Source organism: Kitasatospora sp. NPDC088351 (assembly GCF_040685575.1).
In the GTDB taxonomy this organism is placed as follows: domain Bacteria; phylum Actinomycetota; class Actinomycetes; order Streptomycetales; family Streptomycetaceae; genus Kitasatospora.
Genome location: NZ_JBFBIL010000025.1, coordinates 56197 through 103319 on the forward strand (window position 1 = coordinate 56197; position 47123 = coordinate 103319).

Annotated in this window: 34 protein-coding genes, 1 tRNA gene and 1 pseudogene (1 of these 36 running past the window's edge); 13 read left to right on the forward strand and 23 right to left on the reverse strand. The window is 73.1% G+C overall.

Features of this window, described 5'->3' with window-relative positions:
* The 3 genes from AB0P06_RS19260 to metH all read right to left on the reverse strand — a co-directional run.
* Positions 1-1304: the 5' portion of an ABC transporter substrate-binding protein gene (locus AB0P06_RS19260; protein ID WP_363608786.1), read on the reverse strand. It extends 307 nt beyond the left edge of the window; 1304 of the gene's 1611 nt are visible here — the first part of the coding sequence; its start codon is at positions 1302-1304; its stop codon lies off the left edge, out of view.
* 359 nt (positions 1305-1663) lie between these two features.
* Entirely contained in the window at positions 1664-2362 is a 699-nt protein-coding gene (locus AB0P06_RS19265) for an HAD family phosphatase (protein WP_363608787.1), read from the reverse strand.
* A 144-nt stretch (positions 2363-2506) separates the two neighbouring features.
* On the reverse strand, positions 2507-6010 hold the full coding sequence (metH, locus tag AB0P06_RS19270) for a methionine synthase (RefSeq protein WP_363608789.1): 3504 nt from the start codon (positions 6008-6010) through the stop codon (positions 2507-2509).
* Between the two features lie 257 nt (positions 6011-6267).
* On the opposite strand from metH, the gene AB0P06_RS19275 reads away from it, so the two are divergent.
* From AB0P06_RS19275 to AB0P06_RS19285, 3 genes are all read left to right on the forward strand, one after another.
* A complete protein-coding gene (locus tag AB0P06_RS19275; RefSeq protein ID WP_363608791.1) occupies positions 6268-7242 on the forward strand; it encodes a hypothetical protein in 975 nt (324 codons plus the stop codon).
* Positions 7243-7399: 157 nt separating this feature from the next.
* Complete coding sequence (locus AB0P06_RS19280) at positions 7400-8227, forward strand: SGNH/GDSL hydrolase family protein (protein ID WP_363608793.1); 828 nt, start codon at positions 7400-7402, stop codon at positions 8225-8227.
* Positions 8228-8476: 249 nt separating this feature from the next.
* Positions 8477-9430, forward strand: a complete 954-nt coding sequence (locus AB0P06_RS19285; protein ID WP_363608795.1) for a PAC2 family protein — start codon at positions 8477-8479, stop codon at positions 9428-9430.
* 123 nt (positions 9431-9553) lie between these two features.
* Here the strand turns inward: AB0P06_RS19285 and mshC are convergent, their stop codons facing one another.
* The 6 genes from mshC to AB0P06_RS19315 all read right to left on the reverse strand — a co-directional run bounded on the left by mshC (position 9554) and on the right by AB0P06_RS19315 (position 15393).
* The gene (mshC, locus tag AB0P06_RS19290) at positions 9554-10783 is read right to left on the reverse strand and encodes a cysteine--1-D-myo-inosityl 2-amino-2-deoxy-alpha-D-glucopyranoside ligase (protein ID WP_363608797.1); all 1230 of its coding nucleotides are present in this window, start codon (positions 10781-10783) and stop codon (positions 9554-9556) included.
* A gap of 211 nt (positions 10784-10994) precedes the next feature.
* Positions 10995-11867: a carbohydrate-binding protein gene (locus AB0P06_RS19295; RefSeq protein WP_363608799.1), complete on the reverse strand. Its 873-nt coding sequence runs from the start codon at positions 11865-11867 to the stop codon at positions 10995-10997.
* 129 nt (positions 11868-11996) lie between these two features.
* Positions 11997-12905: a helix-turn-helix domain-containing protein gene (locus AB0P06_RS19300; protein ID WP_363608801.1), complete on the reverse strand. Its 909-nt coding sequence runs from the start codon at positions 12903-12905 to the stop codon at positions 11997-11999.
* Positions 12906-13068: 163 nt separating this feature from the next.
* On the reverse strand, positions 13069-13866 hold the full coding sequence (locus AB0P06_RS19305; RefSeq protein WP_363608851.1) for an SCO1664 family protein: 798 nt from the start codon (positions 13864-13866) through the stop codon (positions 13069-13071).
* Positions 13867-13910: 44 nt separating this feature from the next.
* Positions 13911-14486 (reverse strand): DUF3090 domain-containing protein, encoded by a 576-nt coding sequence (locus AB0P06_RS19310; protein WP_363608803.1) that lies wholly within the window; start codon positions 14484-14486, stop codon positions 13911-13913.
* Positions 14487-14691: 205 nt separating this feature from the next.
* The gene (locus tag AB0P06_RS19315) at positions 14692-15393 is read right to left on the reverse strand and encodes a histidine phosphatase family protein (RefSeq protein ID WP_363608805.1); all 702 of its coding nucleotides are present in this window, start codon (positions 15391-15393) and stop codon (positions 14692-14694) included.
* A gap of 134 nt (positions 15394-15527) precedes the next feature.
* Here AB0P06_RS19315 and AB0P06_RS19320 point away from each other — a divergent pair, with 134 nt between their 5' ends.
* Complete coding sequence (locus AB0P06_RS19320) at positions 15528-16520, forward strand: magnesium and cobalt transport protein CorA (protein ID WP_363608807.1); 993 nt, start codon at positions 15528-15530, stop codon at positions 16518-16520.
* Positions 16521-16586: 66 nt separating this feature from the next.
* On the opposite strand, the gene AB0P06_RS19325 is transcribed toward AB0P06_RS19320, so the two are convergent.
* Positions 16587-17633, reverse strand: a complete 1047-nt coding sequence (locus AB0P06_RS19325; protein WP_363608809.1) for an LLM class F420-dependent oxidoreductase — start codon at positions 17631-17633, stop codon at positions 16587-16589.
* Positions 17634-17854: 221 nt separating this feature from the next.
* On the opposite strand from AB0P06_RS19325, the gene AB0P06_RS19330 reads away from it, so the two are divergent.
* Complete coding sequence (locus tag AB0P06_RS19330) at positions 17855-18835, forward strand: aldo/keto reductase (RefSeq protein ID WP_363608811.1); 981 nt, start codon at positions 17855-17857, stop codon at positions 18833-18835.
* A 175-nt stretch (positions 18836-19010) separates the two neighbouring features.
* A complete protein-coding gene (locus AB0P06_RS19335) occupies positions 19011-21335 on the forward strand; it encodes an AAA family ATPase (RefSeq protein ID WP_363608813.1) in 2325 nt (774 codons plus the stop codon).
* A 472-nt stretch (positions 21336-21807) separates the two neighbouring features.
* Here the strand turns inward: AB0P06_RS19335 and AB0P06_RS19340 are convergent, their stop codons facing one another.
* The gene (locus tag AB0P06_RS19340) at positions 21808-22413 is read right to left on the reverse strand and encodes a hypothetical protein (protein WP_363608815.1); all 606 of its coding nucleotides are present in this window, start codon (positions 22411-22413) and stop codon (positions 21808-21810) included.
* 418 nt (positions 22414-22831) lie between these two features.
* Between AB0P06_RS19340 and AB0P06_RS19345 the strand changes: the two genes are divergently transcribed.
* On the forward strand, positions 22832-23041 hold the full coding sequence (locus AB0P06_RS19345) for a DUF5703 family protein (protein ID WP_363608817.1): 210 nt from the start codon (positions 22832-22834) through the stop codon (positions 23039-23041).
* A 243-nt stretch (positions 23042-23284) separates the two neighbouring features.
* Here the strand turns inward: AB0P06_RS19345 and AB0P06_RS19350 are convergent, their stop codons facing one another.
* From AB0P06_RS19350 to AB0P06_RS19360, 3 genes are all read right to left on the reverse strand, one after another.
* On the reverse strand, positions 23285-24178 hold the full coding sequence (locus tag AB0P06_RS19350) for a chaplin (RefSeq protein ID WP_363608819.1): 894 nt from the start codon (positions 24176-24178) through the stop codon (positions 23285-23287).
* A gap of 295 nt (positions 24179-24473) precedes the next feature.
* Positions 24474-24719 (reverse strand): chaplin, encoded by a 246-nt coding sequence (locus tag AB0P06_RS19355; protein WP_363608821.1) that lies wholly within the window; start codon positions 24717-24719, stop codon positions 24474-24476.
* Between the two features lie 275 nt (positions 24720-24994).
* Entirely contained in the window at positions 24995-26338 is a 1344-nt protein-coding gene (locus tag AB0P06_RS19360; protein ID WP_363608823.1) for a M20/M25/M40 family metallo-hydrolase, read from the reverse strand.
* Positions 26339-26630: 292 nt separating this feature from the next.
* On the opposite strand from AB0P06_RS19360, the gene AB0P06_RS19365 reads away from it, so the two are divergent.
* Positions 26631-26718: transfer RNA gene (locus AB0P06_RS19365), tRNA-Leu, on the forward strand.
* Between the two features lie 173 nt (positions 26719-26891).
* On the opposite strand, the gene AB0P06_RS19370 is transcribed toward AB0P06_RS19365, so the two are convergent.
* The 6 genes and pseudogenes from AB0P06_RS19370 to AB0P06_RS19395 form a co-directional block, all read right to left on the reverse strand.
* Positions 26892-28169 (reverse strand): TIGR02679 family protein, encoded by a 1278-nt coding sequence (locus tag AB0P06_RS19370; RefSeq protein WP_363608825.1) that lies wholly within the window; start codon positions 28167-28169, stop codon positions 26892-26894.
* Positions 28166-32398 (reverse strand): TIGR02680 family protein, encoded by a 4233-nt coding sequence (locus AB0P06_RS19375; protein WP_363608827.1) that lies wholly within the window; start codon positions 32396-32398, stop codon positions 28166-28168. Before AB0P06_RS19375 ends, AB0P06_RS19370 begins: the two co-directional genes overlap by 4 nt.
* Entirely contained in the window at positions 32395-33738 is a 1344-nt protein-coding gene (locus AB0P06_RS19380) for a TIGR02678 family protein (protein ID WP_363608829.1), read from the reverse strand. The genes AB0P06_RS19375 and AB0P06_RS19380 overlap by 4 nt, the downstream gene beginning before the upstream one ends.
* Positions 33738-35450, reverse strand: a complete 1713-nt coding sequence (locus tag AB0P06_RS19385; RefSeq protein ID WP_363608831.1) for a TIGR02677 family protein — start codon at positions 35448-35450, stop codon at positions 33738-33740. Before AB0P06_RS19385 ends, AB0P06_RS19380 begins: the two co-directional genes overlap by 1 nt.
* A 133-nt stretch (positions 35451-35583) precedes the next feature.
* Positions 35584-38328, reverse strand: a complete 2745-nt coding sequence (locus tag AB0P06_RS19390; RefSeq protein ID WP_363608833.1) for a LuxR family transcriptional regulator — start codon at positions 38326-38328, stop codon at positions 35584-35586.
* A 103-nt stretch (positions 38329-38431) separates the two neighbouring features.
* Positions 38432-39502 (reverse strand): annotated as a pseudogene (locus AB0P06_RS19395) (2-isopropylmalate synthase); the annotation flags it as partial.
* A gap of 312 nt (positions 39503-39814) precedes the next feature.
* Between AB0P06_RS19395 and AB0P06_RS19400 the strand changes: the two are divergent.
* The 4 genes from AB0P06_RS19400 (at position 39815) to AB0P06_RS19415 (ending at position 43127) form a co-directional block, all read left to right on the forward strand.
* Positions 39815-40705 (forward strand): UbiA family prenyltransferase, encoded by an 891-nt coding sequence (locus AB0P06_RS19400; RefSeq protein WP_363608835.1) that lies wholly within the window; start codon positions 39815-39817, stop codon positions 40703-40705.
* A 147-nt stretch (positions 40706-40852) separates the two neighbouring features.
* Entirely contained in the window at positions 40853-41947 is a 1095-nt protein-coding gene (locus AB0P06_RS19405; RefSeq protein ID WP_363608837.1) for a sensor histidine kinase, read from the forward strand.
* On the forward strand, positions 41919-42620 hold the full coding sequence (locus tag AB0P06_RS19410; protein WP_363608839.1) for a response regulator transcription factor: 702 nt from the start codon (positions 41919-41921) through the stop codon (positions 42618-42620). Before AB0P06_RS19405 ends, AB0P06_RS19410 begins: the two co-directional genes overlap by 29 nt.
* Before the next feature lie 144 nt (positions 42621-42764).
* Positions 42765-43127: a zinc ribbon domain-containing protein YjdM gene (locus tag AB0P06_RS19415; protein ID WP_363608841.1), complete on the forward strand. Its 363-nt coding sequence runs from the start codon at positions 42765-42767 to the stop codon at positions 43125-43127.
* Positions 43128-43469: 342 nt separating this feature from the next.
* On the opposite strand, the gene AB0P06_RS19420 is transcribed toward AB0P06_RS19415, so the two are convergent.
* From AB0P06_RS19420 to AB0P06_RS19430, 3 genes are all read right to left on the reverse strand, one after another.
* Entirely contained in the window at positions 43470-44177 is a 708-nt protein-coding gene (locus tag AB0P06_RS19420) for a YukJ family protein (protein WP_363608843.1), read from the reverse strand.
* A 214-nt stretch (positions 44178-44391) separates the two neighbouring features.
* Positions 44392-45084 (reverse strand): TetR family transcriptional regulator, encoded by a 693-nt coding sequence (locus AB0P06_RS19425; protein ID WP_363608853.1) that lies wholly within the window; start codon positions 45082-45084, stop codon positions 44392-44394.
* A gap of 132 nt (positions 45085-45216) precedes the next feature.
* Complete coding sequence (locus AB0P06_RS19430) at positions 45217-46368, reverse strand: acyl-CoA dehydrogenase family protein (RefSeq protein WP_363608845.1); 1152 nt, start codon at positions 46366-46368, stop codon at positions 45217-45219.
* A 234-nt stretch (positions 46369-46602) separates the two neighbouring features.
* Here AB0P06_RS19430 and AB0P06_RS19435 point away from each other — a divergent pair, with 234 nt between their 5' ends.
* Positions 46603-47037 (forward strand): hypothetical protein, encoded by a 435-nt coding sequence (locus AB0P06_RS19435; protein WP_363608847.1) that lies wholly within the window; start codon positions 46603-46605, stop codon positions 47035-47037.
* The last annotated feature ends 86 nt before the right edge of the window (positions 47038-47123 follow it).

Here is a 47123-nt window from a genome sequence, read left to right on the forward strand (position 1 = left end):
GCGAACCAACCGATGGTGTACGCCTGGTACTTGGCGTCCGCCCAGCCCTTCTTGAAGACGTCCCAGTCGGCCTCGTGCTGGACCGTCACCTGGAAGACGCCGCCGGCCTCCAGCTGCTTCTTGAGCATCTCGCTCTCGGCGCCCTCGGCGCGCGAGCGCGACCAGGTGAGGGTGAGCTTGACCGGCATCTGGACCTTGGCGGTGTTCAGGATCGCCTTGGCCTTGGTGACGTCCTGGTCGCCGTACTTGTCGAAGAAGGCGGTGGTGTGGCCGGTGATGCCGGCCGGGACCATCGAGTACAGCGGCTGGACGGTACGCGCGAAGACGTCGCGGGCGAGCGCCTTGCGGTCGATCAGCTGGGCGGCGGCCTGCCGGACGGCGACGTTGCCGCCGGTCGCGTCCTTGGTGTTGAAGACCAGGTACCGGGTGTCGGTGCTGTCGCCCTCGACGACCTGGAGGTCGGTCTTGCCGCCCTGCTGCTCGGACCGGACCTGGGCCGCGGTGTTGGGCTCCAGGCTGTTGTCGGTCAGGTCGATCTCGCCCTTGTCCAGCGCGTCCTTCAGCTCGCCCGTCTTGTCGAAGTAGCGCAGGGTGAACTTCGTGTTCCGGACCTTGGCGTCGCCGCTGTACTTGTCGTTGGGCGACAGCACGACCTTGCCCGGGATCTTCGGGCCGCCCTCGATGGACATGGTCTCGATCGAGTCGATCTTGTACGGGCCGGAGCCGACCAGCTTGTCGTTGGGCAGCGCCTTGTCGGCCGGGTAGACCTGGTGGTCGACGATGGCGCCGGCCGGGCCGGCCAGTTTGGCCGGGAGCGTGGCATCGGCCTTGGTGAGCTGGAAGACGACCTCGTTGTCGCCCTTGGCCTCGACCGACTTGATCGAGTCCAGCAGCCCGGCCGGGCCGTTCTCCGCGGCGATCTTCCGGGTGCGCTCGATGGAGTACACCACGTCGGCGGCGGTGAGCGGGTGGCCGTTGGAGAACTTCAGCCCGGGGCGCAGGGTGCAGTGGTACTGGACCGCGTCGTTGCCGGTGAACTCGCAGGACTGCGCGGCGTCCGGGCTGGGCGCGCTGGAGGCGGCCGGGTAGGACAGCAGCGACTGGAAGGTGTTGCGCAGCAGCAGCCAGGAGCCCAGGTCGTAGGCGACGGCCGGGTCCAGCGCACTGGTGACCGAGGTGGTGCCCATGGTGATCGCCTTGCCGCCGTCCCCCTTGACCGCTTCGGTGACCGAGCCGCAGCCGGTCACCGAGACGGCGACCAGGCCGGCGCAGCCGAGCACTGCCAGTCGTTCAGCTGAAGTCATCACGGATCGCGTCCTTCTGGGTGCGGTCCGGCCGAGGGGGCCGGTGGCCCGCGATGGGGTGCGCCTCCGGGGTTGCTGAAGGCACGCGGGCCGGGCGCCGTGCCACCGCGGGCAGGACGGGGTTGCCCGTCAGCGGCGGTGGCAGGGCTCGGGGTGGGGAACGAACTGGAGTAGCGTGCCATATCGAACACACCCCACCGATACCCGCACAGGTGACAGTTGGGACACGAGGGGACGGTGCGGGACGGGTCCACCGACGAGTTGTCAGTCAATGACCGTTTTCTCCCCGGACACCCGGGTCGACTGGCCGGTTCCGATCGCTTACCGGCCGGTAAGCCCCATGTGCAATGAGACGACAATCACACTCGCGAGGTGACCAGCGAGCGGAGCAGTTCAAGATCGATGTGCTCCAGCGAGGGCAGCACCAGCCGCCCGGGGGCGGGCTCGATCACCGCCACCGAGGGCACCGCGATCACCGGGCAGCCGGCCGCCTCGGCCGAGCGCACCCCGGTCGGCGCGTCCTCGACCACCACACAGCGGCCCGGCTCCGCGCCGAACCGCCGCGCCGCCTCCAGGTACGGGTCCGGGTACGGCTTGGTGCGCGGCACCTCGTCCCCGGCGACCGTGAAGGCGAAGTGGTGGGCGCCCAGCGACCGCAGCACGATGTCGATGATGTGCCGCTGCGAGGCCGACACCAGGGCGGCCGGAACCCCGTGCGCGGCAAGGGTGTTGAGAAGCCGTTCGGCGCCGGGCATGAGCGGCACGCCGCCCGCCAGCAGATCCACGAAGCGCTGGTTGATCAGGACGGTCAGGTCGGCCGGCGAGAGGTCCACGCCGGTGGCGGCCAGCAGGTAGTCGATCACCCGGGTCATCGGGCCGCCGACCACATGGGCGCGGTCGTTCTCGTCCAGCGCGTAGCCCAGCTCGGCGAAGAGCGAGGCCTCGGCCTGCCACCAGAAGTCCTCGGTGTCCACCAGGGTCCCGTCCATGTCCAGCAGCACCGCCTGCAGGCCCCGGCCGTGGTCGAGGGCGCGGGTGGTGGTGGAGATGGTCGTCATGGCGGGGATCCTTCCGTCCGTGCCCCGGGGCAGGCCCCTGGGGATGGCACGGGCCGGCCCGCTGGTGAGCGGACCGGCCCGTTCAGGATGATCCAGGATACGCCCCGCCCACCCGAAAAGAGCGAACGCTGCGCAGCCTCCGGGTTACCGGGCGTTGAAGTACTTGGCCTCGGGGTGGTGGATCACGATCGCGTCGGTGGACTGCTCCGGGTGCAGCTGGAACTCCTCGGAGAGCACCACGCCGATCCGCTCCGGCCGCAGCAGCTCGGCGATCTTGGCGCGGTCCTCCAGCTCCGGGCAGGCCCCGTAGCCGAGCGAGAACCGGGCGCCCCGGTACTTCAGCGCGAACATGTCCTTGACGTCCTGCGGGTCCTCGCCGGAGAAGCCCAGCTCGTAGCGGACCCGGGCGTGCCAGAACTCGGCCAGCGCCTCGGCCAGCTGCACGGAGAGGCCGTGCAGCTCCAGGTAGTCCCGGTAGGAGTTGTTGGCGAACAGCTCGTTCGCCGCCTCGGAGATCCGGTTGCCCATGGTGACCACCTGCAGGCCCACCACGTCCTTGACGCCCGACTCCTCGGGGCGGAAGAAGTCCGCCAGGCAGAGCCGCCGCCCGCGCCGCTGGCGCGGGAAGGTGAAGCGGGTGCGCTCGCTGCCGTCCTCGTTGAAGACGATCAGGTCGTCGCCCTTGGAGTTGGCCGGGTAGTAGCCGTAGACCACGGCCGCCTCCAGCCAGCCCTCGGTCTGCAGCCGGTCCAGCCACATCCGCAGCCGCGGCCGGCCCTCGGTCTCCACCAGCTCCTCGTACGAGGGCCCTTCGCCGCTGCGCGCCGCCTTGAGGCCCCACTGGCCCTTGAACAGCGCGTCCTCGTCCAGCCAGGAGGCGTAGTCGGCGAACGGCACGCCCTTGACGATCCGGTCGCCCCAGAACGGCGGGGTGGGGACGGTGTTGTCGACGGCGACGTCCGAGCGGACCTGGCCGAGGTTGGTCTCGGGCTCCTCCACGACCTCGGTGCGGGCGTGCCGGCGCTGCTTGAGCTCCGGCAGGGTCGCGCCGGGCACACCGCGCTTGACCGCGATCAGCGCGTCCATCAGCCGCAGGCCCTCGAAGGCGTCCCGGGCGTAGCGGACCTCGCCCTCGTAGATCTCGTGCAGGTCCTGCTCGACGTAGGCGCGGGTGAGCGCGGCGCCGCCGAGGATCACCGGGTAGTCGGCCGCCAGCTTGCGCTGGTTCAGCTCCTCCAGGTTCTCCTTCATGATCACGGTGGACTTCACCAGCAGGCCGGACATCCCGATCACGTCCGCCCGGTGCTCCTGGGCGGCGTCCAGGATCGCCGAGACCGGCTGCTTGATGCCCAGGTTGACCACGTTGTAGCCGTTGTTGGACAGGATGATGTCGACCAGGTTCTTGCCGATGTCGTGGACGTCGCCCTTGACGGTGGCCAGCACGATGGTGCCCTTGCCCTCGTCGTCGGACTTCTCCATGTGCGGCTCCAGGTGGGCCACCGCGGTCTTCATCACCTCGGCGGACTGCAGCACGAACGGCAGCTGCATCTGGCCGGAGCCGAACAGCTCGCCGACCACCTTCATGCCGGCCAGCAGCGTGCTGTTGACGATCTCCAGCGCCGGACGCTCCGTCAGCGCCTCGTCCAGGTCGGCCTCCAGGCCGTTGCGCTCGCCGTCGATGATCCGGCGCTGGAGGCGCTCCTCCAGCGGCAGCGCCGCCAGCTCCTCCGCCTTGGACGCCTTCATCGAGGTCGAGGAGACGCCCTCGAAGAGCTGGAGCAGCTTCTGCAGCGGGTCGTAGCCCTCGCTGCGGCGGTCGTAGACCAGGTCGAGGGCGACCTCGCGCTGGTCCTCGGGGATCCGGGCCATCGGCAGGATCTTGGAGGCGTGCACGATCGCGGAGTCCAGGCCCGCCTCGACGCACTCGTTCAGGAAGACCGAGTTGATCACCATGCGGGCGGCCGGGCTCAGCCCGAAGGAGATGTTGGACAGGCCCAGGGTGGTCTGCACGTCCGGGTGGCGGCGCTTGAGCTCGCGGATCGCCTCGATGGTCTCGACGCCGTCCCGGCGGGACTCCTCCTGGCCGGTGCCCAGGGTGAAGGCCAGGCAGTCGACCAGGATCGAGCCCTCGTCGATGCCGTACTCGGTGGTGAGCTGGGCGATCAGCCGCTCGGCGATGGCGACCTTGGTCTCGGCGGTGCGGGCCTGGCCCTCCTCGTCGATGGTGAGGGCGATCAGGCCCGCACCGTGCTCGCGGGCCAGCGAGGCGATCCGCCCGAACCGGGTGTCCGGGCCGTCGCCGTCCTCGTAGTTGACCGAGTTGAGCAGGGCGCGGCCGCCGAGCGCCTCCAGGCCCGCGCGCAGCACGTCCGGCTCGGTGGAGTCCAGCACGATCGGCAGGGTGGAGGCGGTGGCCAGCCGGCCGGCGATCTCCTTCATGTCGGCGACGCCGTCGCGGCCGACGTAGTCCACGCAGAGGTCCAGCAGGTGGGAGCCGTCGCGGATCTGGTCGCGGGCGATCTCCACACAGGCCTGCCAGTCGCCGGCCAGCATCGACTCGCGGAACTTCTTCGAGCCGTTGGCGTTGGTCCGCTCGCCGATCGCCAGGTACGAGGTGTCCTGGCGGAACGGCACCGCCTGGTACAGCGAGGCCGCCGAGGGCTCCGGGCGCGGGTCGCGCGAGGCGATCGGACGGCCCTGGACCCGCTCGACCACCTGGCGCAGGTGCTCGGGCGTGGTGCCGCAGCAGCCGCCGACCAGCGAGAGGCCGTACTCGCGGGTGAAGACGTCGTGCGCCTCGGCCAGCTCGGCCGGGGACAGCGGGTAGTGGGCGCCGTCCTTGCCCAGCACCGGCAGGCCCGCGTTCGGCATGCAGGAGAGGCCGATCTTCGCGTTCTTGGCCAGGTAGCGCAGGTGCTCGCTCATCTCGGCCGGGCCGGTGGCGCAGTTCAGGCCGATGTAGTCCACGCCGAGCGGCTCCAGCGCGGTCAGCGCGGCGCCGATCTCCGAGCCCAGCAGCATGGTGCCGGTGGTCTCCACGGTCACCTGGACCAGCACCGGCAGATCGAGGCCGGCCTCGGCGAGCGCCCGCTTGGAGCCGAGGATGGCGGCCTTGGTCTGGAGCAGGTCCTGGCTGGTCTCCACCAGCAGCGCGTCGGCACCGCCGGCGATCAGGCCGGCCGCGTTCAGCTGGAAACCGTCCCGCAGCGTCTCGTACGGGGCGTGGCCGAGCGTCGGCAGCTTGGTGCCGGGGCCGATCGAGCCGAGCACCCAGCGGACCCGGCCGTCGGTGTGCGCGTCGGCGGCCTCACGGGCGATCCTGGCGCCGGACTCGGACAGCTCGAAGATCCGGTCGGGGATGTCGTACTCGCCGAGCGCCGAGAAGTTGGCGCCGAAGGTGTTGGTCTCCACGCAGTCCACGCCGACCGCGAAGTACGCGTCGTGGACCGAGCGCACGATGTCGGGGCGGGTGACGTTCAGGACTTCGTTGCAGCCTTCCAGGTTCTGGAAGTCCTCCAGGCTCGGGTCCTGCGCCTGGAGCATGGTGCCCATCGCTCCGTCGGCTACCACCACCCGGGTGGCGAGCGCCTCGCGCAGCGCGTTCGCGCGGCTCTGCTGAGTGATGGACGGGTCGGCTGCAGTGGCCATGGGGCTTCTCCCTGGGTGCGACGGCTGTCGGCTTTGCGGCCCCGCTGACTCGGGGACGCACGTGGCCAGGGTATCCGGCCCACGGCGCGAGCCGGTGGGCATTCCGTATCCTGAGCGCTCTGCCGCAAGGGGGGAGCAACTGCATGGCCAAGTTCCGGACAGGCATTCGGCGGGCGGGAACAATCCTGGGGGTACCGTTCCGGGCCCTCCGGACCAGGTGGCGCGGCTGGTCGCGGTGGCGCAGATCACTCGCGGTGGTGCTGGTCGCGCTGACCGTACCGGTGGCGTCGATCGGCGCGGGGGCGCTGGCCCTGCGGCTGCAGTACACCGGGGACGCCTCCCCCGAGGCCCGCACCCGGGGCCGGGACGCGGTCTGGCTGGGGCACGCCTGGGTGGACGGCCGCAAGACCGAGGAGGACATCGCCGCACTCGCCGCCCGGCTCGCCGGCACCGGCATCCGCGACCTGTACGTCCACACCGGCCCGCTGGAGCACGACGGCTCGCTGCCGCCGTCCGTCCACCCGAGGGCCCGCTGGTTCACCGACGCCGTGCACCGGGCGATGCCGCGGATCCGGCTGCAGAGCTGGCTCGGCGACGAGGTCAAGCCCGAGAAGGACGCCCTGGACCTGGAGGACGCCGCCACCCGGGACCGGGTCACCGCCTCCGCCCGCCAGGTGCTCGACCTCGGCTTCGACGGGGTGCACTTCGACATGGAGCCGATCCGCCCCGGCTCGGCCGGCTGGCTCTCGCTGCTCGACCAGGTCGGCGAGGTGACCTCCGGGCGCGGCGCGCAGCTGTCGGTCGCCGCCCCGCAGATCGACCCGGTACCCGGGCTGCACACCGCCGGGATCCTGCTCACCGACCACGGCAAGTGGTGGGACCGGGCCTACTTCGCCGAGACCGCCCGCCGGGTCGACCAGATCGCGGTGATGACCTACGACTCCAGCATGCCGACCGAGCCCCTGTTCGGCGGCTACGTCGCCCTGCAGACCGAGCTCGCGCTGGAGGCCACCCCGGAGGACGTGGACCTGCTGATGGGCCTGCCGTTCTTCTGGGAGGACAAGTGGGGCCACTGGGGCAAGGCCGAGACGGTCGACGCCGCCGTGCGCGGCGTCCGGCTCGGCCTCGGCCGGCAGGACCTGCGGCGGCAGAACTTCGGCGTCGCGCTGTACGTGGACTTCGCCGCCACCCCGGAGCACTGGGACTCCTACCGGCGCGGCTGGGTGCGCTGAACCGCGCCCGCCCCGGCCGGCGGTGGATCGTGGCGCCCCCGACCGGGAGGTGGCGCCACCAGGGCGGGATGTGACGATGCGTCATGGTTCGGCTACGATCCGTGCCTGACGGGTCGAGGCGGACCGCGCCCGGCCGTCGGACCCCCGGAGAACCGCCGTGCAGCGCCACCGCCCGCCGGCCGCCCTGGCCGCCGCCCCGCTCCTCGCCCTCTGTGTCGCCGTGCCCGCCCACGCGGCCGGCGGGTACACCGTCGACACCCCGCCCCGGTACGCCGCACTGGGCGACTCCTACGCCGCCGGGGTCGCGGCCGGCCCCTACGAACAGGACAGCGGCGACTGCCACCGCAGCGCCCGCGCCTACCCCGCGCTCTGGGCCGCCGACCACGGTGCCACCGACGTCCTGGCCGCCGCGTGCGCCGGGGCCACCACGGCGGACGTCCAGCGCGACCAGCTGCCGAAGGTCGGGGCCGACACCACCGTGGTGACCCTCACCGTCGGCGGCAACGACCTCGGTTTCGCCGACGCCGCCGGGAGCTGCCTGCAGCCGCTCACCACCGACGGCCGCTGCGACAAGGCGCTGGACGAGTCCGAGCGCCGGCTGCGCGAGGAGCTGCCCGACCGGCTCTCCGCCCTCTACGACGGCGTCCGGGCCGCCGCCCCGGCCGCCCGGGTGGTGGTCACCGGCTACCCGCACCTGCTGCGGACCGGCACCACCTGCCTGATCGGCACCGACGCCCGCCGGCAGCGGTTCAACGCGCTCACCGACGGGCTCGACGAGCTGATCAACCGTCAGGCCGAAGCCCGGGGCTTCGCCTTCGCGGACGTCCGGGCACCGTTCGAGGGCCACGGCGTCTGCGCGGGCGCGGGGCGGGAGTGGATCACCGGAATCGTGCTGACCAGGCTCTGGGAGTCCTTCCACCCCACCTCCGAGGGCCAGTCCCTCGGCTATCTCCCGGCCGTCACGGCCGCCACCGGGCCCCGGTAGACACGGCGGCCGGCGGCTGCCGTCGGCGCCCTGCGGATATCCGCTGGATCATGGCGCCCCGCTCCCCCAGACTGTCCCGGTGCCCGGCCGTGCCGCGCATCAAAGCCCGTAGGCTGGGCAGGTAGGGACCATGGAGCGAGGCGTTCCATCGGTGACGAGAGGTTCGACAGTCGGCAGCCGGCCCGTCGGCGCCCCGGCAGGCCAGCCGGGGCGGTGCACGGCCGTCCGCCGACCGGAGGGAGACACTGGGTGATCGAGCTGGAAGATGTTCCCGAGTTGATCGACCCGGTGATGGTCTGCGCCTTCGAGGGCTGGAACGACGCGGGCGACGCCGCCTCCGCGGCTCTGGCACATCTGGACGAGACCTGGGGCGGCAAGGTGTTCGCCGCCCTGGACGCGGAGGACTACTACGACTTCCAGGTCAACCGGCCGACGGTCTGGCTGGACGGCGGCATCCGCCGGATCACCTGGCCCACCACCCGGCTCTCGGTGATCCGGGTGACGGAGCCCAAGACCCGGGACATCGTCCTGGTGCGCGGTATCGAGCCCAGCATGCGCTGGCGCTCGTTCTGCAACGAGCTGCTCGGCTTCGCGCACGAGCTGGGCGCCGAGCTGGTGGTGATCCTGGGCGCGCTGCTCGGCGACACCCCGCACAGCCGCCCGGTGCCGGTCAGCGGGGTGACCTCCGACCCGGAGCTGGCCCGCCGGCTGGACCTGGAGGAGAGCCGCTACGAGGGGCCCACCGGGATCGTCGGGGTGCTGCAGGAGGCCTGCGCGCACGCCGGTGTGCCGGCCGTCACGCTCTGGGCGGCGGTGCCGCACTACGTCGCGCAGCCGCCGAACCCCAAGGCGACCCTGGCGCTGATCAACAAGCTGGAGGACCTGCTGGACCTGCGCATCCCGCCGGGCGAGCTCGGCGAGGACGCCCGGGCCTGGCAGCTCGGCGTGGACCAGCTCGCCGCCGAGGACAGCGAGGTGGCCGAGTACGTCCAGCAGCTGGAGGAGGCGCAGGACACCGCCGAGCTGCCGGAGGCCTCGGGCGACGCGATCGCCCGGGAGTTCGAGCGCTATCTGCGCCGCCGGGAGAACGTCGGCCCGACGGGCGAGAAGCCCATCGCCGGGCACGCGACCACGGCGGAACGGCCGAACGACCCCGAGGCGCCGGGCGCCCGGGAGAGCCAGGACGGCGGCGAGGACGACTGACGCGTCCGCCCGGGTGGACGGGTGGACGGGCTTACGGCATGCCGAAGGGGCGTCAGGACCAGTGGTCCTGACGCCCCTTCGACCGTCGCGGCCGGGCCGCGCCTACGGCTTGTCCGGCACGCCTCAGAGCGCGACGCCGAGCAGGGCGTCCACGGTGCGCGAGACCAGGCCGGGCGCGCCGATGTCCGTCCCGCCCTCGGCGTCCTGGAGGGCGGCCCAGCGGTCGACGGCGGCCAGCGCGGCGGGCGCGTCCAGGTCGTGCGCGAGCGCCTCGCGGACCGCGGCGAGCAGCGCCTCCGCCGGCGGGCCGTCCGGGCGGGAGACCGCCGCGCGCCAGCGGGCCAGGCGCTCCACGGCCTCGTCCAGGGTGCCCTTCGTCCACTCCCAGTCCTCGCGGTAGTGGTGCGAGAGCAGGGCGAGGCGGATCGCCGCCGGGTCGACGCCCTCACGGCGCAGCGCCGAGACGAAGACCAGGTTGCCGCGGGACTTGGACATCTTGTGCCCGTCCAGGCCGACCATGCCGGCGTGCACGTACGCCTTGGCGTACGGGTGGTGGCCGGTGGCGACCTGGGCGTGGGCGGCGCCCATCTCGTGGTGCGGGAAGGAGAGGTCGCTGCCGCCGCCCTGGATGTCGAAGGACATGCCGAGGTAGCGCAGGGCGATGGCGACGCACTCGATGTGCCAGCCGGGGCGGCCGTGGCCGAGCTCGGTGTCCCAGGCGGGCTCGCCCGGGCGGGCGGAGAGCCAGAGCAGGGCGTCGAGCGGGTTGCGCTTGCCCGGGCGGTCCGGGTCGCCGCCGCGTTCGGCGAAGACCGGCCGCATGGCCTCGGGGGTGAGGCCGGAGACCTCGCCGAAGTGCGGGTCGGACTCGACCGAGAAGTAGATGTCGCCGTCCACCTCGTAGGCGGCTCCGCTCGCCAGCAGCTTCTGGACCAGCGGGACGATCCACGGGATCGACTCCACGGCGCCGATGTAGTGGGCCGGCGGGAGCAGCCGCAGGGCGGTCATGTCCTCGCGGAACAGGGCCGTCTCGCGCTCGGCGAGCTCCGTCCAGTCCTGGCCGGTGGCGACGGCGCGCTCCAGCAGCGGGTCGTCCACGTCGGTGACGTTCTGCACGTACAGGACGTCGTGGCCGGCGTCCTTCCACACTCGCTGCGCCAGGTCGAAGGCGTTGTAGGTGGCGGCGTGGCCCATGTGGGTCGCGTCGTAGGGCGTGATGCCGCAGACGTAGATCCGGGCGGTGCCGTCCTGCGGCACGACCTCCCGGATACAGCCCGCTGCGGTGTCGTGGATACGAAGGGGGAGCCCCTGACCAGGCAGGGCGGGAACCTCGGAGGCGGGCCAGGCATGCATGGAACTGACTTTAACCTCGCGAACATTTGAAAGCCTAACCAGTACGCAAGATCGACTGGATTCGCTTCCAGGCGTTGCCTGAGCGCTTCCCGACTGATACGGACCGGCTCTTGACCCGGTCCGAACGGGGCCGTACACCCCGGCGGTGAGCGCCCGGCCGACCCTGCCGCCGACCGGGCGCCCGGCTCCTCGGGGGAGGCGGCCGGAGCCGCTACAGCCGCTTCCAGAGGGCCGGCACGTTCGGCGGCTCCCAGCCGGTGACGGCGGTGTGCCCCTGGAGGCACTGGTAGGAGACGCCGGAGTAGGTGACGCGGTCGCCCGCGTTGTAGAGCGTGCCCACGGTCCAGCTGCCGCCGGGCGGGGTGGTCGGGGGCGTGGTGGGCGTGGTGCTGGGGCCCGGGCTGGTCGGCGGGGTGGTGGGTGTCTGCGGGACGTTCAGGACGAAGTCGTAGGTGCCCTCCTTCGCCGAGCCGACCTGGCGGACGTTCATCAGCAGCCGCGCGTCGTAGATGGTGTCGGTGCTGTTGCGCGGCTCACCCGGGAAGTAGAGCTGGGTGGTGAGCACCGGGCGGCCGGGCGCCTGGAGCTTCACGTGGATGTGCCGGGTGCGGCCCGGGTAGAGGCCGGGGACGATGGTGGTGAGGCTGAACGCGCCCTGGGCGTCGGTGAACTGGTGGCCGCGGAAGGTGAACCCGACGTTGTCGTAGGCGCCGTTGACGTCGGCCTGCCAGAAGTCGAGCAGGACGCCCGCGATCGGCAGGCAGGCCCGGCCGAAGACGTAGCCGCTGACGGTCAGCCGGGTGCCGGGGGTGCTGTTGGTGATCAGCGAGGTCCGCAGCGGGGAGTTGGGCTTGAAGTAGGGGCCCTCGGTCTGCTCGATGGTGGGATCGTCGCCGTCGTGGCAGGCGGGGGTGAGGCCGGGCGCCTCGCCGGTGCCGGCCCGGTCGCGGGCCAGCGCGACCCCGCCGCCGACCAGTAGCGGGGCGGTGCCGAGCACCGCGGCGGCCCTGAGGACCGTCTTGCGGCTGATCCGGCGGTCGATCAGGCCCTCCGGCCCGGGGGTGGGCTCTTCGGATGCGGGCATGCGCCGACTCCTTCGTGGGGGTGGGACTGGAGATGGGTGGGCGACCCTTGCCGTGGTGGGGGCATGACAAGGACCGGGCCGGCGGTCGCCCGGACGAACCGGGCCGGCCACCGGCGGCCAGCAGTCAACCTACGGGGCGTCCGGGGCCGCGGCGATGGACGCGATCCGGGGATCGTGGTGATTTCCTCCGACCCGGGCCCGGAACTCCCCCGGCGTCATCCCGGTCTCCCGGCGGAAGAAGCGGCAGAAGTAGGCCGGATCACCGAAGCCGGCCTCCCGAGCAACCTGACGAATCGTCAAATCGGTGCAGGCCAGCAGTCGTTTGGCCTCCAGGGTCTGCTGCTGGCGGATCAGCCGGCCCGGCGTCCGGCCGGTGACCTGCTTGACCAGAGTCTGCAGATGGCCGGGCGAGACGCCCAACTCCTGCGCACAGGAGGCCACCGAGCGCTGCTCCCCGCCCGGCAGACCGATCAACCGGGTGAAGGCGGAGGCCAGTTCGGCCGACCGGCCGGGCGCCGCACCGCCCTCGCCGGGGACCGCGGCCCGCAGCGCGCGGACGATCAGGATGTGCAGGCTCGCCCGCAGCACACCCGCGTAACCGGGCGCCCTGGTCCGGTACTCGTGCTCCATGTCGGCCAGCAGCGCGCCGATGGCGCCGGCCTGTTCACCGAGCCGCAGACCGGGCCGGGCGGCCAGGGTGCGCAGCGCGGTGAGGTCCTTCGGCTGCGAGAACAGGAAGTCCTCGTTGAACAGCACGACCTGTCCGGTGAGACCGTCCGCGTCCGCCCAGTAGTGCACCTGGCCGGGCGCGATCACGCACAACTGGGGCGGCCGCAGCGGCCGGTGGACCAGGTCGAGCACGTGGGCACCGCGGCCTCCGGTGACGAGGACGATCTCGTAGAAGGAGTGCCGGTGGGGGAAGCCCGCGCGGGAGAGCGGGCCGATGGTGTCGAAGCTGCCGATCGCGAAGGGCAGCAGGTGCGGCAGCGGGACCTGGAGACGGTGCATCGGCAGGTCCAGCGTGCGGGTGTCGCTCATCGGCCGGTCCGGTGGGGCGCGGTCGGCGGGTTGGGGGTGGTCCGTCGCTCGTCCATCGGAGCAGTCTGCGGCCGCTCGCGCCACCGGTCCAGACCACTGAGGTGCCGTCCGGCCGGTCGTGCGCCCGGCGGGACGGGCCGGACCGGGCCCGGGGCACGGGCGGTCAGATCGGCGGCCAGGGGATGGACGGCCACTCCTCGGACGGCAGCGGGTGCCGGCCGGTGCGGCGGAGTTCGGCCACCCGGGCGCGGGCGGCGGCGAGTTCGGCCGCGGTCAGGTGCGGGGCGAGCCGCTCGCCGAGGGCACCGTCCAGCTGCTCGGCGAGCCCGGCCAGCACCTCCAGCGCCTCGTCGGGCAGCGGCTGCCCGGCCCAGCCCCAGAGCAGGGTACGCAGCTTGCCCTCGGTGTTGAAGGTGACACCGTGGTCGATGCCGTAGATCCGGCCGTCGGCGGCGGCGATCAGATGACCGCCCTTGCGGTCGGCGTTGTTGAGGACGGCGTCCAGCACCGCCATCCGGCGCAGCCGCCGGTCGTCGGGGTGGACCAGCAGCGCGGTCCGGCCGTCGCCGACCTCCGCGCGGACGATCGGCAGCCAGCCGGCCTCCGGGCCCCGCGGATCCTGGAGGGCGAGCAGCGGATCGGCGCCCGGGTCCGGCTCGACCCAGAGCTGCACCATGCCCGTCCCGTACGGGCCCTCGCGCAGCACCGTGGGCGGTATCAGCGCCCAGCCGGTGGCGGCGGCGAGCTCGTACGCGGCGACCTCGCGGCCGGCCAGCGTGCCGTCCGGGAAGTCCCAGAGCGGGCGTTCACCGGCGACCGGCTTGTAGACGGCCTGCGCGGTCAGCGAGTCCAGCGTGACGCTGCAGTAGAGCGCCGCGTTGGAGGCGTCGGTGAGCCTGCCGTGGACGGTCAGCTCGCCCTCGCGCAGCAGCAGCAGAGCGGTGGGCACGTCGGCGGCCAGGGCCGCGGCGGCGGCCGGGTCGGCCTCGGGCGGGGTCTCGGTGTTCAGCGCCGGTAACCGTTCGCGCGCGGGCACAGGTGGCCCTCCGGGTCGAGCGGCAGGTTGCAGAACGGGCAGGGCTTGCGGCCGGCCGCGACCAGGTCCAGCGCCCGCTTGGCGAACACCCGGGCCATCGCGCCGGAGAGCCGCACCCGCAGCATGTCGGGGCCTTTCTCGTCGTCCTCGAAGACCGCCTCGGCGGCGTCCCCGCCGTCCTCCTCCTCGTCCTCGATCACCGCCTGCGCCTCGACCACCAGGCAGCCGTCGATGCTGTCCCAGGCCAGGGCCATGGTGCCGACCCGGAACTCCTGCTCCAGTGGCAGGTCGAGCGGCGCGGTGTCGAGCAGGTCCTGCGGGGCGGCGGCCGGGATGGCGGCGTCGCCGCCGCTGCGCCGCAGGGCCTCGTCGAGGACCTCCTCGATCCGCTCCGCGAGCGCGGCGACCTGGGTCTTCTCCAGCAGCACGCTGGTGATCCGCCCCCGGGCGCTGGCCTGCAGGTAGAACGCCCGGGCGCCGGGCTGGCCGACGGTGCCGGCCACGAACCGTTCGGGCTGGTCGTAGAAGAAGACCTGACGGGGCACGCTCTCGCTCCGGATCGTGTCGATCGAGTCGATCGTATGGATCGTTATGACGTCATGGGTTGGGCTGTGGCGGGGCTCGCTAGTCACCCTACGACCTCCCGGCCGGGGCCGGGGAGCCGAGTCGGTGACCGGCGGGTGGCCGGGCGGTGGCGGCCGGGTCGCCGCGGGCGGACCCGGCCACGGCGGGCCGGCCGCGGGACCGGCCTCAGGCGGTGCCGGTGGCGCCGCCGACCACCGCGTCCCCGGCCGGAGCGCCCTGGCCGCCGCCCGTTCCGGGGGCGAGCGAGGAGAGGTCGCCGGTGTCGCCCATTCTCAGCACGAAGGGCCGCTGCGGGGTGTAGCGGATCGCGGTGACCGAGCAGGGCTCGACGCTGATCCGCTGGAAGTGGTCGAGGTGCAGGCCGAGGGCGTCGGCCACCACGGCCTTGATCACGTCGCCGTGCGAGCAGGCGATCCAGACCGCGTCCCCGCCGTGGTCGGCGGCGATCTTCTCGTTCCACTCGCGGACGGCGCTCACCGTACGGTGGCTCAGCTCACGCAGCGACTCCCCGCCGGGGAAGGCGGCCGCGGCAGCGTGGTCCTGGACGGTGCGCCAGAGCGGCTCCCCGGCCAGCTCGGCGAGCGGGCGGCCGGTCCACTCCCCGTAGTGGCACTCGCCGAGGCGGTCGTCCTCGGTGGGCGCGCCCAGCTCGGGCCGGGCGGCGAGCAGCGGCTCCAGGGTCTGCCGGCAGCGGTCCAGCGGGCTGCTGACCACCCGGGCCAGCGGGATGCCGGCGAGCCGGCCGGCCAGCGTGGCGGCCTGGGCGCGCCCGGTGTCGTCGAGGTCCACCCCGGGCGTCCAACCGGCCAGGATTCCGGCGGTGTTCGCGGTGGAGCGGCCGTGGCGGACGAGCAGCAGGGTGGGCATGGGGCCTAGCGTACGACCTCCCGGCCGGGATCCGCTCCGGGCCCGGACCGGTACGACGGGCGGGGACGGCCGGGGGCCGGACCGGTACGACGGCCGGGGCGAGGTGGCCCCACGACGGCCGTGCAGGGGTCAGAATGTCCCGCATGATCGTCCACTGCGCCATCTACCGCGACGGCCTCCGGATCGAGGCGCCCGCCGACCACACCGGCGCCCTGGCCGCCGCGCGGGCGGCCGGCCGGGGCAGCTTCGTCTGGATAGGCCTGTTCGAGCCGACCGCCGAGGAACTCGACCAGGTCAGCAAGGAGTTCTCGCTGCACCCGCTGGCCGTCGAGGACGCCGTCAGCGCGCACCAGCGCCCCAAGATCGAGGCCTACCAGGGCTCGCTGTTCGTGGCGCTCAAGACGCTCGGCTACCACCCCGGCGGGCACGCGGTGACCAGCGGCGAGGTGATGGTCTTCGTCGGCGAGGACTTCGTGATGACGGTCCGCCACGGCACCGACAGCCCGCTCAGCGGCCTGCGGGCCCGCCTGGAGGAGCAGCCTGAGCTGCTGCGGTACGGCCCGAGCGCGGTGCTGCACTCGGTCTGCGACACGGTGGTGGACGGGTACGCCGACGTCGCCACCGGGCTCCAGGCCGACCTGGACGAGCTGGAGGCCGACGTCTTCGCCCCCGGCCGGGTCGGCCGCGACAACGCCGGGCGGATCTACGGCTACAAGCGCCAGCTGATGACGGTCCGCCGGGCCACCGGCCCGCTGCTGGAGCCGATGCTGCGGCTGGAACGCGGCGGGGTGCCGTTCATCACCCCCCGGGCGCTGCCGTACCTGCGGGACGTCGCCGACCACCTGGCCCGGGCCAACGACCAGGTGGACGGCATGGACCGGCTGCTGTCGGACATCCTGAGCGCCAACCTGGCGCAGGTCAGCGTGCAGCAGAACAACGACATGCGGAAGATCTCGGCCTGGGCGGCGCTGGCCGCCGTGCCGACCATGATCGCGGGCGTGTACGGGATGAACTTCGCCGACATGCCCGAGCTGCGCCAGCCCTGGGGGTACCCGGCGGCGCTGTCGCTGATGGTGGCGGTCTGCGTGGTGCTGCACCGGGTGTTCAAGCGGCACGACTGGCTGTAGCGCGCGGCCGGCCGGGCCCGCCCCGAGTCCCCGGGGCGGGCCCGGCCGGCGCCGGGGCGGTCGGGCTCAGGCCAGCCCGGCGCGCTCCAGGGCCGCGACGCCGGTGCGCAGCGCCGTGATCCGCTCGTCCAGGCCGAACCCGGACGGGGCCAGGGTGAGCGTGGTGACGCCCGCGTCGGCGTAGGCCTGCATCCGGTCCGCGATCCGGGCGGTGTCGCCGATCAGCGAGGTGGCGTCAATCAGGTCGTGCGGGACGGCCGCGGCGGCGCCCGCGTAGTCCTTGGCGAGGTACCGCTGCTGGATCTCGTCCGCCGCCTGCTCGTAGCCCATCCGCCGGGCGAGCTGGTTGTAGAAGTTCTTCTCCTTGCTGCCCATACCGCCGATGTAGAGCGCGGCGTACGAACGCTGGGCGTCGACGCCCGCGGCGACGTCCTCGCCGACCGCGATGGTGACGGTCGGGCAGAGGTCGAAGCCGTCCAGGCTCTGACCGGTCCTGGCGCGGCCGGCCCGCAGCGGGTCGACGGAGAGCGCGGCGTGCTCGGGCGAGAAGAAGATGCCGAGCCAGCCGTCGGCGATCTCGCCGGTCTGCTCCAGGTTCTTCGGGCCGATCGCGGCGATGTACAGCGGGATGTGCTCGCGCACCGGGTGCACGGTGAGCTTGATCGGCTTGCCGGGCCCGCCGGGCAGCGGCAGCGTCCAGTGGGCGCCCTCGTGGACCAGGCGCTCACGGGACATCGCCTTGCGGATGATCTCGACGTACTCGCGGGTGCGGGCCAGCGGCTTGTCGAACTTCACGCCGTACCAGCCCTCGGAGACCTGCGGCCCGGAGACGCCCAGGCCGAGCCGGAACCGGCCGCCGGAGAGGGTGTCCAGGGTGGCCGCCGTCATCGCGGTCATCGCCGGGGTGCGGGCCGGGATCTGGAAGATGGCCGAGCCGACGTCGATCCGTTCGGTCCTGGCCGCGACGAACGACAGCACGGTGGCCGCGTCCGAGCCGTACGCCTCGGCCGCCCAGCAGACCGAGTAGCCCAGCCGGTCGGCCTCTTCGGCGACCGCGATGTTGTCGGCGTCCATGCCGAGTCCCCAGTAGCCGAGGTTGATGCCCAGTCGCATGTGCCATGCCTTCCAGTCGGGTTGTCCGCGAGGGTAGCCGTGCGCCCGGCGGTCATGCTACTGGCCGGTAGTCGTGGGCCTGGTCACATTCGGGCGAGCCGGGCGAGTAGTGATCGTTCTGCGGGTCGGCCCATCTGTCCGGGCACCGGCCGCTACGCTCAGCCGACGTGGAGAAGCCTCTCCCCACCTGCACGTTTACCGGCCAGTGGAGGGCCCGTCCGATGGAAAAGCGTCACCTCGGCCGTACCGGGCTGCAGGTCTCCCGGCTCGGCCTCGGCACCATGGCCTGGGGCCGCGACACCGACGAGCACGAGGCCGCCGAGCAGCTCAAGGAGTTCGTGGACGCCGGCGGCAACCTGGTCGACACCGCCGATGTGTACGCCGACGGGGGCGCCGAGTACCTGCTCTCCCGGCTCACCGAGAACCTGATCCCCCGCTCCGAGCTGATCATCGCCACCAAGGCGGGCAGCGTCCCGGAGTCCGGCCGCCGCTTCGACGGCTCCCGCGGCCACCTGCTCACCGCCCTGGACGCCTCGCTCCGCCGCCTCGGCACCGACTACGTGGACCTCCTCCAGGTGCACGCCTTCGACCCGGCGACGCCGATGGAGGAGACGCTCAGCGCCCTCGACATCGCCGTGGCCTCCGGGCGCGCCCGGTACGTCGGCGTCTGCGACTACAGCGGCTGGCAGCTGGCCAAGGCCGCCACCTGGCAGCACGCCCACCACGGCCGCACGCCGCTGGCCGGGGCGCAGCTGGAGTACTCGCTGCTCCAGCGGGGCATCGAGCGCGAGGCACTGCCCGCGGCCCGGGACGCGGGCGTGGGCGTGCTCGCCTCCTCGCCGCTCGGGCGGGGCGTGCTCACCGGCAAGTACCGGCACGGCGTGCCGCAGGACTCGCGCGGCGCCTCGCCGTACCTGTCCGGCTTCGTCCAGCCGTACCTCGGGGAGCGCTCGCGGCGGATCGTGGACGCCGTCGCCACCGCCGCCGACGGGCTGGCCAGCAGCCCGCTCGCGGTGGCCCTGGCCTGGGTCCGGGACCGGCCCGGGGTGGCCAGCGCGCTGGTCGGCGCCCGGACGGTGGCGCAGCTGCAGGCGGCACTGTCGGTGGAGGCGCTTACGCTTCCGGGTGAGATCCGTGGTGCGCTCGACGACATCTCGTCGCCGGTGCACCGGTACCCGGACCAGGGGTGGACCGAGCTGTAGAACGGCCCGGGTGCGGTCCGCCTGTTCCCGGCCGCTCACCGACCAACTGAATCGACCGATCGACCGACCTGACCGACCGGGCCGCCGCGCGCGGCACGGCCGGCCCGACCACGCCGGCCGCGCCTGCGGCGGAGGCCCGGCGCCAGCAGTGGAGTGACCTTTCTTGGAGCGAACGATGAGTGACACGGAGAACGGCGCTCCGGAGGAGACCTCGGCGGGCGTGGACGGCGGCGACCAGGCGGGCGCGGACCGCGGCGACAAGGCGGCCGCCGTCGCGGCGGTGGCGGCGGCGATCCGGGCGATCGGGGCGACCGGGAAGCAGCAGATCGGCCCGGCGTCCGGAATCCCGGCACCGCAGGCCCCGGCACCGCAGGCCCCGGCACCGCAGGCCTCCTCCTCGCAGGCCCCGTCCTCGCCGAGCGCGGCGCCGCAGAGCACGGCGGCCCAGGGCACGGCGGCCCAGGGCCCGTCGTCCCCGACTCCGGTGGCGGCGGCCCCGGCCCCGGCCGGTGGAACCGCGCCGGCGGAGGCGGCCGGGCCGACGCCGCCCCGGGCGCACGCCGTGACGGACGAGCAGCGGGCACAGGCCCTGCGGGCCACCGCCGAGGTGCTGACCGCGGGCGGCGCACCCGCCGATCTCGCGTCCGCCGCCGTGGCCGAGTTCGGCGACGGCGCCGCCGAACAGCTGCGTGCCGATCCGTGGGCGGTGCTGTCCCTGCCCGGTGTCCGCCCCGAGCACGCGGACGGCTTCGCCCGCGGCCTGCTCGGCCCCGCCGCCGGCCCTGGCGACCCCCGCCGGGCCCAGGCGCTGGTGCCCTGGCTGCTGGAGCAGTCGGCGCTGCGCGGCCACTCCGCCGTGGAGATCGGCGAGGTCGCGGCCGGGCTCGACCGGCTCGGTCTGCCGGACTCCGCCACCGCGCTGCAGTCGGCGGTGGTGGACGGCCGGGCGATGGCCTTCCAGGAGGAGCTGACCGGGCCCGAGGCGCAGGCCGCCGTCGGCGGCGACGAGGACGACGAACCGCCGACCCGGACGCTGCTCACCCTGGAGCGGCTGGCGCTGGCGGAGGAGAGCCTGGCGGACGGGCTGGTCCGGCTGATGTCCACCTTTGCCCCCGGGGAGAACATCGACGTCGAGGCGGAGGCGGGCGAGGCGGAGGCCAGCGAGGCGGAGGCCAGCGAGGCGGAGGCCAGCGAGGCAGCGGAGGCCCACGAGGTGGCGGAGGCCCACGAGGTGGCGGAGGACGCGCCCGAGGAGGACGCGCCGGAGCCCGTCGCCCCCGGCCCGGCCGCCTGGGAGGCGGCCGCCGAGGCGGCGCCCTCGTCCTCCGCGACCGCCCTGATCCGCGCGGCGGCCGAAAGCGCCCTGGTCACCCACACCGGCGGCGAGGCCGCCCGGGCCGAACCCGCCGCCCTGCTGAACGCCGCCACCGGCCTCGGGCTGCGCGCCTGGGCCGCCACCTGGACCGACCAGGGCCGGGACAGCTTCGCCGCGCTCGTCACCGCGACGGGCGGCACGGCCGACGGCGCGGCCGACCACCCGCCGGTGCCGGTCGCCACCCTGGCCGAGCTGCTCTCCGGGGTGTCCGGCCCCGGCCGCTCCTCGGACGGCGCGCTCGCCCTGGACGTACTCGTCGTCCTGGACGCGCCGCTGCTGGACGTCGAACTGGCCGCCACCCTGCTGGAGTCGCTGGCCGACGGCACCCGCCTGGTCCTCAGCGGTGACCCGGGTCAGCTCTGGTCGGCCGGCCCGGGCCGCTTCTTCGCCGATCTGCTGGCCGCCCGGGTCTGCCCCTCGACGGCCTCCCGCACCCCGGACTTCGGCCCGATCGGCGAGCTGGTCTCCGGCGTCGGCATCGGTGAACTCCAGCCGGTGGAGGCGCCCGACAAGGAGGTGGTCATCCTGACCGCCAAGGACGGCGGCGAGGCCGTCCATCGCGCCGTCCAGCTGCTCACCGACTCCATTCCGCGCGCGCTCGGCATCCCCGCCGAGCAGGTGGTGCTGCTCACCCCCGGCCACGGCGGCACCGCCGGCACCCGGGCGCTCAACGCCGCCGCGAAGGCCCGGCTCAACCCCGGCCCCGGCCGCTTCGGAGGCTTCGACCCGGGCGACCGGGTGGTCGACTCCCCCGCCCCCGGCATCACCCGCCCGGCCCGGGTGCTCGACGGCGACGCCGCCGGCCTGCACCTGGAGTACGCCGACGGCGCCCGGCGCACCGTCCCGCCCGCGGAGGCCGGCCGGCTGCGGCACGGTTGGGCGCTGACCGTCCACCAGGCGGCCGGCCGCCGCTGGCCGGGCGCCGTGGTCGTGCTGCCCGACGACGCGGCCCAGGCGCTCACCCGGCAGTGGGTCTACACCGCCTTCGGTCGCGGCGAGCGCCATCTCTCCGTGGTCCACGCGGCCGGTCCGGCGCTCCCGCAGGCCGTCGCCGAGCGCCCGGCCCTGCCCCGGACGACCCGCCTGCGCTCGATCCTCGCCGAGAACGCCGCCCAGACGTACTGACCGTCGCTCACCACACCACGGGCGGGGCCCACGCGGGCCCCGGCCCGTCGGCATGCCCGCCCCGGACGCGGGCCGGGGCGGGACTGTCGCCGGGCCGGGGCTCGGGGCTCGGGGCTCGCCATAAAGCAGGCTCATGGCAACGGTGGATCAAACCTTGGACGCATGACCCAGACCGGCGGAGCACTGCGCCGGCTCTGACGCCGCCCGCGTTGCGAAAGAAACGTCCGAAACCACGCGCCCCCGCAGAAACGTTCGGGCACCATCGCGGCCGGCCTCGCCGGTCTGCTCGTCGCCCGGGCCGCGGTCGGCACCGCCCGAGCCGCCGCCGCGTCGCGTGCCTTCCGCTTCGAACGCCTTGTCGGATCCTGGCCGCGCGCTGTCGGACGAACGGTCGGGGGCGGTACCCGGACCTTCCGTCCCGGTACCGCCCCCGACCGTGTGGCAGGCGCAGGCGCACCCGCGCCCGCCCCGGTCAGTCGTCGGGGTCCTCGTCGTCGTAGACCTCGCTGACGTCGAACCGGCAGATCAGCAGCTGCGGGTCGGCGTGCTCGAACGGCTCCGGCAGCCACTCCCCCGGCTCGGTCGGCTCGGCGGCGGCGACCCAGAGCGTCGAATCGGCCTCCTCCAGGCCGAACTCCTCGCTTCGGGCGGCGATCTCGTCCGGCTCGTACTCGCCGAACAGCACACCGATCGCGGCGTTCACCCCGCTCGTCCCGCCCCCGCCCGGGGTCAGCGAGTCGTCCAGCCGCTCGGCCTGGGCGCGCAGCCGCTTCGAGTCGACGATGTGGTAGTCGCGGCGGATCAGCACGCTGATCGCCTCGGGCTGTTCGGGGCCATGGAAGCCGCCCGGGCCCTCGTCACCGGGGACCTCGAAGGGGGTCACCTCGTCGTAGACCTCGTAGAGGAGTTGGTCGTAGGCGATGGCCGCCGTCGCGAGCTGCTCGTAGGCGGCGAACACAGCGGGATCGTCCGCTGCGCTGGGGCTTGACACCGCTTCCAGATGACGGTCGATGGCGGCCTTGACCGCCTCGGCGGCGGCGCGTACCTCGGCAATGGTGGGCTGCGCGGCATCAGACATGGTGCAGACGCTATCTCCCCTCGGCGTCACCACGCACAGCGGTTGTCACCTACACCCGCGATTTCACCGCAACTTCCCCCCTGATGTCCGATCCGCGTGCTTCTGTGCCCGCGCACGCCCTGTGCGAGGGGCGCGAAACGGCACTGCGGGGTCCGCCCGGTGCCGCTTCGCGAGCCGTGTTCCGGGTATCCCGTCAGCAGGAGAAGCAAAGCTGACGAACGGTCAGGCGGGCGGGTGGCCGACGGACGGAAAGCGGCCGGCAGCGGGCCGGCCCACGGACGGCTGCGGGCCCGCTGCGGGCCGACGGGCTCCGGAGGGAGCGCGCAAGGGGCGCGTGGGGAGCGAGGCCGAAAATACCCGGCCGGTTGTCGGAGGCAGGCCGTAGGCTTGCCCGCAGGTGTCCCTCAGGAGGAGCGTTTTGACCCCACCGAAGCCGGTCCGGCAGCCGGAGTACGAGTACCAGTCGCTGCGCATGCCGCGCGGCACCAGCCGCAACGCGGCACGCCAACTGCTCACCGAGCACGCCGAGTACGGGCACTGGGAGCTGGACAGACTACGCCTGTTCCCCGACGGCAGCCGGACGGTGCTGCTGCGGCGGCGGATCATCCGGCAGGTCAGGAGCTGGTGACGGGCGCACCGCCCCGAACCTTTCCCACCCCGGGCACTCCCCCCGGGCGTTCACGGTCTGGGTGTCACTGCCCGGCCGCCCTGCCCCAACCCTTCCGGCCCCGGCCCGTCCGACACCGACTTCCCAGGTGCCGAGCCCGTCCTGAGGGCTCCCTGAGCATTCACGCGCCCTGCGGCCGTCCGTTCTGTCCGACGGCCGCGGGGCGCGCGACATCGACCGCCGCCTCCGATCGAGGCGCCCGGCTCAGCGCGCGCCGGCGCGGGAACGGCGGTAGAGGACGCCACCACCGAGCAGCAGCGCCAGACCGGCCGCGCCGAGCAGCTCGGTGCTGCCCGCGCCGGTCGCCGCCAGCTGGCCACCACCGGGCGTGGAGCCCTTGGTGACGCCCGAGACCGGAGTCGCCGAGCCGCTCGGGCTACTGGCCGGGGTCGTGCGCGTGCCAGGGGTCACCGGCGGGGTGGGGGTGGGGGTGACCGACCGCGGAGTGGGCGGCGGGGTCTCCCCGGTGGGCGGAGAGGTCGGCGTGCACGGCTGGCCGGGGCAGGGCGTCGGCGAGGGCGAGACGCACTCCTCGGAGCACTCGTGGTGCGGCGGGGCCACCGGGGCACTCACATTGCCGCAGCCGTTGCCGAACGCGGGGTTGCCGACGCCGACCACGTCGACGGTGTTGCCGCAGGCGTTGACCGGGATGTCCACGGGCGCCTGGACGCTGTTCCCGGAGAGCACACCGGGCGAGCCCGCCGCCGTTCCGGAGGCCGAGGCCCCGGAGGCGGTCTGGCCGAAGGAGGCCTGACCCGCGCCCGCGGTGCCCGAACCCGCGTGACCGGAGCCCGCGGTGCCCGAACCCGCGGTGCCCGAACCCGCGTGGCCGGATCCGGCCCCACCGGGGTGCCCGCTGACGTTGGCGCAGTGGTTGCCGTACGCCGGGTTCAGCAGGCCGATCACGTCGACGGTGTTGCCGCAGGCGTTGATCGGCACCTCGATCGGCACCTGCACCGAGTTCCCGGAGGCCACGCCCGGCGAACCGGCCGCGACCCCCTGCGCGTCGGCGCCCGCATAGGCGTAGCCGGCGGCCGAGGCCAGAACGCCACCGGCGGCCACAGCCGTGAGGAGCCCCTTCTTGGCTACATTCCTCATATTTTCCCCTGACATATTGAGACGACAGGACGACCTGCTGAAAGTCGGAATTTCCGAATGGATAGCAAGGTCTCCGCGTGCACACGGAATAACGAAGGTCCGGCGGAGAAGTTGGGAGAAACAAACCTCTTTCACCCGATCGAGGGATGACCCCGACCACCCCCGAGGGAACCCCGCCCGGCCCTGAGCAGGCAAGCGCCCCCGGTGCGGCGTTTCCGCCACCCGGGGGCCGAGCGAGTCGATCCGATGATCAGCCGATCATGCGGTCAATCGGGCGCTCAGAAGCCTGCGCGACTCAGAAGTTGGCGCAGTGGTTGCCGAACGCCGGGTTCAGCACACCGATCACGTCGATGGTGTTGCCGCAGAGGTTCACGGGGATGTGCACCGGGACCTGGATCTGGTTGCCCGAGACGACGCCCGGGGAGCCGGCGGCCACACCGTTGGCGGCGGCGCCACCGTGAGCGGACGCGATACCGGCGGCGGCCAGCACCAGGCCGCCGGTGGCGGCGGCAACGGCGGCGATCTTCTTGACCTTCATCATTCCTCCTGTATGGATAACGCGACCCGTTCGGCGGGCTGCATAGGAGTGAACGAGAGTGTGGCAAACGGGGTACGGAGCGCTCCGCCCATTCACCCGCAACGGTGATTCACCGCACATATGATCGACCCGAATAGTCAAGCAGAATCGTTTCTGTCGATCTTCTCCTCGCTGTCCCAAATCATTAGCTCGGACAATGCGGTCGGCCCGCCCCCGGCACTCCGGGGACGGGCCGTCCGGTCACTGCGCCCGGCTCGCGCCGGCCCGGCGGACCTCGGTCAGCAGGCGTCGATGAACCGGTCCAGCACCCGAACGCCGAACTTCAGACCGTCCACCGGCACCCGCTCGTCGACACCGTGGAACATCCCCGCGAAGTCCAGCTCCGGCGGCAGCTGGAGCGGCGCGAAGCCGAAGCAGCGGATGCCGAGGTCCTGGAACGACTTGGCGTCCGTGCCGCCGGAGAGGCAGTACGGCACGGCCCGCGCGATCGGGTCCTCCGCCCGCAGCGCGGTCTGCATCGCCTCGACCAGCGCCCCGTCGAAGCTGGTCTCGATCGCCTTGTCCGAGTGCAGGCTCTCGCGCTTCACCCGCGGGCCGAGCACGCTGTCCAGCTCGGCCAGGAACTCCTCCTCGTAGCCGGGCAGGAAGCGCCCGTCCACGTGCGCCGTCGCCTGCCCGGGGATCACGTTCACCTTGTAGCCGGCGCCGAGCATGGTCGGCTGGGCGGTGTTGCGCAGCGTGGTGCCGATCATCTTGGCGATGCCGCCCAGCACCCGCAGCGTCTCGTCCATGTTCTCCGGGTCGAGCTTGACGCCGAGCGCGTCCGACAGCTCGTCCAGGAAAGCCCGGACGGTCTTGGTGATCCGCAGCGGGAAGGTGTGCCGCCCGAGGCGGGCCACCGCCTCGCACAGCTCGGTGATGGCGTTGTCGTCGTTCTCCATCGACCCGTGCCCGGCCCGGCCCTCGACCGTGAGCCGCATCCAGTGCATGCCCTTCTCGGCCGTCTCCACCAGGTACAGCCGGACCTGGTCGTTGACGGTGAAGGAGAAGCCGCCGACCTCGCCGATGCCCTCGGTCACACCCTCGAACAGGTCCGGGTGCTTGTCCACCAGGTACCGGGCGCCGTACGTGCCGCCCGCCTCCTCGTCCGCGACGAAGGCCAGCACCAGGTCACGCGGGGGCTTGCGGCCGGTGCGCAGGCGGTCGCGGACCACCGCCAGCGTCATCGCGTCCATGTCCTTCATGTCGACCGCGCCGCGCCCCCAGACACAGCCGTCCGCGATCTCGCCCGCGAACGGGTCGTACGTCCAGTCCGCGGCATTGGCCGGCACCACGTCGGTGTGGCCGTGGATCAGCAGACCCGGGCGCGAGCGGTCCTCCCCCTCGATCCGGACGACGGTCGAGGCGCGGCCCTTGGCCGACTCGAAGATCTGCGGTTCGATCCCGAACTCGGCAAGCTGCTCGGCCACGTACTCGGCGGCCTTCCGCTCCCCCGGCCCGGAACCGTCACCGTAGTTGCTGGTGTCGATCCGGATCAGATCGCGGCAGATCCCGGCGACCTCCGACTCGGCCGTCACCTTCGGCGCCGCCGCCCGCTCCGTCGACTCGCTCCGCTCGCTCACGGTCACTCCTCGTCTCTGCCCGCACGGACGCGACAGCGCGCCACCCCCAGGACCTGCACCCAGGTCGTACGAGCACGTCCGCCCATCCTCCCCCAGCCCCCCACCCGGATCCACCCCGCGAAGCCCGCGGACACCTCCCGAAACCCCCTGGTCACACCCCCGCCACACGCCACCACCAGCCCCCGCCACCGGCCCCGCACCCCCACCCCCGGCCGTTTTGGGACCGCCAGCCGATCTTTGCTACAGTTACATCTGTCAGCGCGACCGACAAGGCCGCAAAGACAAACACCCTGTCCGGGTGGCGGAATGGCAGACGCGCTAGCTTGAGGTGCTAGTGCCCTTTATCGGGCGTGGGGGTTCAAGTCCCCCCTCGGACACCAGCAAGGCCCCTGTTTATCAGGGGTCTTTTGCTTTTCCTGGCTGCGGCGTGACCACCCGCGCGACCAACCGCCCAACAAGTGGCGCCGGGCATTGGCGGAAACGCATCAGGGGTGGCGTACACCTAGATCGTGATAGTCCCTGGCGTTCCGCGCGATACCTGCCGGACGGGCTGTCAGGTCAGGTCGTCGAGGAGCAGGTGCAGGGCGGACTCCTCGTGCAGGGCGGTGCCGAGGGTGGTCATCGCGGGAGCGAGGGAGTGGTCCCAGGTCGCGGGCACGGGTGGGCCGGACAGTGGGAGGGGCGGGCTGCCCTGGGCGCGGGTGTGGGCGGCGAGGTGGGTGTAGTCGGCGGCGGTCATGCGCCAGGGATGGGCGCGGTAGCGCTGGATGAGGCGGTTGGCGAGGGCGATGCCCGGCCAGTCGAAGTCTCCGTGGTAGGCGAGTTCGCAGCCGGCGGCGGCGAGCGCGTCGAGGAGTTCGAGGACGACGGTGGCCGCGCTACCGGAGGTGCAGACCAGTGGTGCCGTGCGGGCGGCGTCGGCGGCGGCTTCGACGACCCGCGGGTTCTCGCAGATGTGGATCCGCGTGCCCGGTGCGGGTGCGGGGTCGAGGGAGCGGAGTTCCCGCAGGGTGAGGTGGGTCTCGGTGTGGTGGTCCGCCCGCTCGCGCAGGGCCCGTTCGCGCCAGCCGTTGGAGACGGGGCGCAGGCCGTAGGTGAGGACGGTGCTGGACACCTCGTCGGGCGAGACGGACACGAGGCGCCAGAGGGAGCGGCGGCTCGGGGCGTCGGGGGGCGGCGGTTCGTCGTGAGCGAGAGCGATGCCACGCAGGACGAACCGGGAGAGCAGGGTGTCGTCGTCGAGACCGTGTGCGGTGCCGGTGACGAGGGAGGCGAGTTCGCCTCGCCCGCGGGGCTGGTCCGCGGCGTCCCCGCCGGTCAGGAGCAGACCCAGGACGTGGATCGCCTGCCGGAGGAGGTCCTTGGCGTCCTCGTGCCCGAGACGGCCCGGGGTGCCGCCGCGGCGGATGTCGGTCAGCCAGCGGTCCGCCCACTCCTGGCCGGCGAGGGGGGAGGAGGCCAGCGTGCCCGCCGCCGACTCCCAGAGGTCGGCGCGCTGCGCGTGGACGGTGGCGCGGGCGGCGCGACGGTCGGTGAGGGGGCCGCCGAGTTCGCCGGCCGCGTGAACCAGGCCGCACTGGGCCGCCGTGACGCGCAGGCGGGTGTCCAGGTCGGCGAGCCGTACGGTGGCCTCGGTGCGGGTGACCGGACGGCCGAGCAGCAGGGAGAGCGCCTCGCGTTCCGACGGGTCGAGCCCGGTGAGGCGGATGCTTCCGGTGGCCTGGAGGCCGTTGCGTTCCAGCCGGGCGCGGACGGCGGCCCACAGCCGCGCGAGGCCGGGCCTCGACAGCCAGTCCCTCACCTCCGCGGGCAGCGCGCGGGGGCTGTTCACACGTCCACCAGTCGGCGGCTGCGGCCGTTCCAGGTGTAGTGGAGGGTCGCGACGCCCCGGTGGTGCGGGTCCCGCAGGCATTCGTAGATGTGCAGGGACGGCACGTCGGGCCAGTTGCCCATCAGCCGCTCGCTGGTGAGGACGAAGTCCAGGTCGAGGTCGACGAGGATGCGGCCGAGCCGGGCGTGGGTCGGCTCGTCGACCTTGGCGAAGGCGTCGTCGAGCAGTATGAGGCGCGGGGCCTGGGGGGCCGACTCCGCGAGGGTGGTGAAGTGGGCCGCCGCCGCGGCGAACAGCACCAGGTAGGACAGGACGCGCTGCTCGCCCTGGCTCAGGCCGGTGCGCCCGGTGAACTTGCGTCTGCGGACGGCCGCGGAGTCGTCGATGACCCACGGCTGGAAGGTGAACCAGGAGCGGTAGTCGAGCGCGGTCCGCAGGTGGGCGGCGTACCCGGCGGCGGGGTCGGCCCGGCGGGCGTCCTCGATGCGCCGCTGAAGCACCTCGCGCAGTTGCTCGGACTGCTCACGGGTCCGCAGACCGGACGGGCCGCGCAGCAGTTCCACCGCCGCCCGGACGTCGGCGTCCACGGTGTCGGCCAGCCGCCAGTCGAGTTCGACGCCGAGGCCGTGCGAGGTGCGGACCGAACGAAGGGTGTCGTTCAGGGCGTTGACGAGGGCTCCGGCGGCCAGCACCTGGCTGGAGAGGTTGTCGCCGAGCTCTCCGGTGAGGAAGCGCTGGAAGACGTCGCGTTCGCGCTCGGTGAGCCGGGCCCGGGCCTCGCTCGCCTGCGCGGCGATGCGTTCACCGACCAGCGCGACGTCGTGCTGCCCCGTGTCGTCGACGAGGCGGCAGACCTTGACTCCGTCGGGTTCCTCCAGCGCGGCGTCGTAGCCGCCGGCGAGTTGGTCGCGCAGGTCGTTGAAGCGGTTGAGCAGCGTGGTGTCCGAGATGTCGCGTCGTTCGGGATCGAGTGAGCCGCGGAGGTGGTCGAGGAGTCCGCGCAGCGCCTTGAGCCGGGTGCGCGCGTCGTCGTGTGCCGGGTCGGGTGTCGTCAGTTCGGCGGTGCGGTCGGCCAGGCCGGCGCCGCGCAGGACTTCGGGGGCCGCGAGCGCGGTGCGCAGTTCCCGGCCGCGGTGGATCACGGCCGTCTCCTGGGTCGCGAGGTCGCTGCGGCGGACCTGTTCGTCCTGTTCGGCCCGCACCCGCTCGTCGTGGAGGTCCGCCGCTTTGGCCTCGGCCCTGGGCAGTTGGTCGGCGGCGGCCACGAGGCGGCGGCGGATCGTGTCCTCGGCGGCGAGGAGCTGTTGTTCGGAGGCGCCGACGGTCTCCTCGAGCGTGCGGATCTCGCGCCGGGCCTCGGTCAGGTCGGCACGGCGCCCCGCATAGGCGGAGTCCGCGGCCGAGCGACGGGTACGGGCTTCTTCGAAGCCGTCGCGTTCCGCCCGGTGGTCGGTCACGGTCCGCGCCGCGGCGAGGAGGTCGCGGCGCAGGCGCACCGTGCCGGCCGTCAGGTCGCGGAGGGCGTCGCGCACGGTGTCCAGCAGGGCCGGGTCGACCGGCAGGGCGTGTGCGGTGGCGGTCGCCTCGGCCTGCCGCCGGGCCGCCACGCTCGCGGCCCGGGCCTCGGCCGCCTTCGTCGCCGCCCTGGCCGTGGCCTGGACGAGAACGTCCTCGGCGAGTTCGGCCGCGGCCAGGTGGGCCCAGGCATCGGTGAGCGGCCGGGTTCGCGGCAGGTCACGGAGGGCGGTCGTCAGCGCGCCCAGCCGTTCCGACAGCTCGTTGAGGCGGGCTTCCTCCTCGGCCAGCGCGTCCTGTGCGGCCGCGATGCGGTCGGCGAGTTCGGCGATGTGCCGGCGGCGGGTGGCGGCCCGCTGCTCCGCGCCGACGTACTCGGCCCGCGCCTTCGTGTACGCGCCCTGTGCGACGCCAAGCCGCCACCGGCCGTCGGGGCTGATCGCGCTGTGAGCGGTCGCGTCGAAGGGCGTGCCGGCCGGTACCAGGTGGATGGAGGCCAGCAGGGCCTCGATCCGGCCGGCCGTCACGGCGCTGCCGGGTGCGACGACCGGGCGCAGCGCCGCGGCGAGGGTCGGCCCTTCGGTGACCTCGGCGCCGGGGCGGAGCAGGGTGTCCTGGGTGAGCGGGTCGAGCAGGGCGCCCTCGGCGGTGATCCAGGCGTCGAGAAGCCCGCCGGCTTCGAGTGCCGCCTCCAGTCCGGCCTGGTCCGGTGCGGTCAGGCCGTCCGCGAAGTCGACGGCCCGGTACAGCGGTGCTCCGGTCGGCCCGGACCGGGCGGAGCCCCGGTGCGCGGGGCGCGGCGGTTCCGGGTCCGTCCGCTGTTCCCACTCGCGCTTCTCACGGACCAGGGCGTCGAGCGTGAGGGACAGGTTGTGAACCCGGGGGGTCGTCCGGTCGCGTTCCCCCGCGAGCCTGTCCAGGACGGGGTTGACGCTCCGCTCGGCGGTCTGTGCCACGTCCTCCCAGACCTCGGCGGGGAGCGCGCGGTCGGCGAAGGACCCGTCGCCGGACCCGTCGCTGGACTCATCGCGCGCGACCACCGCGCGGACATCGTCCAGAGGCACCCCGGCCAGGCGCTCCAGGCGCTCCGCCCAGGCGGAGACCTGCGCCGCGTACCCGTCGCCGGCTGCCAGCACCGCCCGGCGGCGCTGCCCGGCCCGCTCGGTGGCCTGCTCGGCCTGCTCGCCCAGGCGTTCGCGTTCCACATCCGCGTCGCGCGCCGCGACGGCGGCGTTACGGGACTCGGCCAGCAGACCGGCGAGCTCGCCGACCGTTCTCATCCTGGCCTTGGCGACCGGTTCCGCGGCCGCCAGCGACGCGTCCCACCGCCGCAGCTCCCCTGCCAGCGCCACCGTGTCGTACGCCGCCACCCGGTCCCGGCCGACCGGATGGGCGACGCCGTCGGGATCGAGGATCTCCTCCTCGCCGGCGGGTGTGAGGACGACCGGCGGGACCGCGGCCGGCTCTCCCAGGTGAGCCGGACCGATGCCGGACCTCTCCGCCGCGTCGCGCAGCTCCCGGTGTGACTCGCCCAGTCGGCGCAGCCCGGTGCCGACCCGTTCCGCTCCGGCGGACACGGCGGCGCCGGCGGCATGCTCCCCTTCGTGGGCCACCCGCAGCATCTCGAACGCCGTCCCGGCCGCGACGCGCACGGCCTCCACCGTCCGGCGGCGCTCGCCGAGTTCCTGCAGGCTGCGGTAGCCGGTGCTCTGGCGCAGGGCGGCGAGGTCGGCCCTGGCCTCCTCCTGCTCCGTGCGCAGCTGGTTCCGGATCTCCGTGGCCGCGGTCTCCTCGGCCCTCAGCCCGCCGACGAGTTGAGCCGCTTCGCCGGCCGCTCTACGCCGGGCGGCGAGGGTGTCCAGCTCACTGTCGACGGCGCCGGCACGCCGGCGCAGCACCCCGTGCAGGTAGCCCCGGTAGCCGCCGAGGAAGTGCCGCAGCGCGGCGTCGGTCTTCTCCAGCCGTCCGAGGTCGTCGCGGACGCTGTCGAGGTCGTCGAGGTTGCGGGCGACCTTCTCGACCACGTCCTCGTCGAGTGCGGGGAGGGTCTCGCTGAGGACGGTGACCAGGCCGCCGGACTCGATGCGGTCGCCGATCGTGGGGCGGCGGAGCCGGTGGAGCAGCTGGGTGAGGTTGCGGTAGCGCGCGCTGTCGGTGAGGCCGAAGAGGTCCCGGGCCACTCTCGCCCGGTGGTCGGCGGGCCGTTCCAGGACGTTCTCCGCGCCGACGGCGGCGCGCAGCCGGTCGAGCGGCAGCGGCTGCCCGGCCTCGGCGAGGAGCAGTTCCTCGCCCACGCGTCGGGTGGTGGTGAAGAAGTGCGGCTTGGCGGTGCCGGTGGATTTCGAGGCGCGGACGGCGGCACCGACGGTGAGGAACCGCTCGGTGCCCTCGTCGTCGGTGCGGCGGAACTCGACCCACAGATAACCCATGCGGTTGGTCTGTTCGAAGCCGTCGAGCATCAGCCAGGCGAGGGTGGTGCGGCCCGTTCCGGTGGCGTCCAGGGCCCGGGCGTCGCCGTCGAGGAGATAGGGCAGCAGCATCTCCAGGGCTTTGGACTTCCCTGCGCCGTTCTTGCCGCGCAGCAGCAGCCGTCCGTCGCCGAAGCGGAACTCCTGTTCGTCGTACTGCCAGACGTTGCGGATGCCGGCCCGGTGCAGCCGGAAGCGGTGGGTGGCGTGGTCGTGCGGTGCGGCGGGCGCGGACTGGCGGCTCACGAGGTCGGGTCTTCCTGAATCGGTGCTGTCTTCGGGCCGGTGCCGGCCGGCGGGCGTTCGGTCTGCCGGACCGAGACGGTTGTGGCGTAGCGTGCGGCCGCGGCGAGCAGCACCTGGCCGCCGGCGGGGTGGCCGCGTGCGGCCAGTACCTCCGTGACGGGTCTGCCGTCCGACGAGCCGGTCCCGTAGTCCTCCGGGACTCCGTGGCCGTCGGAGCGGAGCGGGCCCGCGGGAGCGACCAGCCGCATCCGGGTGAGCAGGTCGAGCGCGTCGGCGCGCAGTGCGGCCGGGTCGTCCAGGTAGCCGCGCTGCCAGTTGCCGCGCCGCCCGTACTCCTCGATCAGATCGCGGAGGATCTCGTCGGGGAGCCCCGGCGGGATGGGCACGCCGATGGCCAGCCGGCCGCCGACGGCCGGGTGGCCGGCGTGCTCGGGCCGGAGGTGGCGGACGAGCCGTTCCACGAGCAGGAGCGCGGCCTGGGCGACCGTCCCGGTGCCGGGGAAGGGGAGGTCCGTCAACTCGTCGTCCGCGTCGACCAGGGCGACTCCTTCGGCCCGGATCTCGGCCTCCAGGCCCAGCAGTTCGGAGAAGGCCTGTGCCTCCCTGCGCTGTCGGGTGCGGAGCCACTCGCGCTCACCGTCGGTGAGATCGTCGAGGTAGACGACCGGTGTCTCGACCAGGCGCCGCCGCACATAGGTGCGTGGTCCGCCGAACCCGGGATCGGCGGCGCGCCGGATCAGGTCGGCGCCGTCGCGGCTGCGCGCCAGCGGGCCGGCGGTGATCGACCTCGCGATCTCGCGGTCCACCGTCAGCAGTGCCTCGCCCCCGAGCTCCTCCGTCACCGACCCGACGCTGCCCTCGGTCTCGGTCAGCACGCCCCAGTCGACCAGCTGTCGCAGCGCGGCGGCGAGAGTCCGCTTCTCGGCCTGCCGGCCGGTGTCGGCGAGTTCCAGGCCCGCGTCCACCGCTGCCGCGCGCAGGTCCGCCACCAGGTGCGACAGCAGGATCTGCTCGGGTGCGGTCACCAGGACCGCGAGGGCGAGGGTGAGGTAGGCGTAGGTGCGGGGGGTGAACGGCGTACCGGTGGAACGGACCAGGCGGTGGCCGGCTCCGGGGCCGAGCCCGGCTTTGAACAGGCGGGCGAACGAGGCCTCCACCAGCAGCCGGTATCCCAGCACCTGTTGGAAGCGCTGGGAGAGCCAGTCCGCGTGCCGCCGGATCAGGGGGAAGGTGTCGGAGTGGGGTCCGTCGGCCGTCACCAGCGGGTGGGCGAGGAGCAGCCGGGCGGCGGCCCGGCGCTCGGCGGCCAGGGCGACATCGTGTGCGGAGGGCAGGACCATCAGGCGCCCACCTCCGCCGCGGCGGTCGGCCGGGCTGCGTCCGGGAAGGCGGGGCCCGGCAGGGCGGGGACGCCGTACCCGGTGACCGCGATCTCCAGATCGTCCACCGTCAGATCGCCGTCCACGGAGTACAGCACCGAAGCGGCGCCGGTGACCCGCCGGGCGGTCAGCCCGATGTCCAGTTCGGCGTCGCCCGCGGAGATGTCGTCCAGTGCGAAGTCGGGCGCCCCACCGGCTCCGTGAACGGATCGGCGCAGCTGGGCGTTGCCGAGGGCGGAGGCCAGCAGCTCCAGCAGCAGCGCCATCGCGGCGGCCGTCAGCCGGACCTGCCCGAACCGGCCGGAGGCGCTGCGCAGTTCGTCGGCCGCGGCCTGCCGGGCGGCCGCCCGGGCCTGGGCCTCCTCCAGCAGACGCCGCTTCTGCGCGGAGTGGTCCTCGACGGCGGCGGTACGGCCGCGCTGAGCACGGCTCCCCCGCTCGCGCAGGGCCACCGGCACGTCGGCGACCGGCCCGCTCCACCAGCTGACGTAGGCGGGCACGGCCCCGTCCGGGTCCGGTGCCACCCCCAGGTGGCGGGCCCCGTAGAGGCCGAACGCGGCGACCGCGAGATCGTGCGCGCCGTCCGGGTCGGCGGCGTCGAACCAGGCCGCGAGCCGGAGCAGGTCCCGGCGCCTCGACATCTCTCCCGACGCCGAGCGCAGCATGCGCTTGGCATTGGCCAGGAGGGACTGAAGGGCCCGGAGCGTGGCGTCCCGGAGCTGGTCGACCTGGCTGCCCTGGCCGTCGGCGGCGACGAACCAGCCGCGCAGGCCTTCCCAGTCCGCGAGCTCCCGCCCGCGACTGCGCTGGACCTTCGTCGCCGCCGGCCCCGGGGCTCCGGACGGTCCCGGGGCTCCGGACTGGCCCGACGGGAGCCCGGTCAGGCCGACCGCGTGCTCGTCGATCCGCTGGAGCAGCCCCGGCAGAGCGGGCCAGAGCTCCGCGAGACTCGCCGCGATCCTCGGTGACCGGAAGGACACGTCCTCGGTGATGGCCTCCACGTAGTCGAGCAGCAGGCCCTTGAATCCCTGGTACTCGCCTCCGTCCAGGTCGTAGCGGGTCAGCACCTGACCGAGGTACGCGTAGAAGTCCCGTACGGACTCGGCGAACTCCGCGAACTGCACGAACAGGGTGCTGACCTGCTCCAGCGCCTCCTGCGGATCGGCCCCGCCCGGCCGCCGCACGGCGGAGACGAGCTCGCGCAGCCCCCGGTCCACCAGTGCGAGCAGCTCACTGCTCACCTCACGGGCGGCATCCGCTCCCGCGAGCACCTCGTCGGCGTCCCGCTGTACCCGCTCGCCGAGCTTCGAGAGCTGGTACCGCGCCCGCGAGCGCTGGTACTCGGTGATGCTGGCCGCCTTGACGGCGTGCGTGCTGCGCAGCAGGTTGCCCCACTTCACCAGCTGTTCCAGCCTGGCGGTGACCGTCTCGGAGTCGAGCGGCCCGGTCGGGGCGCCGTCCGCCGCGAGCTTGGTCAGGACGTCCGGGACCGCCAGATCGGCGAGCAGGGTGGAGCAGAACACCCGCATGACCGCCACGTACTCCTGGCGCTCGGGCGCGCTCAGATAGGCGTACGCGGTCAGACGCTGCCAGAGCCGGTCCTCGTCGGCCCCGCCCTCCGGCGGCACCGCACCGTCTGAGTGACTCCGTGGCTGGTGGGACTGCTGCTCCATGCGGGTGAGGGTAGCCTCTGACGCCGACGATTCGGGCCCGACCGATGGAATCGGACGCATTCCAGCGGAGCCGAGCTCCGCCGGAACACCCCGGTCCGGCCCTTGGGTCCCGCTGTCCGACCCTGCCGGGAGGTCAGCCGGCCCGGGTCAGCGAGCCCATCGCCGTGGGCAGGTCGCCCCGCGAGCTGACCCGCAACTTCCGGTAGGCGCGGGTCAGATGCTGTTCCACGGTGCTCACCGTGACGTACAGCCGCTTGGCGATCTCCCGGTTGGTGTGGCCGTGGGCGGCCAGCTCGGCGACCCGGCGCTCGGCGTCGCTGAGCACCGCGTCGGCCACGGCCGGGGCGCTCTCCCGGACCGGCCGGTCGCCACCGCTCCAGCCGAACTCCACGCCCAGCAGCCGGGTGAGCGGCCGGGCCTGGCACTCCTCGGCCAGCATCCAGGCGCGGCGGGCGGTGAGCCTGGCCCGGCGCAGCTCACCCAGGTCGTGGTAGGCCCTGGCCAGGTCGGCGAGCGCCCGGGCGAGCTCGTACCGGTCGCCGGCTTCTTGCAGGATGTCCGCGGCCTTGCGCAACAGGGCCGGGCGCTGGCGCAGTTCACAGGTGGCGGCAAACTGACGCATCGTCACACCACGGGCCCGCGGCTCGGACTGGCCGAACATCGTGAGCTGCTCCTCCAGCAGGCGGCGGGCCTCCTCGCGGTCGCCCAGCTGCAGCATCGCCTCGGCGGCCTCACCGCGCCAGGCGACCAGGCCGGGCACGTCCAGTCCCCACTGGCCCATCAGGTCGCCGCAGGCGAGGAAGTCCCCGAGCGCGGCGTTCAGGTCCCCGGTGGACAGCTCGTACCGGCCGCGGGCCTGGAGGTAGTGGAGACCGTAGCGGCTCTGCAGCATCGCCTCCGGGACGGGCAGGTTGAGCTGGTCGGCGGCCTCGTCGTAGCGGCCCATCGCGGTCAGCGCGGTCAGCAGGCTGGCCAGCGAACCGCCGACCGCCACACCCCAGCTGCCGGCCGGGATGATCTCCAGCGCCTGCCGGGCGTGCCGCTCGGCGCCGGGCAGGTCGCCCTGCCGGACGCTGATCTCGGCCCGGATGGTCGCCAGCCGCGCCTGGCGGCCCGGGGACTGGCGGGAGATCGCCTCCGCGATCAGGCCGTCGCACCAGGGCGCGGCCCGGTCGGCGCGGTCGCCGTAGGTCAGCGCGAGCAGCGCCGACTCGACGGTGTCCATGCCCATCTCGTCCAGCCGGGAGGTGCGCAGGATCCGCTCGGCCTCGGCGACCACCTGCTCGGACGGGCCGCTGCTGAGCACCGAGTCCAGCGCGGTGGCCGCCTCCAGCCGCCGGCTGACCGCGGTGAACGGCCTCGGGCGCGGGCCGGGAGCCTCCTCGGCGGACGGCACATAGGCCAGGAACGGCGCGTACCAGCAGCGCAGCCACGACCGGGTGGTCCGCAGCTCGGCCGCGGTCTCCGGGTCGTGCCGCCCGTTCTCCAGGCCGAGTCTGGACAGCACGTCCCTGGCGTCCTCGAAACGGCCGTGCCACAGCAGGGCCTTGGCGAGCACCAGGCCGTCACTGGGGCGCAGGTGGCCGCGGTGCAGGGCGTTGGTGAGCTCGGCGAGGTGCGGGGTCGGGGCGCTCGGGTTGATCCGCCACTCGGCGCGGACCAGGGCGGTCCTGATCCGGGCCAGCCGGGGCTCGTCCTGGCAGACCCGGCAGGCCAGCCGCAGGTACTCGACGGCCTGGCCGACCCGGCCCTCGGCCAGCGCCAGCATGGCGGCCTCCTCCAGCACCGGGACGGTCCAGGGCTCCTCGACCCGCCCCGAGGCCAGCAGATGCTCGGCCGTCGCGGCCGCGGCGCCCCCGTTCGCGTACAGCAGTTCGGCGGCCCCGCGGTGCAGTTCGGACCGGCGCCCGGGGTCCGCGTCGAGCAGGACGGCGGTCCGCGCGACCGGGTGCCGGAAGTCGCCGGAGTGCAGCAGGCCGCACGCCTCCAGCTCGCGCAGACCGCCCGCCACCTCCGCGCCGTCCAGGCCGAGCAGCCGGCCGACCCCGCCCGGGGCGCCGAGCACGGCGAGGCCCTGCGCGAGCGGGAGCAGCCCGGGGGCGCTCCGGTGCAGCAGGCTGCGGACCGCCTGCCCGTAGCCGTCGGCGACGGTCAGCGCGCCGTCGGCGGCGCCGGCCCGCACCGCGGCGAGCTGGCCGTCGAGCAGGGCGGTGAGCAGCAGCGGGTTGCCACCGCTGATCCGGTGGCACTCGGCGGCGAGCCGGTCGGCGGCCTCCCGGCCGAGCCGCTCGGCGACCAGCCGGTCCACGCCGCCGGGGGTGAGCAGCGGCAGGACCAGGCTGTGGCAGCCGGGGCGGCGCAGCAGCTCCAGGTGGAACTCGGCGGTGCGGTGGGCGGCCTGGCCGGAACGGCCGAGGACGATCATGATCCGGGAGCGGCCCAGCCGGCGGGTCAGGTAGGAGAGGCAGGCCAGCGAGTCCGGGTCGGCGTGCTGGACGTCGTCCACCACCAGGGCGAGCGGCCGGCGCTCGGCCAGGTCGAGCAGCAGTGCGCTCAGGTCCCGGGCGGCCGAATGCCGTCCGTCCACATCGGCGGCGAGCAGCTCACGGACGGTGGCCCGCTGCTCGGCCGGCACCGGCGCACCGCGCAGCAGCTGGCCCAGTACGCCGAGCGGGAGGCCGGCCTCGGCGGCCGACCCGACCGCGGTCAGCGGCAGCGCGCCCGCCTCGGCCGCCTGCTCGACGAACTCGTCCAGCAGTGCGCTCGTGCCGGTGGCCGCCGGGCCGCTCACCACGGCGATCCGGCCCCGGCCCCCGACCGCCTCGACCAGCAGGCCGGCCAGGAAGGCCACTTGCTCATCGCGTTCGACCAGCATCATTGCTCAGGCTTCCTCTCGTACGTCTGTGGGGCGGGGTGGCCGGTCAGCGGTGCTCGGCGGCGGCCGGGCCGGGGCCCGCGGTCCGGGCCGGGTCGGGTTCGGCGGCGGCGGCCTCGGCCTCCAGCGCGGCGAACCCCTTCCCGATGGCGTCCTGGTGCGAGCCGGAGAAGGCGGCGTGCACCAGTTCGCCGCCGTAGGGGTGGCGGGGGGAGACCGGCAGCCCGGAGCAGTGCTCGACGGTCCGGCGTATCCGGTCGATGTCGGAGAAGTCGATGCCCGGGTCGATGCCCCGGGTCAGCAGGTTCAGGCCGAGGGTGACCAGGCAGACGTTGCCGGCCCGCTCCCCACCGCCGAACAGGCAGCCCTCGACCCGCTTCGCCCCGCCCAGCAGGGCCAGTTCGGTGGCGGCCACCCCGGTGCCCCGGTCGTTGTGCGGGTGGATCGAGAGGCAGCGGTACTCGGGGCGGGAGAGGTTGCGGTCCAGCCACTCGATCTGGTCGGCGAACACGTGCGGCATCGAACGCTCCACCGTGGCCGGGAAGTTCAGCACAATCTCGCGGCCCGGGCCGGGCTCCCAGAGGTCCATCACCGCCTCGCAGACCTCGACCACGAACTCCGGCTCGGTCTCGTTGAACAGCTCCGGGGAGTACTGGTAACCGACCTCGCAGCCGGCCGGCAGCCGCTCGGTGTACCGCATCATCGACCGGGTGCCGCGGACGGCGAGGTCGACGCACTCCTGCCGGCCGATCCCGAAGACCAGGTCGCGGAAGACCGGCGCGGTGGCGTTGTACACGTGGACGGTGGCGCCGCGGGCGCCGCGCAGGCTCTTGACGGTACGTTCGATCAGTTCGTCGCGGGCCGGCACCAGCACCGAGATGCGGACGTCCTCGGGTATCCGGTCCTGATCGATCAGCAGTCTGACGAAGTCGTACTCGTCCTGGCTCGCGACCGGGAAGCCGACCTCGATCTCCTTGTACCCCAGGTCCACCAGGAGTTCGAACATGGCGAGCTTGAGAGCCGGTGTCATCGGGCGGACCAGGGCCTGGTTCCCGTCCCGCAGGTCCGTGGAGAGCCAGCGCGGCGACGCGGTGAGGGTTCGGTCCGGCCAGGTGCGGTCGGGCAGGGTCATCGGAACGAACGCCTGGTAGCGCCGGGGCAGCCGGTCAGCCTTCACAGTCTGATTCCCTTCACAACTGTTTCCGTTGCGGGCATGCGGGAAGTACCGGGCCGGTTGCGGCCGACCCTGCCATGCTCACGCTAGAGAGCCGCCGGAGCCCCGGACAACGGTGTGGAGAGCGCTGTCGGTCCATCCGCACCGGAGGGATGAGCAGAGGGGTATCGAAGGGAGTACTGGCCGGGCCACCCTCGGGCCACTCCTCCTCGACGCCCGGACCACCTGCGGTGCGGCTGCCCATACTCGGAACGGGAAGACGACTTCCCGTCGCCGACGACGACGGGGCACGACAGGGCCTTTGAGGGGAAACCGGTGGCGACACATATCCGAGAGACCGTCTGGAACTGCCTCCGTGAGGCCCGCCCGGCGGTGCAACTGGCCTTCCTGCTGCGCTACCTGGCCGGCGCCGTGCTCGGCGATCCGAGTGGTTTCCCGCACCTGGGCCGGGTGGCGGTCGGCGCGTCGGGCTGGTGCCTGGCCACCACCGCGGTCTACCTCTTCAACGGCGTGGCCGACCGCCCCGAGGACATCCGCAACGGCTCCACCCGGCCGATCGCCGACGGCCGCCTGCCGGCCCGCACCGCGACGGCCGCGGCCGTCCTGCTCGCAACGGCCGGGCTGGGCTGCTCCTTCACCCTCGGGCCGGGCCCGGGCGTGCTCGCCGCACTGTACCTGCTGCTCGGCTACGCCTACTCGGGCCCGCCGTTCCCGCTGAAGAAGACGTACTACACCTGTACCGCGACCGGCCTGGCCGCCGGACTGGCCACCTATCTGGCCGGCTTCCTGGCCGGCGGGCACGGGCTGGACGACTCGCTGCTGGTGTTCGCCGGGATGATGACGCTGTGGATGGGCGGAGTCGGCGGGGTGGCCAAGGAGTTCTCCGACATCGAGGGCGATCGCAGCGCCGGGCGGCTGACCTGGCCGATCGCCTTCGGGGTGGCCGGCGCGACCCGGCTGCTGCGGCTGCTCGCGGTGGGCGTGGCACTGGCCTTCGGGGCGTTCGCGGGGCTGTACTCCACCGGGCTGCTCTGGTGCGCGGTGACGGTGCTGGCCGGAGCCGTCGGAGTGCTGGCGACCAGTGGGGGGCTGCGCGACCACGGCGGGCGTCCGCAGCGCCGCCGGCCGTACGTGGCCTTCATGTGGACCCAGCACGCTACCCATTTGGTCCTCGGTCTCACCATTCTGGCCAAACCCTTGAGTTAGTTGAAGATTCGAACACGCTCGACCGGCAAGGGCCACTGGCTGAATCCATGTTCATGCCCCCGAATTTCCATGGGGTTCTGGTATCTTGACCCCGCTTGGCCAAGGCGACACGGGGGCCGGCACGTGACCGGTTTGGAGAAGGCAGCCTTGACGACTCGCCAACAGGTGGCGGACCTGATCGAACAGCGCACGCCCGAGATAGTCGAGGCCTACGAGACCGAGCTCCGGGCGGTCGGCAATGCCATCGCGCAGAACCCGGTCTCACTGAACCAGGCCCTGGTCAACGCCCGGCAGATCATCGCCGACGTGGTCAACAGCCTGCGCGCGGGGCAGGTCGAGGTCGACCAGACGTACAAGCTGCTGGCCTGGGACATCGGCGCGACGCGGGCGGCGGACGGGGTGCACCCCCGGGAGTCCGTCCAGGCTTCCTCGGTCTTCTTCCACGCGGCGCTCTCCACGATATTCAGCCATCTGCCGCAGGGGCCGCGGCCGCTGGACACCTTCACCCTGATCACCCTGGCGCTGGAACGCAGCATCACCCTGCGGATCCGCGAGTCGGTGGTCGCGTACACCGGCTTACTCGTCGACAAGATCCACGAGGCGCAGCTCGACGAGCGGCGCCGGATCGCCCGTGAGCTCCACGACCGGATCGGGCACGGGATGAGCGTGACCCACCGCCAGCTGGAGCTCTACACGCTCTACCTGGACAAGCAGCCGGACCGGGCGAGCGTCAAGCTGGCCACCGCCCAGCAGGCCATCCAGGAGTCGATGCACCACCTGCGCGCGGTCACCTCCGACCTGCACACCCACCAGCCGCTGAAGAGCCTGGAAAAGGCCCTGCTCAGCGACCTGGAGTCGGTGGACTCCGACGAGGTGACGGCCCGGCTCAGGGTGAACGGGGACGAGGCCTGGGCCCCGCCGGAGGTGCTCGACGAGGTGTTCCTGATCCTCCGCGAGGGCGTCCGCAACGCCCTGCGCCACGCCAGGGCCACAGTGCTGCTGGTGAACGTCGAGATCACCCCCAACGAGCTCCGGGCCTCGGTGGAGGACGACGGCTGCGGCCTGCCGCAGGAGCGACCGGCCGACGCCGGCGTCGGCCTGTCCTCGATGCGCGAGCGGGCCGAACTGCTCGGCGGCCGGCTGCTGGTCAACGGCCGTCCGAGCAACGGCACCAGGGTGGATCTCTCGGTACCTCTCAAAGGACGGCTCCTCGATGAACCCGCGCGACGCCAGAGCTGCTGACTCCGCGGCCGCCGTCACCCGCGTCGCCCTGGTCGACGACCACGCGCTGGTCCGCGAGGGGGTGCGCGAGATCCTGGAGTCGCAGGACGACATGGTGGTGGTGAGCGAGGCCGCCAACAGCGGCGACGCGATCGCCCAGGTCGCCCGGCACCGACCGGACGTCGTCCTGCTGGACGTCGAACTCCCCGACGGCGAACCGACCGACACGGTGACCAGGATGCGGGCGCTCTCGCCGTCCTCGCAGATCATCATGCTGTCCATGTACGACGGCCCGCAGTTGCTCCGGCGGCTCATCAACGCCGGTATCCGGGGCTACCTGCTGAAGAGCGTGGACGGCCAGGAGCTGCTCGCGGCGGTCCGCAGCGTCCACCGCGGCTCGGACCGGATGGTCCTGGCCGTCTCCCGGGAGAGCCTGGCCCAGATGCAGGGCGTCACGGAGAGTGTGCTGTCCGCCCGGGAGCTGGAGATCCTGGAGCTGGTCGCGCGGGCGCTGAGCAACGGCCAGATCTCCACCCGGCTGGTGATCACCGAAGCCACCGTCAAGCGCCATCTGCGCAACATCTTCGTCAAACTGGGTGCGGTCTCCCGGATCGACGCGGTGAACAAGGCGATCGGCGCCTCGCTGATCGCCCCTCCGCACGACCAGTCCTGCCATCGCCACCGGGCGGGCTGAGCGCGGGCGGCCGGGGCATGGCGGAATTCGAGGCCGAGGGCGGCTTCGACGACCACGAAGCGTTTCCCCCGTACCCGCCGTCATCTGCGATTGCCACCTGCCCACGCGGCGGGGCCCTTGCCGGGGTTCGGATATTCTGGACGAATGAGCGAGAACCCGCCCCCGTGCCCGAAGTGCTCCAGTGAGTACACCTACGAGATGAACGCTCTGCTGGTCTGCCCGGAGTGCGGCAATGAGTGGGTGCCCGCCGGAGGTGGCGACGCGGGTGACGCCACCGGCTCCGGGGATCGGGTGATCAAGGACGCCGTCGGCAATGTGCTGAACGACGGCGACACCGTGACCGTCGTCAAGGCCCTCAAGGTCAAGGGCAGCCCTTCGGGGATCAAAGCCGGCACCAAGGTACGGAATATCCGTCTGGTCGACGGTGTCGACGGCCACGACATCGACTGCAGGATCGAAGGATTCGGGCCCATGCAGCTCAAGTCGAGTGTGGTCAAGAAGGCCTGATCCATTCGGCCGTCATGAAATGCGGGTAAGGAGCCGTCCTGGCCCGCATTTTTGCATTGCGGGCGATCGCCACGGCATTGCGGGCGGGGGACGACCCGAAAACCGCGGTCGCGCGGGTCGGCGGCGGGGGTGTGACGGGCCGGGGGGCCGGTGCGGACCGGGCGGGGGCCCGGGTCGGGGTGCGGTGAAGGGGGGCCGGGCGGGGGCGCCGGCGGCGGGGGGTGGGGTTGCCCCGACGGTTCGGGCGGTTACCGGTTGTGGTCACGGGACGAGACTGCCCCGCCCGTTCCGGGTGAATGCGGGGCTCACCCGGATGAGTGATCGGGGCGGGGCGGTCCCGGTTCAGTGGGTGCGGGTGGGGTGTTTCGGGCCGGTCGGGTGGGGCACGGTCGCCGGGAGGGCGTGGCCGGTGGTGTCGTCGGTGCGCCAGGCCTGGGACTGGAAGGCGAGGAAGACCGCGACCCAGCGGTTCTCGGCGGGCAGGTGGATCAGCAGGCCGCCGTCCTGGTAGACACCGTCGTCGGAGCGGAAGCGGCCGCTGTTGCCCTGGTTCAGGTGGATGTCGTGGACGCCGTTGCCGGGCAGGAAGCCGAACACCTTGTCGGGGACCCCGGGTTCGGGCCCGAAGCGCTGGCCGAACAGGTAGACGGCGGCGGCCGGATCGTGGATCGCGCGCTGCACATGGTGGTCGAGCAGGTCGGCGAGGTCGTTGTCGGCGCCCGGCCGGTCGGGCGGCAGGACGCGCAGGCCGGCCGGGTCGAAGAGCCCGCCGCGGACGAAGTCCAGGGCGGCGGTGCCCGGTTTCGGGGGGAGGCCGGTCCAGCCGCTGCCGGCCGCCGGGAGCAGCGCGGTGACCGGGTGCCGGAAGTCGTCCACGGCGATGTAAAGCAGGTCCGAAGGGGACTGCTGCGACTGGACGTTGACCGCCGCCCGGTAGTGCGTGCCGTGCGCGTCGCGGAGGTGGATCTGGTAGTGCGGGGTGTCGGTGGCGCCCTCGCGGCGCCGGTCGACGGCGGTGGCGGCGAGCACGCCGTAGTTCTTGATGGGCATCGATGAGGTCCTTCGGCCGGTCAGGTGGGCGAGCCCCTCCGTTATCCCGTACCGGCCGCCGCCGGTACGGGCGAATCGACAGATGTTCATCCGGCGTACGCCGCAAGGGATTTCCGGAGCGGTCGGCGAACAGGGCCAGGCCGTCGGGCGGGAGGGCGGGCGGACGAAGGCGCCCGGCCCACCCCGAGGGGCCGGGCGCCGCGCCGCGTACCTGCTACGGCTGGATCCGGTGGGACTCCCCCAGCGCGCCCTCGATGCCCTGCACCATCCGCCAGAGCGGCGCGCGCCGGCTGGCGACCAGCACCACCACGTCGTCCTGCTCCGCGTCGCCGTCGGGCGCGCCCTCGGTGGACCGGTCGCTCCAGGTGCCGGTGACGAAGGCCATCGCCGCGTCCACCTCGGCGATCCAGTCGCTCTCGCCGCCCGAGCGCAGCCAGGTCCGCAGCGCGTGGTTGTGCGCCGAGACCACGGCGGCCGCGATCACGTCGGCCCGCAGCGCGCCGTCCGGGCGCTCGGCGAAGCGGCCGCGCAGGTAGTGCGCGAGCGTGTGCTCGTACCGCCAGACCACCGACAGCTCGTACGCGCGCAGGCCGGGCACCTTGCGGGTGAGCCGGTAGCGCTGGACCGAGAAGGACGGCTGCTCGGCGTACATCCGCAGGACGAGGCGGGCGGCGTCGCAGGCGTGCTTGACCGGGTCCTCCTCGCCGCTGCCGGACTCCAGGAACTCCGTCATCTCGGCGAGGCTGCGCTCGTGGTCGGGGAAGACCACGTCCTCCTTGGCCGGGAAGTAGCGGAAGAAGGAGCGCCGGCCGACCCCGGCGAGCGAGACGATGTCGTCGATGGTGGTCTGCTCGAAGCCGCGTTCCAGGAAGAGCTCGAAGGCTGCGGCAACGAGCGCCTCGCGCATCGCCGGCTTCGACGGCCCGTCGTTCATGGGCTGGTCCTGTTCTTCCTTCTCGCTCATTCCCGGGAACATAGCATCGGCTTTTCCGCCCGGTCGGACCGCGGCACCCGGTGGCCGGGCGGCACCGCCCCAGGGCTACGGGAGGTTGCGGGCCATGACGATCCGCTGGATCTGGTTGGTGCCCTCGTAGATCTGCGTGATCTTCGCGTCCCGCATCATCCGCTCCACCGGGTAGTCCCGCGTGTACCCGTACCCGCCCAGCAGCTGCACCGCGTCCGTGGTGATCTCCATCGCCGCGTCCGACGCGAAGCACTTCGCCGCCGCCCCGAAGAACGTCAGATCGCCGTCCCCGCGCTGCGACCGCGCCGCCGCCGCGTAGGTCAGCTGCCGCGCCGCCTCCAGCTTCATCGCCATGTCCGCCAGCATGAACTGCACGCCCTGGAAGTCACCGATCGGCTTCCCGAACTGCCGGCGCTCCGCCACGTACCCCTTCGCGTAGTCCAGCGCCCCCTGCGCGATCCCCAGCGCCTGCGCCGCGATCGTCACCCGGGTGTGGTCCAGCGTCCGCATCGCCGTCGCGAACCCCGTCCCCTCCGCACCGATCATCCGATCCGCCGGGATCCGCACATTGTCGAAGTACACCTCACGCGTCGGGGACCCCTTGATCCCCAGCTTCCGCTCCGGCGCACCGAACGACACCCCCTCGTCGCCCTTCTCCACCACGAACGCCGAGATCCCCTTCGACCGCAGCTCCGGGTCGGTCACCGCCATCACCGTGTAGAACTCCGACACGCCCGCGTTGGTGATCCACCGCTTCACCCCGTTCAGCACCCAGGAGTCCCCGTCCCGCACCGCCCGCGTGCGCATCCCCGCCGCGTCCGAGCCCGCCTCCGGCTCCGACAGGCAGTACGAGAACATCCCCTCCCCCCGCGCCAGCGCCCCCAGGTACTTCGTCTTCAGCTCCTCCGAGCCCGACAGCTGCACCGGCATCGAACCCAGCTTGTTCACCGCCGGGATCAGCGACGACGAGGCGCACACCCGCGCCACCTCCTCGATCACGATCACCGTCGCCAGCGCGTCCGCCCCCGCGCCCCCGTACTCCTCCGGCACGTGCACCGCGTGCAGATCGTTCGCCCGCAGCGCCTCCAGTGCCTCCTGCGGGAACCGCCCCTGCTCGTCCACCTCCGCCGCGAACGGCGCGATCTTCGCCTCGGCCAGCGAACGCACCGCCTCACGGAGCATCCCGTGCTCCTCGGAGATCCGGAAGAGGTCGAAGTCCTGGGTCATGATCGGCACTCCTGTTTCACGACGGCACTCAGTACCCTTCATTATGCATGTGTGCAGCAAAAAGGGAACTCAGTGCCTTCACAGGGCGGCACTGAGTTCCCTATTCTTTTTCTGCGGTACGCGGGCCGTACAGCGGGTGTACAGCGCCGCCGTCGTGCGGACTCCGGAGCCGGGCCGCCCCCGGCCGCACCGCGCCGCAGCGGAAAGCCCAGTCCGAGCGCAGGGAGAGACAGCGTGGTCCACTCAGCCATCGACACCGACACCGGGAGCACCCCGCTGTACTTCCAGCGCTGCACGTGGTGCCGCAACCCCACCTTCCAGCGGCTGCTCTGCCCGACCTGCGGCTCCACCGACCTGAGGCTGGAGCGGAGCGAGGGCACCGGGGTGGTGCGCAGCTGCGCGGTCGAGCAGGCGCGGACGCCGCTGGCCCGGCAGAAGTCGCTGATCAGGATGAACGAGGGCTTCGACGTCTGGTACATCGTCGGCGGGCTGCGCAGCACCGTTCCGGTGGGCACCCGGGTCCGGCTGACGCCCTCGGCCGGCTCCGACCACCCCGAACTGACCCTGCTGCCGCAGGAGGAGGCCGTACCGGCACAGCCCGCCGAGCCGCGCCCGCTGCCACCGAACCAGGGCGGTTTCACCCAGCATCTGGCGGCGTACGCGGAGTAGAGCCGCCCCGGCCTGTACGGCGGAGGGGGGGGGGCCCGGGTACCCGGGGCCCCCCCCCCCCCCCGACGGGCCGGGGGGGGGCGGCC

Excerpts from the sequence above, each read along its gene's own strand:
- AB0P06_RS19385 (WP_363608831.1), bottom strand. The coding sequence starts at position 35,450 with ATGGAGCAGCAGTCCCACCAGCCACGGAGTCACTCAGACGGTGCGGTG.
- AB0P06_RS19420 (WP_363608843.1), bottom strand. The coding sequence starts at position 44,177 with ATGCCCATCAAGAACTACGGCGTGCTCGCCGCCACCGCCGTCGACCGG.
- AB0P06_RS19320 (WP_363608807.1), top strand. The coding sequence starts at position 15,528 with ATGTCCCGCATGATCGTCCACTGCGCCATCTACCGCGACGGCCTCCGG.
- AB0P06_RS19295 (WP_363608799.1), bottom strand. The coding sequence starts at position 11,867 with ATGCCCGCATCCGAAGAGCCCACCCCCGGGCCGGAGGGCCTGATCGAC.
- AB0P06_RS19380 (WP_363608829.1), bottom strand. The coding sequence starts at position 33,738 with ATGGTCCTGCCCTCCGCACACGATGTCGCCCTGGCCGCCGAGCGCCGG.
- AB0P06_RS19425 (WP_363608853.1), bottom strand. The coding sequence starts at position 45,084 with ATGCGCGAGGCGCTCGTTGCCGCAGCCTTCGAGCTCTTCCTGGAACGC.
- AB0P06_RS19390 (WP_363608833.1), bottom strand. The coding sequence starts at position 38,328 with ATGATGCTGGTCGAACGCGATGAGCAAGTGGCCTTCCTGGCCGGCCTG.
- AB0P06_RS19335 (WP_363608813.1), top strand. The coding sequence starts at position 19,011 with ATGAGTGACACGGAGAACGGCGCTCCGGAGGAGACCTCGGCGGGCGTG.
- AB0P06_RS19330 (WP_363608811.1), top strand. The coding sequence starts at position 17,855 with ATGGAAAAGCGTCACCTCGGCCGTACCGGGCTGCAGGTCTCCCGGCTC.
- AB0P06_RS19340 (WP_363608815.1), bottom strand. The coding sequence starts at position 22,413 with ATGTCTGATGCCGCGCAGCCCACCATTGCCGAGGTACGCGCCGCCGCC.
- AB0P06_RS19415 (WP_363608841.1), top strand. The coding sequence starts at position 42,765 with ATGAGCGAGAACCCGCCCCCGTGCCCGAAGTGCTCCAGTGAGTACACC.
- AB0P06_RS19410 (WP_363608839.1), top strand. The coding sequence starts at position 41,919 with ATGAACCCGCGCGACGCCAGAGCTGCTGACTCCGCGGCCGCCGTCACC.
- metH (WP_363608789.1), bottom strand. The coding sequence starts at position 6,010 with ATGGCCACTGCAGCCGACCCGTCCATCACTCAGCAGAGCCGCGCGAAC.
- AB0P06_RS19265 (WP_363608787.1), bottom strand. The coding sequence starts at position 2,362 with ATGACGACCATCTCCACCACCACCCGCGCCCTCGACCACGGCCGGGGC.
- AB0P06_RS19430 (WP_363608845.1), bottom strand. The coding sequence starts at position 46,368 with ATGACCCAGGACTTCGACCTCTTCCGGATCTCCGAGGAGCACGGGATG.
- AB0P06_RS19325 (WP_363608809.1), bottom strand. The coding sequence starts at position 17,633 with ATGCGACTGGGCATCAACCTCGGCTACTGGGGACTCGGCATGGACGCC.
- AB0P06_RS19315 (WP_363608805.1), bottom strand. The coding sequence starts at position 15,393 with ATGCCCACCCTGCTGCTCGTCCGCCACGGCCGCTCCACCGCGAACACC.
- mshC (WP_363608797.1), bottom strand. The coding sequence starts at position 10,783 with ATGCATGCCTGGCCCGCCTCCGAGGTTCCCGCCCTGCCTGGTCAGGGG.
- AB0P06_RS19355 (WP_363608821.1), bottom strand. The coding sequence starts at position 24,719 with ATGATGAAGGTCAAGAAGATCGCCGCCGTTGCCGCCGCCACCGGCGGC.
- AB0P06_RS19350 (WP_363608819.1), bottom strand. The coding sequence starts at position 24,178 with ATGAGGAATGTAGCCAAGAAGGGGCTCCTCACGGCTGTGGCCGCCGGT.
- AB0P06_RS19300 (WP_363608801.1), bottom strand. The coding sequence starts at position 12,905 with ATGAGCGACACCCGCACGCTGGACCTGCCGATGCACCGTCTCCAGGTC.